Here is a 57,671-nt window from a genome sequence, read left to right as displayed (position 1 = left end):
TGCTTCTTTAACTGCTATCTTTTTCTCTTGCAGAAAGTCTATTAAAGCCAGGTCGATCACGCTTTGGTTGCGTTGGTCGATGGCCAGGCTGGTCAAGGCCAAGACTTCTTCATCTGAGAGTTTTGAAAAATTAGTAAAAGAGGCGACAGCCGTTTTGTTTTCAGTAATGGTCCCGGTCTTGTCCAGTAAGAGCAGGTTCAGGTTGGCCGCGTCTTGAATCCCGGTTAAGTCACTGGTCAAAACTCCTTCTTTAGACAGGCGGGTGGCCTCAAAGGAATTGGAGAGGGCAAAAGTTGACGGCATGGCTACTGGAATAGAAGCGATGAACATCATGGCCAGGAAGGGCAGCATTTCCAAGATGTTTTCACCCCGGATCACGGCCGCGATCAAGAGGATGACGGTCAAAACCCCGTCCAAAAGACAGAGGTAGTAGATGATCTTGGTCAAAAGCTGCTGCAGGTGGCCAGGTGCCGCGGACGTGTTGATCAAGTTGATGGTCTGCCCGCTTCTGGAATTGGTCCCGGTCGCGCTGACTCTGCCCAGGGCCTCGCCGTCCATGACGGTCGTGCCCGCAAAAGCTGTCGCCCCGGCTTTTTTATGGACATTTTTGGCTTCCCCGGTAATTGAGGATTCATCTAAGGTCAAGTTCCCGTCCAAAAGGTCAATGTCGGCGGCTAAAATATCCCCTCTTTGCAGGTTGACGATATCGCCGACTACCAGGTATTTGGAGTCAATTTTTTGCCAGCGGTCATCTCTTAAAACAGCGATAACCGGGGTCAGCTGCTGGGAAATTGAACTCAGGACCTTGCGGGACTTCTTCTTCTGCGTGGCCCCGTTGTAGGCGGCAAAGAGCAGCATAAGCAAAACGAAGAGGGACTGGATCCACTTGCCCAGGGCGCATTCCAGGAGGAGGGCCACCTCTAGAATCCAGGCACTGAGATTCCAAAGCTTGCCGGCAAATTCCTTCCAGAAGCTGAATTCCGGCTCCGGCACCTGGTTGAGTCCGTCTTTTTTTAAGCGCAGGTCAGCGTCAGCCTGCGTCAAGCCTTTTACTTTCATGCAAAGATCTCCTTGTAATTATTCTTCAGTCGTGACGTGTTACATTTAGAAGTTATTTTTCTCACTGTTCATTGTAGCCCCCAGGTTGATATAAATAAAATACTGTTTTATGATGTTAGATATCTAAAAAGTTGATATCTACTAAGCTCAAAGATCATTAAAAAGAGAGGAAGAAAATGAATTTCAAGCAGCTCAACTACTTTCTGGTCGTAGCCGAGGAAGGGCAGATTACATCTGCGGCCAAGCGGCTCTTTGTCGGCCAGCCAGCCCTCAGCTACCAGTTAAAGCAATTAGAGGAGGAATTGGGGGCTAAGCTCTTTATCCGTCAGCCTTATGGAATTGAACTGACCGAAGCAGGAAAAAAACTGCGCGATTATGCTGGTCAGATTTTGACCTTAGCCAAAAACGTCCAAACCGAAATTACGGAGCTGGATCGGGGCGGGCGGGGAAGGGTTAAATTAGGTTCCGTCTCTTCTTCAATCGGCGAGCTTCCTTCCGCCAAATTGACGGCTTTTGCCCGCCAGCATCCCGGCGTCTCCTTTGACATCTACGAAGACAACACTTTTGGCATCCTGGACAAGCTGCAGGGCAACCTGCTGGACCTGGCCATCGTCCGCACTCCCTACAACCGGGTCAACTTGAACTTTGTTGATATCAGCGATGAGCCGATGACCGCGGTTACCTGCCAGGACTTTTTCCCTGACAAGGAAAAAGTAAGGCTGCAGGACCTGGCCGGCCAGCCCCTGGTCATCTACCGGCGCTTTGAAGGCATGTTTAAGGAAGCCTTCGCGGAAAAAGGCCTCACCCCAAATTTTGTGGTCAAGTGCGATGATTCTAGAACCGCCATCCGCTGGAGTGACTCTGGCCTGGGGATTGCCCTGGTGCCGGAATCAATCGCCAAAACTTATGCAAAAGGCCACATCTACCCAATTGACTCGGCTAAGTGGCGGACCCGCCTGCAGCTGGTCTGGCGCAAAGACCGGGTGGTTACCCCCCTTATGCGGCAAATTATTGCCCTATATGCAAAATAAAAACTGGAAGCCAATCTAGGTTTCCAGTTTCTTTGTTTCTATTGTCTTTATGCCCGGCTTGAAGTCAGGTTCATCCGCCGTTCAAAGTAGTTGAGCAGACGGGTCAAAATAAAGGTGACCACGAAGTAGATGCACATGGTGATAAAAAGCGGCATGACCCCGCGGTAGGTCGCGGTTTGGACCAGGCCGGTCTCGTACATCAATTCCCCGACCCCGATGACGGAGACCAGGGAGCTGTCCTTGGTCAAGGTAATGAATTCATTGCCCAGGGCTGGCCAGATATTCTTCAAGGCTTGCGGGAAGACCACGTAGCGGTAGGTCTTGGCCTGGCTGAGCCCCAGGGACCGGGCAGCTTCCGTTTGCCCCTTGTCCACGGAATTAATCCCGGACCGGATGTCTTCAGCCACGTAAGCCCCAGAGTTAAGGCCAATAGCGATGATCCCGGCGGCCAGGGCCGGCATATTCTTGATCAGCATCCCGACCCCGAAGTAGACAAACATGATCTGAACCATCTGGGGAGTGCCCCGAAGGAACTCAATGTAGCAAACGGCAATGGCGTGCAAAAGCTTGTTCTTAGACAGACGCATCAAGGCGAAGATGACACCCAGGACTAAACCAATCGTGATGGAGCAAATCGTAATAATCATGGTGTAGCCCAGGCCAGTCGCGAAGTAGCTGGCGTACTTGCTCATGGAGTTGCTTGTCTTGCTTGAGGCCTGCTTCATGGCCTTGGCAGCGGCCGGGATGTACTTCTTGTTAAACAGGTCCTGCTTTTGGCAGTTGTTGATGGTCTTGTTGATGGCCTTGACCAGGTCGCCTTGCCCCTTGGCCACCCCAACGGCATTGCCCATCTGGGCCTGGCTGAGGCTGGACTTGACCAAAGACAGGGAAGTGTCGTTAGTGGCGTAAGTCTTGGCGTTCAGTTCACCTAATAAAACAGCATCAACCTTGCCGGACTTAAGCGCCATGAGCAGGTTGCTAATCTTGGCCAGACCCTTGACCTTGATCCCGCTCTTAGCAGCGTTTTTCTTCAAGGAAGTGTACTGAAGCGACCCGGTTTGGGCACCAACCGTCTTGCCTTTAAAGGAGGCAGTGCTGGTATACTTGGCCTTGTTGGTCTTGTTGATAACAAAGTAGTCGGACTTTTCCGCGTAGTAGATCTTGGAGAAGTCAATGCTCTTTTTCCGTTCGGCCGTTGGGGTCATCCCGGAAATGATCACGTCGATCTTGCCAGTTTCCAGGGCAACCAGGAGGGAGTCAAAGTCCATGTTCTTGATTTCCAGCTTGACCCCCAGGTCCTTGGCGATCTGCTTGGCCAGTTCAACATCGACGCCGACAAATTTGTTCTTGCCGTTGACGTTCTTGGTAAATTCCAATGGCGGGTAGTCAGCGGACATGCCGACAACTAATTTGCCGGACTTCTTGATCTTCTTCATGACCGTGCCACTGGCCACTTTCTTGCTGCTGGCGGCATCAACTGCTGGAATTGCCGCGGTAAAGAGCCCGGCCAAGAGGAGGAGGGCGGTCATAATTTTAATAAGTTTCTTCATCTTGCTTCATTCTTCCTTTGCTAGCTAGGCTTCCAAAATTTTTGCCAAAAAGTCCTTGGCCCGGTCACTTTGCGGGTGGTCGAAGACCTGGTCGGGGCTGCCCTGTTCCAAAAGATAACCGTCAGCCATGAACCAGACCTCATCAGCGACTTTTCGCGCGAAGCCCATTTCGTGGGTGACCACAACCATGGTCATCCCAGTTTGGGCTAAATCCTGCATGGTCTTTAAGACTTCCCCGACCATTTCCGGGTCTAAGGCACTGGTCGGTTCGTCAAAAAGCATCATGTCCGGCTGCATGGCTAAAGCCCGGGCGATAGCAACCCGCTGCTGCTGGCCGCCGGACAGGCTGGCCGGGGAGTGGTCAGCAAAGTCATCGAGGCCAACTTTTGCCAGGAGTTCATGAGCCAGTTTGCCGGCCTCCTGGTCACTCATCCCTTTGACCTTCATCGGCGCCAGCTTGACGTTTTCAATGACGGACATGTTAGGGAAGAGGTTGAAGCTTTGGAAGACCATGCCCATCTTCTGCCGGAGTTGGTCCAGCTCTTCTTCTTTAAGGTCGGTCAGTTCCGTTCCTTCAAAAATGACCTGGCCGCTGGTCGGCTTTTCCAACAGGTTCAGACAGCGCAAAAAAGTACTCTTGCCTGAACCGGATGGACCAATAACCGTGATGACTTTTCCTTTTTCGATGACGGCATTGATGTCCTTGAGAACTTCCTTGTCGCCGTAATTCTTCTTCAGATGCTTAACTTCGATGATCTTGTTCATGTTTAATCCTTCGTCTAAAAGGACACAAGCAATGAAGAGCTGACAAGCGGCAAAGTTCCGGGCAAGAGTACTTAAAATTAATCAAGTTGACAGTAATTGAAATACTGGAGCCAATGAGCGACTTATGACTGTGACAGCTTTTCATTGCCAGTCCTCGCCTTGCAATGAAACAGCTTCAGTCACCATCGTGGATGGTGCTATGTTCGGTGGTGGTAAGTCCTCGTCCTCATTTTGATTTGCTCCTTTAAAAATAAAAGTAAAGATAAATCTGAAATTAAATCTCTTATTGGTTTTTAATTTTAGCGCAAAAGGGAGGCTGATGCAATAGAAAATGACAACTTTCATGAAAAAGATTGTAAAAATAGGTAAAATAGCCAGATATCCGTATAAAGCTAAGAAGAGAAGTTTTTTGGGGGCAAATTGCTAAGATATTTAGAAATCGCCGGCTTCTTGATTGTTTTTTCCAGCCGCCCTTGCTATGATAGGGGGCACGTAAGGAGGGACTTTTTTGCAAAAAAGAACAGATAAAGGGTCCGGCAGAAGGACCGGATTTCTCCAAAAGCTGGCTGCCCTTTTGATCGCCGTGGCCTTTCTGGCTGGCGGGATCATGATCGGCCAGCATCTGCCCAAGAAAAGCCGGGACCAGGTAACAGTGGCCACGGTTTCCGCCAAATTGAAGGCGATCGGGGAGCTGGCGACTGAACAGTACACCTATACCGGCATCTACAAGCTGTCCAACGGGCAGATTCCTTTTATCACTAAAAAAGGCTTCACTATGGTCTATACGGCCAACTTTAAAGCCGGGGTCAAGGTGAAGGATATCAAGGTCCAAGTCAATCAGGAGCAGGTAACCGTGACCCTGCCGCAAAGCCAGCTGCTGGACAAGAAGATCGACCCGTCCTCAATCAAGTTCTATGACCAGAGCTATGCTCTTTTTAACTGGAACCAAAAAGAAGATATTACCAAGGCTGAGCAGGCGGCCTTAAAGAAGGCGACAGGCGTGGCCAAAAAGTCCGGCCTCTTGTCCCGGTCGCAAAAAAATGCCAAGAAACTGATCAAGCAGCTGCTCCAGGGGACCCTGGATGGCCGCAAGCTGGTCATCAAGACGGCAGAATAAAGCAAAGAAATACGCTCAAATCAAGCTGATCTGAGCGTATTATTTTTTGTCAAATATTATTCTGCAGAACTGTGGTCCACATGAGTGTGGGAGTATTGGTAACGCCACAGCCAGCAATAAGCCCATGGGGATGCCAGGAAGGCAAATGGAATTACCAGGGTGAGGAGTACAACAAGTGCCTGGAAAGGGCAGGGCAGGCCGTGACCGGTCCAAATTATCATTACTAGTATAAAGAGCAGGGGAAAAGCTGTCAATTCTCCAGGGGAATTTTGCGTACAAAAAAAGATCCGCTTATGCGGATCTTTTTTGAGCTAATCTTTTAATGATTAGTCTTGAGCTGGGAAGAAGTCGAGACGTTCGCCGTCACCGAGTTGTTCTTCAATTCTCAACAATTGGTTGTACTTTTCAACACGTTCTGAACGAGCTGGGGCACCAGTCTTCAGTTGGCCGCCGTTAGTAGCAACAGCGAAGTCAGCGATGAAGGTGTCACCAGTTTCACCTGAACGGTGAGAAATCATGGTGTTGTAACCGTGCTTACGTGAAATCCGGATGGTTTCCAAAGTTTCAGTTACAGTACCGATTTGGTTCAGCTTGATCAATGAAGCGTTACCTGCGCCTTCCTTGATGGCCTTTTCCAGCAAACGTGGGTTGGTGCAGATAAAGTCGTCAAGAACGATTTGCAGACGGTCCTTGTGGCTTTGAGTGAACTTAACCATACCTTCAGTGTCGTTTTCGTCGTATGGGTCTTCCATTGAGATCAATTCTGGGAATTCTGCGAGCAACTTGTCGTAGTATTCTGCCAATTGGTCACCGTCAAGAACCTTGCCTTCCAGGTGGTACTTGCCGTCTTCCTTGTTGTAGTAGTATGAAGCGGCACAGTCACAAGCGATGGCAATGTCTTCGCCAGGAACGTAACCAGCACGTTCGATAGCTTCGTGCAAAGCCTTCAAAGCTTCTTCTGAGTCCTTCATGTTAGGAGCGAAACCACCTTCGTCACCCAAGCCAGTTTCGTAACCCTTTTCTTCCAAAACCTTCTTCAAGGTGTGGTAAGTGTTAACGATCTTTTCGAAGCCGTCACGGAATGAAGTCTTCTTAACTGGAGTGATCATGAATTCTTGGATGTCGATGCCGTTGTCAGCGTGTTCACCACCGTTGATAACGTTGTGGAAAGTTTGAGGCATTGACAAGTCAGTACCGCCAAGGTAACGGTAAAGAGGTTGGTGGGTAGCCTTAGCAGCTGCTACAGCAGTAGCCATTGAAGTACCCAAGATAGCGTTAGCGCCCAACTTACCCTTGTTTGGAGTACCGTCAAGTTCGATCATAGCCTTGTCGATAGCTGGTTGGTTGAATGGGTCTGCACCTTGCAGTTCGTTGTTGATGGCAGTGTTAACGTTGTTAACAGCCTTCATAACACCCTTGCCGCCCAAACGTGAGCCACCGTCACGCAATTCAACAGCTTCGTTTTCACCAGTTGAAGCACCAGATGGAACTTCAGCGCGGCCAACTACACCGTTTGACAAAGTAACTTCAACTTCAACAGTTGGGTTACCACGTGAGTCAAAGATTTCTCTAGCATGAACGTTTTCAATAACAACCTTGGTCATTAAAAAATCCTCCTTAAAATACGCTGGCGGAGGAATTCTCCGACAGCAAGAGCATTCGCTCTGTAATTATTTACAAGTTCATTATAGTATAAGCTTGTGAATCCGTAAACAGCTAGTTTTTTGAAAACGATTCCAAAAACCGCTTTTTTACAAATTTTACTTTTTGCTAAGAAAGTTTGGTAAAAATCTAAGTTTGAAAGCGGTTAGTGAAAAAATCCCCCGGTTAAGGAAAAACTGTTAAAATAGATTTAGAAACAGACAAGGCAGGAAAAGCTGCCAGAGACAATGTAGAATCGGGATAATATTATGGAAAACGTGAGACTGATAGTTGATTCAAGCGCCAATACTTTGACTGACCCAAGCCGCGGCCTTGAGGTCGTGCCCCTGACTTTAACCATCGGCCAGGAAAATTGGCTGGATGACGAGCAGCTGGACATGGGCGCTTTTTTGAACAAGATGGAGGCCAGCCGGGAGGCAGGCAAGACTGCCGCGCCAAGCATTCAGCGCTGGCTGGACAGTTTGGAGGGCTGCGAGAAGGCAGTGATCGTGACGATTACCAGCGGCTTGTCGGGGACCTACTCTTCCGCCTTGCAGGCCAGAGACATCTATTTAGAGACCCACCCGCATGCCCAGATCGTGGTCGTTGACTCCCGGTCAGCCGGTCCGGAACTGGAAGTAATCCTGGAAGGGATCGAAAGCATTCTTAAAGATGACAAGCTCCGCTTTGCTGACTTGGAAGCCAGAATTGCCGAGTACCGGACCAAAACGCATTTGCTTTTCGTCCTCCAGTCCCTGCGAAACCTGTCCTTAAACGGCCGGGTGTCGCCAGCCGTGGCCAAAATTGCGGGGATGCTGAAGATCAATTTAATCGGGACGGCCAGCGTTGACGGTGACTTGCAGCCTTTGACCAAGGCCAGAGGGATGAAGAAGGCCCTGCGGGAACTGGTCAAGCAGATGAAGGAAGAGAAGTACCAGGGCGGTCGGGTCGTGATTGACCACTGCGAAAACGAAGCTGATGCTGAGAAGCTGAAGGAACTGCTGCTAGCAGAATATCCGGAGGCTGAGATTACCATCCGGCCAATGCGGGGCCTGTGCTCTTTCTACGCGGAAAGAGGGGGGCTCATGGTCGGCTTTCACAATTAATAAGCTGCAAAATAAAAAATCCAGGGTTCTGTTAAGTTAGAACTCTGGATTTTTTGCTACTAATATATCGTTATCGTCTCTGTTATGTACTATCTTTTACTTCAAAAAGAGGGCAGCATAGATTGTCTGCACTACTGTAAAGCAAAAGACCGACAAGGCCACGGCCCCCAGGACGTCTGACGGGTAGTGGGCCCGGAGGTTGAGGCGGGAGATAACCACAAAAAGCCAGTAGACCAAAAGAATTAGGGCAAAGAACTGGTCAAATTCCCGTCTGAGCAGGGCGTAAAGGATCAGGCACATGGTCGTTGCCCCTAAGACATGGCCGCTGGGGAAGCTGTAGCCTTCTTCTTCAGACAGGTGGGCATGAGGGCGGCTCCGCTTGACCAGGTGCTTGACGATAAAACCGGCGGCATCGGTCACGCCTAAGGTAGCCAGGACCCAAAGGCCGAGCCGGTAATTGTCTTCGTTTAAAAGCAGGCCGGCAATCAAGACGTCCCAGACAATGACCAGCTTGGGCTCGTTGATGAAGGCGATGATCTTCCAAAAAATATTCTTCTGCGTCCGCACCAGTTTCTTGTGCAGCTTCCGGTCCAGGCGGTTGAAGGCCGGGGAATAGAGAATGTTGAGGATCAAGACCAGCAGGACCAGCCCTGAGATTGTCAGTGAGATAAGGTCGACTTGCAAATTTTCATTTTCCTTCTAGCAAAACTTGACTTGTCCGGATAAAAACAAGCGGACTTTTACGGAAAATATTCTACACGTCCCCGGCTGGAAAATCAACCAATACCGGAAGCGCATACAAAGATGGTAAAAGTTGGCCGAAATTAATGAAACCGCTTGCTTCACAAAGACCTTTTTGTTAAATTAGACCAGGAGAAAAATAACAACATATAAACGGTAAATAGTGTTAGGAGCTTATTTAGGAGAAAATGAGAACGAGAAAGAAAATTTGCGATATGAATGTGGCGGTGGTTGACCGGCAGAATCTGCCTGCCTTACTGGCTAGCGGGAAAATAGCGGCCCAGGCAGATGAAAACTACCAGATAAATCCGAAGACGGTCGCGGCCTACGACTTCCAGATGGACCTGCTTTTGGGCAAGTACCGGACGATCGTTTATGACGCTGCTGCCGGCTGGGTCTTGCTAAAAAAGAAGACATGTCGTCGCCTGGTTCATGAACTGAGAAAGAAGGAGCCGGCCCACGAACTGACTATTAAAAAGCAGCTCTGCCGGCAGATTGGAATGTCTGATCAGTACGTCCAGTCTTTTGGCTCGCACGCCTATTTCTCTTTTTTTATCATGCGCCACAAGCCGCTTGACCTGGTAGGCCTGCACCAGATAAAGCTGTTTGAGTGCCTTGACAATCACGGTCTTTTTCTGACTTTAGACCGGCAGTACTGCTTTAGCCTGGAGATGCCCAGACAATCTGGCCGGGGCCAGCAGATCCTGCAGGACTGCATTACTCACAACGCTGCCTTCTTGCACCTGGCAAGCGCCCGGGCAGCCAGCTGGGGCTGCCAGTTAAAGCCGGTCAGCCGCAAGTCTCTCTTAAACGACCCGGCTTATATCAGACAAAGCCGGCTGGCGGAAATCAAGGCCATGGATCCCCGGCAGATTTTGGAAGAAGCAGAGGACAACTACTTAAACTATTGCTCAGAGGAATTTTTGAAGGAATTCCGGGCCTGGAACTGGGGCAAGCAGGACATGCGGCAGTTGATCAACTACTGCAATAAGTCCTTTAATGAAATCAAATGACTCAAGGCGAAAAAACAGCAATAAAAAATGCTCATCAACCGATGAGCATTTTTTGTATACTTATAATCTTAGCCCAGCTTTTGTGCCTTGAGCCAGTTCATCAAGTCCAGGACGTGTTCGTTGAGGACGTCCTTGCAAGTGAAGAGGGTCAGGTCTGAGCTGACCTTGACGTCCAGGGGAACCCGCTTTAGGCCATTGACTTCGCAATTGTCGTCATCAAGCGGGCCGGTGTACGGCTGGATAGCCAGGCCCTGCTGGGTGTAAACCATCATGGTTTGCGCTACGACATTGTTGGCAAAGAAGATCCGGCTTTGCTTGCAGTTCTTTTCAATCCGGTCCTGCATTAAGGTAATCAGCGGTGATGAACAAGAAAGGTCCAGGAAGACCAGGTCCTTGCCGTCCAGGTCCTTTTCTGAAAGCAGGTCCTTTTCAGCCAGAGGGTGGTCATTTGGCACCAGGGTGCACCACTTCAACTTGCCGATCGTGTAGGCGGTGAAGTCCGGGAATTTCGGCATGGCTTCCGGAGTTGATAAGACCAGGTCAAGCTCGTGGGAGGCCAGCTTCTCAAAGAGAACCGGGCTGCTTTCAACGAAGAATTCGATGTTGACGGTGTCGCGGCTCCTGCGGAACTGGCGGATGAGGCCAGGCAGCATCAGCTGTTCGGCCAGAATCCCGATTAAGCCGACCTTCAAGGTGATTTGCCCCTCTGACATAGCGATCCGCTTGGCCTTGGAAACAGCGGTCCGATAGTCGTTCAATTCGTTCTTGATGCTGTTATATAAGGATCGGCCGGCCGGGGTCAGCAGCATCTTGCGGCGGGAGCGGCTGAACAGCTGGTAGCCCAGTTGCTTCTCGATTGAGGATATGGCCAGGGAAACCGCTGGCTGGGACATGTTCATGTTTTGTGCAGTCTTGGTAAAGCTCTGCGTCTGCGCGGCGTTTACAAAGATCTCTAGGTGTTCGATTCTCACGGGTTTACTAAGCTCCTCATAATAAAAAGATTGAAATGTCAGATATATATGCTACGCGTATCAAACAGTTCTGATATAATAATATATCAATTCCTCAAGAAATAAAAACGCTTGTTATTAAAAAAATCGAAACTTTTAAAAAAAGCAATTTTTCCCTAACAATTTCTAATTTTCCCGCTTAAAAAAGCTGCCGGGCAAAAGAAATTGAGCTATTAACAATAAAAAAGTGTTTATTCTTAGTATTATGACTAAACTTTATTGCTAATTCTGACAAAAATCAAGTGGTAAACTCGGAAAAATGATCGATTTAGAAATAAATTTAGAAATTTGTACTTGTTGATTTTAATAAGAATAAAGTATGATAGAATTTCGAAGTATCAAATAAATTAAGGAAGTGGAACATGAAATACGTCTTTAGCTACCTCAAAGACTATAAAAAAGAAAGCATTCTGGCCCCGCTTTTCAAGCTGCTGGAAGCCCTGTTTGACCTCTTCGTTCCCCTGGTCGTGGCCAGGATTATCGATTACGGGATCAAAGAAAGAAACCAGGCCTATGTTTTCCAGCAGGTTGGCCTCTTGGCCCTTTTGGCCCTTTTAGGGATCACGGCCAGCATTACTGCCCAGTGGTTTGCCGCCAAGGCCAGCGTGGGCCTGGCCAGCCAGCTGCGACAGGCGGCTTTTGACAAGGTGGAAAAGTTCAGTTTTGCCAACCTGGACCAGCTGCCGCCCAGCACCTTGATTACCCGCTTGACCAGTGATATCAACCAGGTGCAGACCGGCTTCAACATGGCTTTACGCCTCTTATTAAGAAGTCCTTTTATCGTCTTTGGGTCAATGATCGCGGCCTTTACGGTTAATGTTAAAGCGGCCTTGATCTTTGCCGTAGCGATTCCGCTTTTGGCCCTGGTCGTCTTTGGCATCATGCTGGTCAGTATCCCCCTTTACCGGAAGGTGCAGAAGCGGTTGGATGAAATTACCCGCCTGAGCAATGAAAACCTGACCGGGGTCCGGGTCATCCGAGCCTTTAGAAAAGAAAGAGCGGCCGTGGCCAAATTTGATGAAAAAGTTTCCGCCATGACCAAGCTGAACGAGTTTGTCGGCCGCCTGTCAGCCGCCATGAACCCGGTGACTTATGTCATGATCAATATCGCGGCCATCGTCTTGATTCAAGTTGGCGCCGTCCAGGTAAATACCGGAGCAATGGCGCAAGGGCAAGTGGTGGCTCTTTACAACTACCTGGCCCAAATGATCGTGGAACTGATTAAGCTGGCCAGCCTGATTATCACCATCAACCGGGCCTGGGCCTGCGGAGACCGGGTTGGCCAGGTTCTGGCCACGGAAAACGACTTGACTTATCCTGAAGCAGGTCCAAAGGTCACAAACAGCCAGGTTGACTTTAAAAATGTTTCCTTTACCTATCCGGCAGCCTCAGCACCGGCCGTTTCAAACTTGACCTTCACGATCAAGCCGGCCGCGACCGTCGGCATTATCGGGGGGACGGGCAGCGGCAAGAGCACCCTCTTGAAGCTCTTGACCCGCTTTTATGACTGCGGGGAAGGGGAGATCAAGCTGGGCGGAGTTTCCTTAAAAGACCTAACCCAAGAGGAACTGCTGGACCAGTATGCCCTGGTGCCGCAAAAGGCCCAGCTTTTTGCCGGCAGCATCCGGGACAACCTGCTGATGGGCAGGCTGGAGGCCAGTGATGAAGACTTGTGGCGGGCTCTGGAATTGGCCCAGGCGAAAGACGTAGTCTTGGCTAAGCCCGGCCAGCTGGACTTTCAGCTCGAGCAGGAAGGCAGAAACCTTTCCGGCGGGCAAAAGCAGCGTTTGACCATCGCCCGGGCCCTGGTCAAGCAGGCTCCGCTTTTAATTTTAGATGATAGCGACAGCGCCCTGGACCTGGCAACAGGGGCGCGTCTGCGGCAGGCTCTGGCCAGCTTGAAGGACGTAACTAAGATCCTGGTTTCCCAGCGGGCCTCCAGCATCATGCAGGCTGACCAGATCTTGGTCTTAGACGATGGCAAACTGGTGGCCAGCGGCAAGCACGAAGAGCTTTTGGCCAGCTGCCAGGTCTACCAGGAAATCTATTATTCCCAGTTCCCGAAGGAAAAAGAAGCGAAAGAAGATAAGGAGGGGAGCCGATGAAAAAGCAAGACAAGAAAATGGACAGCTGGCAGGCGATGAAGCAGCTTTTGCCAATTATCGGCCGCTACCGCCTTCTTTTATTCATCAGCATAATTCTAGCGGCAGTTTCCGTTATCCTCCAGCTTTATGTGCCGATCATCTTTGGCCGGGCCATTGACCAGATTGTCGGTACCGGCAAAGTTGACTTTCCGGCTATTGGCCAGGACCTGGCCCAGATTTTAATCTTGGTGCTTGTCTCAGCCGCCGCCACCTGGCTGATGGGCCTGATCAACAATAAACTGACCTACCGGACCGTCCAGGATATCCGGGAAAAGGCCATCCGGCAGCTGCAGCTTTTGCCCTTGTCATATCTGGACCAGCACCCAAGCGGGGACATTGTTTCCAGAATCATTGCCGACACCGACCAGCTCTCTGACGGCCTGCTCTTAGGCTTTTCCCAGCTTTTCTCCGGCTTGATCACTATTGTGGCTACCCTGGCCTTCATGCTCAGCCAGTCAGTGGAAATTACCCTCTTGGTTTTGGTCTTGACTCCTTTGAGTTTCGTCGTGGCCCGCTTTATTGCCAGCCGGTCCTACCAGATGTTCAGAAAGCAGAGCCAGACTAGGGGCGAGCAGACCAGCTTGATTGAGGAGATGGTGAGCGGGGTCAAGGTGGTCAAGGCTTTTGGCTATGAAAAAACCGCCTCAAGCCGCTTCGCTGAAATCAACCACCGCCTGCAAGAATACAGCCAGCAGGCGACCTTTTATTCCAGCCTGACCAACCCGGCTACCCGCTTTATCAATTCCTTGATTTATGCCCTGGTCGCCTTGGCGGGGGCTTTTGCCATCATGGGCGGGCGCCTTACGGTTGGGGGGCTCAGCGTTTTGCTGAATTACTCTAACCAGTACATGAAGCCGTTTAACGACATCAGCTCGGTGATTACTGAGCTGCAAAACGCGGCTGCCTGCGCCGGCCGGGTCTTTGAACTGATCAATGAAGAGTCGGAAGCTGATCCGGTGGACTTAAGCAAGGCTGATGGCGATTTGCTTGAAGTCAAGACCGGTTCAGTCGTCTTTGACCATGTCAACTTCTCCTACCAGGCGGACAAGCCTCTGATCAGGGACTTCAACTTGACTGCCAAGCCGGGGATGCGGGTTGCCCTGGTCGGGCCGACCGGCTGCGGGAAGACGACCACCATCAACCTGCTCATGCGCTTCTATGACGTGGATTCCGGCGGAATCTACTTAGACGGGACTAATATCAAGGACATGTCCCGGCACGCCTTAAGAAAAAATTTCGGCATGGTCTTGCAGGACACCTGGCTGGAAGAGGGGACAGTCCGGGACAACCTGGCTTACGGCAAGGAAGACGCGACGGATGAAGAAATCATTGAAGCCGCAAAAGCTGCCCACAGCTGGGGCTTTATCCGCCGCCTGCCCCAGGGCCTGGACACGCCCCTTTCCGCTGACAGCTTAAGCGCCGGGCAAAAGCAGCTGCTCTGCATCACCAGGGTCATGCTGCTGGACCCGCCAATGCTGATTTTGGATGAAGCAACCAGCTCTATCGACACCCGGACAGAAATGCTGATTCAAGCTGCTTTTGACAAGTTGATGCAGGGCCGGACCAGCTTTGTCGTGGCCCACCGTTTGTCCACGGTCGTTAATGCTGACTTGATCCTGGTGATGAAGGACGGGCAGATTATTGAACGCGGCAAGCACGCTGACCTTCTGGCCCGGGGCGGCTTTTATTGCCAGCTTTACCGCAGCCAGTTCGCGAAATTACCGTCATAACTAAATACTTTTTAAGTTTTTAACCGTTCTCTAAGTGAGAGCGGTTTTAATTCACTAAACAATTGCAAAAATATTATTATTTTTTGAGAAAAAGATAGAAAGATTTAGTATAATTGCTTTGTAAAAGTCGCTAATGACAAAAAATAGCTAGATGGAAGCTGGTAATATGAGTCAATGGTAACCCCTTACTGAAGTAAGGGGCTTGAAGCGCAAGCTTTAGGTCACTTATCTTTAGCAGGGAAGCTGGAGAAATCCGGCTTTCATTGTCTAGACTAAGCTATCCATTCAGCTTCGGCTGACTGGATAGAGGAACTACGTTATCCATGTCATCACACCCAAGGATGATGCCCAAGTCTTTGGCTCTGCGGCAGCTCTGTAAACAGTCATGAGGTTAACGTGACAGTCAACTGCGTTTGTCATGGCTCTTAGGAATCATGGCAAGCATGGATAACATTGTCGATGGGCAACAACGCAAATCCAAATTGGGTCTCCTGGTTTGGACGAGCGGCAGGAATCACTGTTTCCTGCATTACGGAAAAGGAGAACAACATGAAGCATGAAAATGCCAATCGGGTGTTTTTGCTCAACAGGGACGGCAAGCCGCTAATGCCATGCCGTCCAAGAAAGGCTAGGCTGCTTCTGAAAAGCGGCAAGGCATTCGTGGTCAAGAAATATCCGTTCACCATCCAGCTGAAATATGGCTCGTATGGCTATAAGCAGAAGGTAAGCCTTGGCGTAGACAATGGGCAGAGACATATCGGCTTTGCTGTGGTCAGTCAAAACAAGGTGCTGCACCAAAGCGAGGTAGAGCTTCGCCAAGACGTACACAAAAATCTGTACACCCGCAAGATCTACCGCAGAAGCAAAAGAAACCGCAAGACCCGCTATCGCCAAGCCCGCTTTTTAAACAGAGTGCATGGCAAGCGAGACGGCTTATGGCTTCCGCCGTCAATAAAAGGCAAGGTAAGCCATAACATTGCTTGGATCAAGCGCTATCTGGCTGTGTTACCAAATCCCGATCTTCACATCGAAGTAGGCAAGTTTGACATGGCCAAAATGGTTAACCCAGAAATTTCGGGCAAGCAGTATCAAGAAGGCTCATTGAAGGACTGGAAGAACTATGAGTATTACGTGCTGGCACGTGACGAGTACACCTGTCAGCTCTGTCATAAACATGGCGAAGGCGTAAAGCTCGTTGTCCACCATATTGTCTACCGCTCACAAGGCGGGACAAACCGGGTGGACAATCTAATAACGCTTTGCACGGACTGCCATACCACGAAGAACCACCAGCCAGGCGGCAAGCTCTACAAGTGGATGAAGGCAAAGAAGAAAATGACAAAGCAGCTGAAGGGTGCAACATTCATGAACATTCTGCGCAAGCGGATCATGACTGCCTTCCCAGAAGCAAGCTTTCAGTATGGTTCGCAAACCTACGTAGATCGTAAGAATCTTCTTTTGCCAAAAGGTCACTTCATGGATGCAATCGCAATCAGCGGGATTAGGGAAATCAATCAGATGCCAGATACGGTGACGATGATCAGCCAGTTCCGCAAGAAGAAGCGGTCACTTCACGAAGCAACTGCAAGAAAAGGCAGAAAGCAACCAAATACGTCATCCAAGCGTAATGAGAAGAATACGAAGTATGCACGTGGCATGTGGCTAAATGACTACGTTCGTGTGATAGGAAATCATGCCAAGGGCTATGTAAAAGGCTTTAAGTCGAACGGATATTACGTTTATCTAACAGACGGCTTAGGCAATTACGTACTAAGCAATGGCAAAAATTACATCAAAGGAAAGCAGTGCCGGCTGATCATGCATAACGGCAACTGGCAAAAAGCAGAGCAAAAGCTTTTGCTTTACGAATTTAAGTAAGAAAGAAGGGAGGCATGCAAGCCCTATTCCTCCACCCATTGAAATAGGTGGAATCCCGGGCTTGCCTGCCGTTGAAAATCATTGAAAACGATGATCTGACAAAGTTCTTGCGAAAGTCTTTTACTTATATCCGGGAGCCTTTTATGGTTCTGGAAACAAAGGAAAATAAAACGGCCATCGTCTACGCCAATAAGAAACTGCTGGACTTATTTGCCTGCAAAAATCTGCCTGAACTGACTAAATTTGCCTGGAAAAAGTTCTTCCCGCTTAACACTGGTTTGGAAGCTGATGATCATGCCGTGTTTGAACACATGACGGTTGAAGATGCCAAGGGGCAAGAACACCTGCTTAACGCTGAGGTCCGCAAGGCTGAAGTTGCCGGCCAGGAATTGCATCTGTGCTATTTTACGCCGATCAATATCAACCGGGACCTTTTGACCGGCCTGCTGGACCTGCGCTCTTTCCAAGAAGTCGGACAGAGTCGGACAGAGGACTGGATTAAAGAAGACGAGCATGTTTCGATCATTTCCTTTGACCTAGTAGGGATGAAAGATTATAACAACCAATACGGCTTTAAGCAGGGGGATGACCTGCTGCGTTTTGTGGCCGCTTGTCTTAAGGACAGTTTTGGTGACCAGGCCTGCACCCGGTCGGGAGAAGACCGCTTTTATGCCTACTGCCAGGAATATGGCCTGGAAGACCGGCTGCAGCGGCTGGTTGAACGGATCAGAAGCCGGCGGGAAGTCCGGATCGGGGTGGCCAACCTGGACCTGGCCAAAGTCGACTTTGACACTGCCTGCAACCAGGCTCGGGTAGCCTGTGAATCTTTGGAGGACCCTTATAAGTCCGGGATCGTCTACTATGATGAAAAACTGGACCAAAGACACCGCCTGCAAGAATATATCTTGAACCATATCGATGAAGCCTTGGAAAAAGGCTGGATTCAAGTCTACTTCCAGCCAGTCATCCGGACTTTGACTGATAAGGTCTGCAATCTGGAAGCTCTGAGCCGGTGGATTGACCCGCAGTTAGGGATGATTTCACCAGGCGTCTTTGTGCCAGTTCTTGAAGGAGCAAACCTGTCTTACAAGCTGGATCTCTTCGTCTTGAACTATGTGTCCAAAATGCTGGCCGACCGCTTTGAACAGGGCAAGCCAGTGGTTCCGGTCTCGATCAATATTTCCCGGTCAGACTTTACAGTGATTGACCCAGTCAAGGAAATAACCCAGACCGCCGACCGCTACCAGCTTAACCACCAGCTGCTCTGCATTGAAATTACGGAAACTGCCGTGATGAAGAGCCAGCAGGACATCGTGGAAGGGGTCGACCGCCTGCACAAGCTGGGCTTTGAAGTCTGGATGGACGACTTTGGCAGTGGCTACTCCTCCTTGAATGCCTTAAAGGATTTTGATTTCAATGAAATCAAAATTGACATGGCCTTCATGCGCAATTTCAACGACCGGTCGAAAAAAATCGTGACCAAGACCGTGGCCATGGCCAAGTCCTTGAAGATTCATACCTTGACCGAAGGGGTGGAAACCGCCGACCAGGTAGCCTTCTTAAAGAGCATCGGCTGCGAGCGGATCCAGGGCTTTTACTATGGCAAGCCCCAGCCGCTGCAGGACCTGGAAGTTAGTTTGGCCTTCAAGAAGCTGCCATTTGAAAGTGTTGAAGAAGCCCGGATGTACAGCCAGGTAGGCTTGATTGACGTGATGGCCTCTAAGCCTCTGGCCTTGTGCCGGTATGACGGCAAAGAATGCAGCTGCTTTTTTGAGAACAAGCTTTACAAGCAGATCTTAAGTGGGGTTAAGGATGCCAGGGCTTTTGTCAATAAAGACTGGCTCTTGGATTTGGCTGAAAACGCGATCGTCCACCACCAAAAGGAGACCCGGACGACGGTTTACGGCAACCGCTACTTCCAGATTTCCCTTTTACCGGTGGTTGAAGGCCGGAATGAATGTCTCTTGGAAATGACGATTGATGGGGCAATCGGGGAAATTGAAGACCGGGAATACGCTTTAAATTCTTCTTTAAAAAACATTCTGCCGATTTACAACCGCATCTATCTCCTAGACTTTGCTAAGGACAAATGGAACGTAATTACCAGTGACTCGCCGGGAGAAAAATCTGGCGTCCAGTTATCCGGAATCCAGAGCTTCCGCTATGACTATGGCTTAAGATGCGTGATGCACGACGACTTGTCCAGGTGGCGGGATTTGCTGGATTACCAGACTATCCAGGACCGGCTGGAGACCTTGGACAACAAGTGGTTTACGGTCAGCCTCAGAACCCAGGCCAAGTCCGGCAGCTATGCCTGGGCGGACTATACCCTGATCCACTACGAGGACCAGAAGTATCTGCTTTTAGTCAAAATTGACACCCAGATTGAAGAAAGCCAGCGCGAAGAGCTTTTGAAAAATATCATGAAGAGCCAGCAGCGCAGCTTAAACAATGCCTTTGATGACGTGGACAGCCAGGTTTGGCAGACAGTCATTACTCAAAGCAATCTGAAGCTCTTCTGGAAGGACGCGCAAAGACGTTTTGTCGGCGTCAGCCAGGCCTTTTTGGATTTCTACGGCTTTAAGAGTCAGAGTGAGTTGATCGGTAAAACTGATGACCAGATTGGCTGGCATGTCAATAATAAGCCTTTCAGAGACGATGAATTAGAAGTCCTGCAAACTGGCCGGCCAAGTCTTAATGCCAGCACGACCGCGATTATCGGCGGGACCTTGCACCAAATCCAGGCCTCCAAGTTCCCGATTTTTGAAAACGGTAAGGTAATCGGCCTGGTCGGCTGCTTTGACGACTTGAGCTTGAAGAAGAGCAAAAGCCATAAACCAATTAAGGCTAGGAACCTGGACTATCTGGCCAACTTCCTGGATGTCTCCAGCTTGGTGCCTGAACTGGCCCAGTTTGACTCAGCCTGGAAGCATGACAAGCAGAATTACACGGTTTGCTGGCTGGAAATCAGCAATTACAAACAGCTGCTGATGAAAAATGGCCAGCACTTCGGCCAGTTACTGGTTGAAGAATGCGCTAAGTTGCTCAGCCAGCAGATCAGCAAGAGCGCCATCATAGCCCGGATCGATGATGCAACTTTTGTCATTATCAGCAGTCTGTTGGCTAAAGAAGAGTGCCAGGCTGAAATTGACAAATTGCTTCAGCAATTATCAGCCATTAAGGAAATTGATGGCTTTAGCTGCCAGCTAAAGCCGATTGCTGGTCTCGCCCAAGGCAGCGAAGTAGCCAGTGGCCAGGAGGCGATCAACCTGGCCACCCGCCGCAGCAAGAGCCGGGCAGGTAAAACAGGTACTTTTAAGGCCTTTGATGAATATCTGGACTTGCCATTGCCGATGGTGGTCAATAAGCCCCTGCTCAATGCTCATGGCGATAAGGTGATCGATACGATAAATGTCTTTGCCAATGAACGATACTGCGAGTTAGCCGGTGTCAACAAGGGGCAGCTTTTTGGCGAACGATATAAGGATTATTTCATTAGCGATGAGGGCTGGATGACGACCAGCCTGCAAGCCTTGAAGGGGCATGCGGTCACTGGTCAGTGCTACCACCGGGCCCTGCGCAGCTGGGTCAATTACTATACCAAGGCCTCGACCATGCCAAACTGCGTGGTGACGGTCTTTGCCCTGGATGAAGGCGGTGAGTCGGAAATCAAGCGGATCGCAGCAACTGACGCGGAATTTTTCGAGGTCAACCAGCAGCTCCTAAATGACCGGAGATACTTCAGCTCGATGCAGAAAGCCCTGCGGGAGATCGGTGATGTTACCCTGGCTTCACACGCACTATTGCTAGAGCTAGGGGCAGACAGCTTCACGATTAATTACGAATGGGCCGCGCCTTATGTTGCGCCGCTCAATACGCAGCTGAAAAATATCAGCAAGCGTTTCTTGGAGCCGCTTGAACGCCTGCTGGCCCGGCAGAATTATTTAGACATTGCTGATGTTGCTAAATTTGCCGAGGAAGAGGCTGACTTTGCTGAACAAGGGGATTTCTGCGCCGAGAATGATATTGACCGCATCCTGCTAGTTCCGGTTAAGAATGACTTTGGTGAGATCCAAGCCTATTTGCTTCTGACTAATGTCTATGACAAGGGCGAAATTGATCCGGTCAGCCTCCTGCAGCACCTGGCGCCTGTCTTTAGCAAGAAGCTGCGGGCCGCGGCCCTTAGGATTAAGCAAGATTAAGGCACGAAAAAAGGAGTCACGCTGGTCAATGTCATTAAGTTAAGGCATTGACTTTGAACGGGGAACCGCTTTGAGACACTCATCTAAGTTAGGTGGGTGTCTTTTCTGCTTTTTGGGCATGACAAATAAGCAGTCGATTGACTATTTTTTTACGAAATTCGATAGTTTAAACTAACAGAACCTTGAAACCGTAAAGGTCTCGGATATTTTCGGCCTTTTCGGACTGGATGATGATACGCTTCTATTTCTTCGACCATCTGCTTTGAATTGCCTATCATGGGCGTTGTATAATAGCGGTGAACTATGTTGGCCGCCTCTTTAAAGTCTATCTCATGAGGCCATTTCCTGTGAGCATCAGCTACCCGGCAAAGGGATATGATTCTGTTGACCACGTTAAACATAATCAGTTGAGAGTACAACTCGATTTCTTGAAACGCTGGTTTTTTCGAATGAAAACATATTGCACCGAGATCATACTTTAGCTTGCGAAATGAGCTTTCAATATCCCAGCGCAGATGATACAGATTTCTCATTTCACTAAGCGGGAAGTCGCTCGGGCTTAGATTAGTAGCTAGTACTTCCCACTTGGTGCTTCCCGATTGTGGGTCGTTGATCTTAAGTTTAACGATTCTGCAGTGGACCGGACAAAAGCTTTCAAAATCCCAGTGCGCTGTACGGTACTTGGGTGAATATTTGTCCTTATAGCGACGATTCGGGGCGTTGATCTTGTGATACTCTGGATGAAGCTTCTTTTGCTTGGCGCTATTGGTGATGTTAAACGTCATCTCAAGATCACATTCTTGGTCGGGAAGAGCGCTGATTTCCCGAATAGCACTTTTACTTTGAGTTCTTAGACGGATAACATAGTTGCAGTTAGACAGTCGATTGCCTTGCTCGAAAAGATTGAAGGATTCATAGCCGCGGTCCATCAGTACGATATAGCGGTGTTGAAGTCTTAAGGTCTGAAGCATGTGTACAGCTGCACTGCGTTCATCCATACCCTTTCGTGATTGCAATAAACAGTCTAGGTAACAACAATTTGCGATATCGTAAAGGATATTGGCATGAATCAAGCAAGCACCTTTGGTCGTTAATTTATTATCGGCCGAAGGTTTTTTTCTTGTTTGAATATTGCATAGAAATGGTGAATGCTTATCATATGGCAAAGCAAAGTCACTACCATCGATTGCCAGCAGTCGATAGCCATGATACAAAGCAGGCTGTTTCAGAGTTGAATTGAACTCATACAGAATTACCTTGAACAATCTAGGGTTAACCTTAGATTTCTGCTGTTCGTAAGCCGATGCGGTCATTCGCTTAGAGGGCTTAGGAAATGCGTCAGCTAGCTCCTTGTTCAAGCAGTTTCCTTGCATGCCAAGAGTGGTCTTAATGAATGTCTTAGCATCCAGTTTTCTTTTACGCGTGAAGTCTTTGCTTGGATGATAAACAAAGTAATTGATGCATTCGGCAGCCTTATCCGTTACAGAATCAAGCTGTCTAAAGACTTGATGTTTCTTAGTCATGAGAATACGCCACCTTTGATAAAATTTCTAACCAAAGATAGCGTAAAGCGGTTTCAAAAATTAAGCAAAAAAACACTCATCAAATTCAGATGAGTGTTCTAAGACGTTCCCCGTTCAAAGTCAATGCCTTAACTTAATGACATTGTCACGCTGGTGACTCCTTTTACTTTCTGATAAATAAGCTTGGCGACTTGGTCTTGTAGCTGAAGCCTTCGCCCATAGCTTCATTGACGTCAAAGAAGATGATAAAGGCCTTAGGGTCTTCTTGCTTGACGATTTTCTTTAATTCCGGGATTTCCCTTGGTGACAGAACCAGGTAGATCATGTGGCGGGGGTCGCTGGAATAGCCGCCTTCAGCGTTAATGTAGGTGAAGCCTCGCTCTAAGCGCAGGTCAATCAGCTTGGCGATATTCTTGTAGTTCTGGGAAATGATGAAGACCCCTTTAGCCCGGGTCCCGCCTTCAGTAACCAGGGCCATGACCTTGGATAAAATGAAGCAGGAGACCATGGTGTAGCCGACATGGAAGAAGTCCAGGTAGGACAAAGAGCAGGCCAGGGCTAAGAAGTCCAGGGCCAGAAGGCCCTTGCTGGGCGTGATCCCGTATTTTTCCTGCAAGACCCGGGCGACAATATCGCTGCCCCCGGTGGTTCCGTTAAAGCGGAAGACCAGTCCCAGTCCCAGCCCCGACAAGCAGCCGGCCGTGACCGTGGCTAGGAAGGGGTCGTGATGGAGGGGAACTTGGTCTATAATAGACTGCAGGGTCCACATGCTTAAGAAGAAGGATAGGCAAAGGGTTCCCCAGACGGTATAAATCATGGCCCGCTTGCCCATATATTTAAAGCCTAGAAAGATCAAGGGAATGTTGATGATGAAGGTGCTGAGACCGGGGTTGACCCCCCAGAAGTGGCGGATGATCAGGGTGAAACCCGACAATCCCCCGTCGGCCAGCTTGTTGGGAATCGACACCATGTCCACGCTAAAGGCGTAGATGGCCGAGCCCAGGGCAATCATCAGGATATCGATCGTGTCACTAGTGGTCCATTTGAATTTTGGCTTGTTCATTTCGATACTCCTTTCTTAAATTATTCCCCATGCGTAATCAATTTTAGCAAAAAACAGTCGAGGTGGAGAAGAAGATGACTAATATTCGTATAACGGAAGTTTTTACCCAGGCCATGCCGGTCCTGGAAAAGTTGGAAGAAGCAGGCTTTGAAGCTTATTTTGTCGGCGGCTGCGTCCGCGATCTGCTCTTAGAGCGGCCGATTCATGACGTGGACATCGCGACCAGTGCCTACCCGGAAGAAGTCAAGGAGACTTTTGCCAAAAGTATCGACACTGGCATCCAGCACGGGACAGTGACCGTCCTTTATGGGGGATCCAGCTACGAAATCACGACTTTCAGAACGGAATCCGGCTACCAGGACTTCCGCCGGCCAGACAAGGTCACCTTCGTCCAGAACCTGGACGAGGACTTAAAGCGGCGGGACTTCACCATCAACGCTTTAGCCATGAACCGGCAAGGGGAGATCATTGACCTTTTTGACGGCTTAGGCGACTTGAAGCGGCGGGTAATCAAGGCTGTTGGCGTGGCTGAAGACCGCTTCCACGAGGACGCCTTGCGGATGATGCGGGCAGTCCGCTTCATGAGCCAGCTCTCTTTCAGCCTGGAAGAAAAGACCCGGCAGGCGATTATCGATAACCACGAGCTTTTAAGCAAGATTTCCGTGGAAAGAATCAGGGAGGAATTTGTCAAGCTGGCCTTGGGCAAGGACAGCCGGCAGGCTTTTAAGGACTTTTTGGAAACGGGCTTAAGCGAGGAATGCCCGGGTCTGGCCGGGAAAAAGGACCAGCTCTCTGTCTTTGCTGACCTTAAGGCCGGTCCGGATGACGAAGCAGTCTTTTGGAGCTTGATCGCTGTTTTAATCAACCTGCCGGCTGACAAGATTTCGCCATTCATGCGGGCCTGGAAGAACTCCAACGCCATGAACCAGCAAGTCAGACAGATCGTGGCCGCCTTTGACCTCTTGAGCCGGGGGGAAGAGAGCGATTTTGACCTCTTTGAAATCGGCCAGGAGAACCTGGAGGCGGCTTTAAAGCTAGCGGAGCTTTTGGGCCAGCCACTGCCTAGCCAGGTCCTGTTAGACCGCTATAACCGTCTGCCAATCAAGGAGGCAGGGGAACTGGCCATTGACGGCCAGTGGCTGATCAAGGGGGGGATTAAGCCTTCACCGGAACTGGGCCAGCTTTTGCGCAAAGCCCTTGAGGGCGTGGTCAGCGGCCAGGTAGAGAACAGCCAGGCGGCAATCGCGGAATTTTTGGCAATCTAAAAGGCGCTGGTCACCAGCGCCTTTTTTTAGACGTAAAATAAAACTGAAAAGAAAATCAAAATTGAGCCCAGCAAAACGAAGAAGTGCCAGATAACGTGGCTATATGGCAGGCCCCGCATGGAGAAGAAGAGGCAGCCAAAGGTGTAGGCAATCCCGCCTGAAACCAGGAGCCAAAAGCCGGTCGGCCCCAGGCTGAAATAAAGCTGGCTGCCGGCCAGGATCACCATCCAGCCCATGGCGATATAAAGGATGGTGTCGCCGATCACGTGCTTGCCCTGGTTGAAGATATAATAGAGGATCCCAAAGACCGTCAGGGCCCAGATGATGCCGAACATGACCCAGCCTTTAGCCCCGCCGATCGTGACCAGGGTATAAGGGGTATAAGAGCCGGCAATCGCGATAAAGATTGAAGAGTGGTCGAAGATCTGGAAGACCTTGTTTGCCTTGGTAAAGACCAGGCTGTGGTAGAGGGTCGAGAAGAGGTAAAGCAGGATCATGCAAGCCCCGTAGATGGCAAAAGTTGTCACTCTGAGGGCGCTGTGGCTGTGGGCGGCCCGGACCACCAAAATAACCAGGCCGGCGATTGAGAGGCCGAAGCCGATCCCGTGCACGACGGCTGAGAGAACATTATCAATGATATAGTAAGATTTAGGCCGGTCTTCGACCGGCTGCCAAGGATTGAAAGCCATATAAACTCCCTTTCAGTTTTGATCAATTAATTATAATTTTTAGCCGAAAATTTGCTATACTAAAGTCTGTATTAAGTCTAATTCTATCACAACTGAGAAGCTGATAGGATAATTTGGAAATTGAGGTCAGTTAAATTGTCTAAGATCAAGATCATGACGGATTCCTCAGTACAGCTGAGTCCGGAAGAAATTGAAAAATACGGTATTACGGTGGTGCCCCTGTCGGTGACAATCGACGGACATACCTACACGGATGGCGTTGACATTACCCGGGCCAACTTTATCCAAAAGATGGATGAGGCAGAGAAGCTGCCCAAGACCAGCCAGCCCCCGGTCGGCCTGTTCGTGGAGAGAATGGAAGAACTGACGGCTGACGGCAGTGAAGTCCTGGGGATTTTCATGGCCAAGACCCTGTCAGGGACGGTTGATTCCGCCCGCCAGGCCGCTGAAATGGTCGCCGGCAAGATCACGGTCATCGACTGCGGCTATACTGACCGCTCTCAAGGCTACTACTGCCTTGAGGCGGCCAAGGACGCGGAAGCGGGCAAGGAAATGGATGAAATCCTGGCGCACCTGGACCAGATCGGCAAGAATATGTACCTGGAAATGATGGTGCCCAACCTGCAGAACATTTTAGCCGGCGGCCGTTTGGGCAAGTGGGCCGGCCGGGTGGTTTCAGCCTTGAACTTCCACGTCGGCCTGACCATGAAAGAGGGCAGCTTAAACGTCCCTTACCGGGGCCGGGGAAAGAAATTCATCAAGAAGTTTGACGACATGCTGGTCGACCAGTTGAAAGAACTGGGTGACAAGGTCAAGTATGTCGGCATCTCCTATGTCGACACCAGAGACAAGATGGAAGAGCTCGCCCAGCGCTTCAAGGAAGTCAACCCGGACCTGGAGATCCTGGTCCAGGAAACCAGCCCGATCATCATCACCCACGCCGGCCATGAGGCCTACGCGGTCATGTTTTATACGGAGTAATATATGGCCTACCGACAAAGTTTTTACCAGTTTTTGATGACTTTGCGCGATCCGGATTCAAACGGCGACCTGGCCCAGTTTGCCAACAACGCCCAGTTTGACTCGACCTTTCCCAGACAGGAACAGGACCGGACCAGGCTGTCAGAATATCTGGAGGAAAATGCCGCTTACCTGCCCAGCATGACGATTTTTGACGATGCTTACCAGGCTTATGAAGAGAAAATGCAGTACTAGGATAATTTTTAGGATTCAGCGACAAACGAAAGGGAGCCCCGGCTTCCTTTTCTGCTGTTTTTGGGAGGAAAAATGACTAAAATTCAATGGTATCCAGGCCACATGAACAAGGCCAGGAATCAGCTGGAAGAAAAATTAAACTTGATTGACGTTGTTGTTGAAGTTTTGGACGCCCGGATTCCCAGCGCTTCCAGAAACCCGATGATCAGTGAACTGGTTGGCGACAAGCCCCACCTGATCGTTTTAAACAAGGCCGACCTGGCTGACCCGGTGATGACCAAGCTCTGGCAAAAGAAATTGCAGGGCCCCCGCACCTTGGTCATGGCCATGGATGCCCAGCACAACACCAATATGCAGGCCTTGATTACCTTAATCAAGAAGGCAGCCAGCGAAAAAGTCAAGAAGCTGGAAGAGAGAGGGGCCTCCAACCCGATCATCCGCATCTGCTTAGTCGGCGTGCCTAACTGCGGCAAGTCCACCATCATCAACCGCCTGGTTGGCCGCAATGTCGCCATTACCGGGGACCGGCCAGGGGTAACCAAGGGCCAGGCCTGGCTGAAGACCCAATATGGCATCCAGATCCTGGACACGCCGGGGATTCTCTGGCCAAAGTTTGAAGACCAGGACGTGGGCTACAAGCTGGCTGCTTTTGGGGCCATCAAGGACACGATTTTCCACGCTGACGACGTGGCCCTTTTTGTCATCTGCCAGCTGCGGCAATACTACCCGGCTTATCTGGCCAAGTTTGCCAACTGCACTAAGGACAAGCTGGAAAATATCGGTGACACTGACCTGCTTTTGGCCATGACCCAAAACAACGGGATGCGGGACGACTATGACCGCTTCTCCCTCTTCATGCTGCAGCGGTTAAGAAAGGGCAAGCTGGGCCGGATCAGCCTGGACCGGCCAAGTGCGAATAATGAAAATTAATGAAATTAAAGACCTGCTCAAAGCAGATTCAGTTTCTTCAACCATCCTGGCGGAATTAGCCAAAGACGACCGCAAGGGGGTCCAGAAGCTGCTGGAAAGCTACCAGCGCCGGCAGGAAAAGCTGGCTAAGCAGAAGGAAGAATTCTTGGGCCGTTTCAGTTACGAGAAGGATTTTTGGGCTAAAGGGCAGCTGGTAGCCGGGGTCGATGAAGTCGGCAGAGGTCCACTGGCTGGACCGGTTGTGGCAGCGGCCGTTGTCTTGCCGGAAGATTTTTCCTTATTGGAAGTCAATGACTCAAAGAAGCTGAGCCCGCAAAAGCGCCTGGCCCTTTATCCCAAGATCCTGCAAGAGGCTGTTGCCGTCGGCGTCGGGGTCATGGACAACCAGGTGATTGACCAGATCAATATTTATGAGGCTGACCGCCAGGCCATGAAGCAGGCCGTGGAAGCTTTGAGCACAAGGCCAGATGCTTTGCTGGTCGATGCCATGAACGTGCCGGTGGACTTGCCCCAGCTAGAATTGATCAAGGGGGATGCCAAGTCCAACTCAATTGCCGCGGCCTCAATCGTGGCCAAGGTCTTCAGAGACTCTTTGATGGACGATTACGCCCGTCTTTATCCAGATTATGCCTTTGACCATAATGCCGGCTATGGAACCAAGGACCACCTGGAAGCATTAAGAAAATACGGACCAACGCCGATTCACCGCCTGACCTTCAGTCCGGTGAGCGAAATGGTTGGACTGAAAAAGGCTGACTAGTTCAGTCTTTTTTCTTCTTCTCTTCTTTTTCTTTTTTCTTTTGGGCAAAAAAACAAAAAGATTGCAGAGATAAAGGAAAAAGTGGTCCTTTTGGCGTAATAGTAAGTGGAGGGAAAAAGATGAATAAAACCGAATTCTTACTGCGCCTAAAGCTGCAGAAGGGCCTCAGCTATCTCAAGATATTGCAGGTCATGCAGCAGATGCCCCCGGATGAGGACGTGGACCATGAATGGCTGAACTGCCTGGAACTGCCCGATGAGATCCTCTACCGGGTGGAGCGGGCCTTTTTAAGTGACCGCTACGAAAGTGCCATTGAAAACTTGCAAAGGAATTTCAAAATAATCAGTTTCTTTGACGATGCTTATCCCGTACGATTAAGAGAAATTTATCGGCCGCCGATTTTGCTTTTTGCCAAGGGGGACTTGTCCCTTTTGGAAAAAGAGGTGACGGTGATCGTGGGGTCAAGAACTCCCAGCTCATATTCCGGCAAGGTGATTGAGAACCTCATGCCGGTTTTGCTGAAGAAAAAGCAGGTGATTGCCAGCGGCCTGGCTAAGGGCGTTGATGCCCTGGCCCACCAGAATGCCTTGAATTTCGGCGGCAAGACCATCGCGGTTGTGGCTAATGGCCTAAATTATTTTTACCCCCGGGAAAATACGCTCTTGCAGCAGCAAATTGCCGCCCGGGGTCTCCTGCTTAGCGAATACCTGCCTGATACGCCGCCAAGGCCCTTCCGCTTTCCAGAACGCAACCGGATTTTGGCCGGGATTTGCAAGAACGTGATCGTGACTGAAGCCAAAGCCCATTCCGGTTCGTTGATTACGGCCAATTTGGCCCTGCAGGAAAACCGGAACGTATTTGCCGTCCCGGGTGCAATCACCAGCCCCTTGTCGGCCGGTACCAACCAGCTGATTTCAGCCGGAGCGACCCCGGTTATCGACAAGGAAATTGACCTGTGAAAGATTAAATTCTTGTAAAAATTGCCTGTCTGCTCCCTTAAGTTAATTTTCTTTTGGTTGACAATTCCGGAAATTATTTCTATATTGAAGAAGATTTAATTTCAAATTTAGTGAAAGGGGCATTTGATGCCTGCTACAGCAAAAGAAGACAAAAGCAAGAGCAGTAAAAAGACCACGGCTGCCAAGAAGAGCAGCCCGAAGCGGAAAAAGAGCAAGGTGAAAAAAGACCTGGTTATCGTGGAATCTCCAGCCAAGGCCCACACTATCGAGAAGTACCTGGGCCGGAAGTACCACGTAATCGCCTCTAAAGGGCACATCCGGGACTTGCCCAAGTCCCAGATGGGGGTCGACATTGACCACGACTACCAGCCAAAATACATCTCCATCCGGGGGAAAGGTGACACCATCAAGGAACTGAAGGCTGAAGCCAAGAAGGCCAACAAAGTCTACCTGGCTTCCGACCCCGACCGGGAAGGGGAAGCTATTGCCTGGCACGTGGCCCACGTTTTAGGCCTGGATGAAAAAGAAGCCAACCGGGTAACCTTTAACGAAGTTACCAAGGACGCGGTCAAGGATGCCTTCAACCACGCCCGGACCATCGATATGGACACGGTCAACGCCCAGCAGGCCCGCCGGGTTCTGGACCGCTTGGTCGGCTACTCTTTGTCGCCGATTCTCTGGTCCAAGGTCAAGAAGGGCCTGTCAGCCGGCCGGGTGCAGTCAGTTGCCTTGAAGCTGGTTATTGACCGGGAAAAGGAAATCAAGGCCTTCAAGCCGGTTGAATACTGGACGATTGATGCTGAATTCGCCAAGGGCAAGGACAAGTTCCAAGCGTCCTTTTACGGCGAAGACGGCAAAAAGACGGAATTGCCAAATAACGAGGCTGTCCAGAAGCTGCTGGCCAAGTTTGACAAGAAGCAGCCGTTTACGGTCAGCAAGGTAGTTAAAAGAGAAGTCCGCCGGCAGCCAGCCGCGCCGTTTACCACTTCCACCATGCAGCAGGAAGCCAACCGGCGGCTAAACTTCCGGACTTCAAAGACCATGAACATTGCCCAGCACCTGTATGAAGGGATCAGCCTGGGCAAGGAAGGCACGGTCGGTTTGATCACCTACATGAGAACCGACTCCAAGCGGATCTCACCAGTTGCCCGCCAGGAAGCAGCCCAGTTCATTGATGAGGAATACGGCAGCAACTTCGCGGTCAAGAAGGAGCGCCACTTCAAGAACCAAGGCGACGCTCAGGATGCCCACGAAGCTGTCCGGCCGACCAGTGTCTACCGGACACCGAAGTCCCTGGAAAAGGTTTTGACCAAGGATGAGCTCCGCCTTTACACCTTGATTTGGAGCCGTTTTGTGGCTAGTGAAATGACACCGGCCGTCTTTGACACGGTCCGCTACGACCTGACCCAAAATGGGGTGACCTTCAGAGCCAGCGGGTCAGTTATGAAGTTTGCCGGCTACACCAAGGTTTATGACAACCGGAGTGAAAAGAACGTGGCCCTGCCAGCCCTGGAAGAGGGCGACGAGGTCAAGCTGACCAAGTCAGACAACAAGCAGCACTTTACCCAGCCGCCGGCCCGCTATACTGAAGCCAGCCTGGTCCGGGCCCTGGAAGAAAACGGGGTTGGCCGGCCGTCAACTTACGCGCCGACCATCCAGAACATCCAGTCCCGGAACTATGTCAAGCTGGAAGGGCGGGCAATCGTGCCAACTGAACTGGGGGAAATCGTCGACGGCTTGGTTGAGCAGTTCTTCCCGGACATCACCAGCGTTGACTACACGGCCAAGCTGGAAGATGAACTCGATGAAGTCGAAGAAGGCAAGAAAGACTGGGTCAGTGTGGTTGACCAGTACTACAAGCCATTCTCCAAAGAACTGGAAAAGGCCGACAGCGAGATCCAGAAGATCCAGATCAAGGACCAGCCAGCTGGCTTTGACTGTGAAATCTGCGGGGCCCCGATGCTGGTCAAGATGGGCCGCTACGGCAAGTTCTACGGCTGCTCCCGTTTCCCGGACTGCCGCCACACCCAGACCATCGTCAAGAAGGTCGGCGTGACTTGTCCGAAGTGCGGGGAAGGCGAAGTTCTGGAAAAGAAGTCCAAGCGGGGCCGGAAGTTCTATGGCTGTTCCCGCTATCCAGACTGTGACTTTGTTTCCTGGGACAAGCCGATCAGCCGGGTCTGCCCGAACGACGGCCACTTCTTGGTCGAAAAGAAGCGCAAGGACGGCATGGTCGTCCTCTGCCCGAACGGCGACTACAAGGAAGAGCCAAGAGAAGAACAAGGCGAAGCAGCCGAATAAGTTGAAAGTTAAAGCAAAGATGTCACCAAGACCCTTGGTGGCATTTTTTGCTCAGAGCGTGCGATTAGGCAGGGAGAAGCTTTTTCGGTAAAATGATAAGTAGATAATTTTTAAGCGAAGGATTGAAGCAAATGACAGAAAAAGTTACGGTAATTGGCGCCGGTTTGGCCGGCAGCGAAGCAGCATGGCAGCTGGCTAAAAGAGGAATCAAGGTTGACTTGTACGAAATGCGGCCAAAGAAAATGACCCCGGCCCATGAAAGCGGCAATTTCGCCGAATTAGTCTGCACCAACTCCATGCGGTCCAACCAGCTTTCAAACGCTGTTGGCCTCTTGAAAGAAGAAATGCGGCAGATGGACTCCTTGATCATGCAAGCCGCTGATGCCTGCCAGGTGCCAGCCGGCGGGGCCTTAGCCGTTGACCGGGAGCTTTTCTCCAAGTATGTGACCGACAAATTGACCAGCCTGCCGGAAGTGACCATTCACGATGAAGAAATCACTGACCTGCCAAGTGAAGGCATCACCGTTATCGCGACCGGTCCTTTGACCAGCGATAGCCTGGCAGAAAAGATCCAGGACTTTGAAGGTACCGAAAGCCTCCACTTCTTCGACGCGGCCGCCCCAATCATCGCGGCTGACTCCATTGACATGGATATCGTTTACAAGAAGAGCCGGTATGACCGGGGCGAAGCCGCCTACCTCAACTGCCCGATGACCAAGGAAGAATACGACCGCTTTGCCAATGCCCTGGTTCACGCGGAAACTGCTGAAATGCACGGCTTTGAAAACAGCGAGGTCTTTGAAGGCTGCATGCCGATCGAAGTCATGGCGGCCCGGGGGGCCAAGACCATGCTCTTTGGTCCTTTAAAGCCAGTCGGCCTGGAGAACCCGAAGGACGGCAAGACTCCTTACGCTGTCGTCCAGCTCCGCCAGGACAACGCTGCTGCCTCCATGTACAATATCGTGGGCTTCCAGACCCACCTCAAGTACGGGGAACAAAAGCGGGTCTTCCAAATGATCCCTGGCCTGGAAAACGCCCGCTTCGTCCGCTACGGCAAGATGCACCGGAACACCTACATGGCCAGCCCGGAAGTTTTAAAGGCCAGCTATGAAGCTAAAAAGCGGCCGGGCCTCTTCTTTGCCGGCCAGATGACCGGGGTGGAAGGCTACGTGGAAAGTGCCGGCAGCGGCCTGGTCGCCGGGATTAACGCGGCTAGAGAAGCCCTGGGGCAAGAGACGGTTGAATTCCCGGTAACCACTGCCCTTGGCTCTATGGCTCACTACATCACGACCACTGATGCCAAGCACTTCCAGCCAATGAACGCCAGCTTTGCCTTGATTCCGGGCCTGGAGGGCAAGAAGATCAGAAACAAGCGCGAGCGTCACGAAAAGATCAGTGAACGGGGCCTGGCCGACCTGGCCGCCTTTAAGGCAGAGAAGCTGGCTGACTAATGACCCTTGAAGAGCAGTTTCTTTCCTACCTGAAAAACGAGCGCTCTTACAGCCCCAAAACCGTCCTGGCCTACCAAAAGGACCTGGCAGCAGCTAAGAAATTCTGGCAGGAAAACGGGGGCTTTCCGGGCTGGAAGCAAATTTCCCGCCGGGACCTGGAAATCTACCTGCAGGCAAGCGGGCAAAAGCTGGCCTCCAGCACTTTGTCCCGAAAATTATCCAGCCTTAAGTCTTTTTACCGCTTTTTGACCAGGCGGGGCTTGGTTAAAGCTGACCCGACTGTAGCTATTCAGCTTAGGCGGGGGGAGAAAAAGCTGCCGGAATTTTTTTACCAAGATGAAGTCGGCCAGGTTATCCGCTCGCTAAACGATGGTAAACCGTTAACAGTCCGCAACCGGGCAATTGTAGCGCTTTTTTACGCGACTGGGATGCGGCTGAGCGAACTGACTGACTTGAAAGAATCCCAGCTTGACCTGGAAAACGGCATGATTTTGGTGCACGGCAAGGGCAATAAGGACCGCTATGTCTTTTTTGACCAAGAGAGCAAAAAGTACTTGGAGGAATATCTGCAAGCGGCCCGGCCAAGTTTATTGAAAAATGAGCCAGATACCGGGGCAGTTTTTTTAAACAAGCTTGGCAGGCCAATTTCCAGCCGGGGGATTGCCAAAGCCGTCCAGCAAATTTTTCAAAAAGCAGGCTTGACGGCTGGCGCCCACCCCCATGAACTCCGCCACAGCTTCGCCACCGCCATGCTCAACAACGGGGCGGACCTCAGGAGCGTGCAGGAGCTCTTGGGCCATGAGGACTTGTCTACAACCCAGATCTATACTCATGTCAGCATGCAGCATCTCACGGCGGAATATCGCCAGCATTTTCCCCGAAAATGAGGAAAAGTGTTATTATGAAAATGGTTGGAAAGCGGCAATCATTTCCGCTTTTTAGCAAGATTTTTAAATAACGCGAGCAATAGAAAAGCAAACAAACGGAGGAAGAAAATGACAACGATTTGTTCAGTAAAATACAATGGCCAGACGGCGATTGCCGGCGACGGCCAGGTGACCCTGGGCAAGAGCATCATCGCCAAGACCACGGCCAAGAAGATCCGCCGCATTTACCACGACCAAGTGGTGATCGGCTTTGCCGGCGGGGTGGCGGATGCCGTCAGCCTGCAGGAAATGCTAGAAGGAAAGCTGGAAAGCTACAGCGGCGACTTGCGCCGGGCAGCCGTGGAAATGGCCCAGTCCTGGCGGAAAGACCCGGCCTTGCAGAAATTGGAAGCCATGGTCATTGCTTTTAACGACCAGGACTTGCTCTTGATTTCCGGCAACGGGGAAGTGCTTGAACCAGACGAAAGCGTGGTGGCCATCGGCTCAGGCGGCTACTATGCCCAGGCAGCAGCCGTGGGGATGCTCCGGCATGCCAGCGGGATGACGGCCAGTGAAATCGCCAAGGAAGCAGTCAACATCGCTGCGGACATCGATGTCTTTACCGACCACGAGATTGTTACGGATGAAATCGAGGAAAAATAGGGATGAGAGAGAAAACGCCAAAGCAGATCGTTGAACTGCTGGACAAGTACATCGTCGGGCAGAATGAGGCCAAGAAGTCCGTGGCTATCGCCCTGTACAACCGCTACCGCCGGGCCCAGCTGCCAGAAGACGTGCAAAAGGACATTACGCCGAAGAACATTTTGATGGCCGGGCCAACCGGGGTCGGGAAGACGGAAATCGCCCGCCGCCTGGCGGACATCGTCGACGCGCCTTTTGTCAAGGTTGAAGCTACCAAGTTTACTGAAGTCGGCTACGTGGGCCGGGATGTTGAATCCATGGTCCGGGACCTGGCCAATGAAGCTGTCCGGATTGTGGAAAAAGAAGAATTTGCCAAGGTTGAAGGCCAGGCCATCCGCCAGGCCAATAAGACCCTGGTCCGCCTGCTGGTGCCGGGCGTAAAGAGAAACAACCGGCAAAACCAGATGCAGCAGATGCAGGAAATGATGCAGAGCTTGCTGGCTGGCGGCGGGATGCCGGAGGAAACAGAAGAAGTTACTGACGAGATCAGAAACCAAAGACTCAGCGTGGCTGAAAAGCTGGACCGGGGGCTTTTGGAAAACGAAGAAGTCACCATCGAAGTTGAACAAGCGCCAAAGGCCAACCCAATGGGCGACATGATGGGGCAGATGGGGATGGACATGTCCAGCATGCTGGGCGACATGCTTCCTAAGAAGAAAGTCAAGCGGACCCTGCCAGTCGGCCAGGCCAGAAAGCTTTTGGTCCAAGAAGAAGAAAAGAAGCTGGTCAACTATGACGACATCTACCAGAAGGCCATGGACCGGGCCGGGCAGAGCGGGATCATCTTCATCGACGAAATCGACAAGATTACCGCGGCTGACAAGCGCAACTCCGCTGGCGTCTCAAGAGAAGGGGTGCAAAGAGACATCCTGCCGATCGTTGAAGGCTCAACTGTCAGCACCAAGTACGGTCCTCTTTCAACTGACCACATCCTCTTTATCGCGGCCGGGGCTTTTGCCGAAAGCAAGCCAAGCGACCTGATTCCGGAACTGCAGGGCCGGTTCCCGATCAGAGTTGAGCTGGACGCCTTGACCAAGGATGACTTTGTCAGAATCTTGAAAGACCCGCAAAACTCCCTCTTGAAGCAGTACATTGCCTTGCTGAAGGCTGACGGGGTTGACCTGGTCTTCACGGCTGAAGCGGTCGACAAGATCGCTGAAATCGCCTTTGAAGTCAACCAGGGGACGGACAATATCGGTGCCCGCCGCTTGGCTACGATCTTGGAGAAGCTGCTGGAAGAAGTTCTCTATGAAGGGCCGGACATGGAAATGGGGCAGATCACCATTACCCAGGCCTATGTCGAACAGAAATTGAGTGATATCGTCAAGAACAAGGACCTGACCAAGTTCATCCTGTAAAGGGGAAGATTTTTGGCAAATTGTTCCTGAATTAGTGTAAAAATGCGATTGAGTTTAGCAAAAATAAGAGGATTAAGGGGCAAATAATGGATTATACTATCGAAAACGAGATTCTGAAGGTTACGGTATCAAGCCGCGGGGCAGAGCTGCAGAGCGTCATTGGCAAGCACATCGGCAATGAATACATTTGGCAGGCTGACCCAGAAGTCTGGGGCCGGCATGCTCCGGTCTTGTTCCCGATCGTGGGCAAGCTGAAGAATGATGAATACAGCTACCAGGGCAAGACCTACCACATGGGCCAGCACGGCTTTGCCCGCGACATGGAATTTGCCCTGGAAGAGCAGACTAAGGAAAAGCTGACCTTCCTTTTGACGGACACGGAAGAAACCAGAGCGGTCTACCCCTTCAAGTTTGAATTTCGGGTCAGCTATGAGCTTTTGAACAACATGATCAAGGAAAGCTTCCACGTCACTAACAAGGGCGAGGGGGACATGATCTTCGGCGTCGGCGGCCATCCCGGCTTTGCCCTGCCTGTTGAAGACGGGGTCAAGAAGGATGACTTCTACCTGCAGGTCAACCCGGCTAAGCCCCGGGTGCAGGTGCCGCTGGAAGACGGCCTGCTCAACTGGGAAAAGCGGTCCCTGGCCCCAACTGAATCCTTGATCACGATCACTGATGATCTCTTTAAGGATGATGCCATGGTGCTGGTGATGCGGCACCCGGACAACAAGTTCTCCATTAAGACGGAAACCAGCCGCTTCCACATCAATGTCAGAACTGATTCAGCTCCTTACGTGGGCATCTGGTCCCAGTACCCAAAGACCGCTGATTACGTCTGCATCGAACCATGGTGGGGGATTGCTGACCTTACTGACACTGACGGGGACCTGGAAGATAAGCAGGGGATGAACCGGCTGGCAAGCGGGGAAGACTTTGAAGCCAGCTTCCGCATGTCCTTCCACAGCAAGGTTCAGAGCGAATAAGAGTTAGGAAGTAAAGATCATTTTTTGCATGAGCTGCCAGATTCTGGCAGCTTTTTTTATGGAAAAAAGCTGGTCAAATATTTTGAAAGCGGGCACAAAAATAAAACGATTTGGACTATAATTAACTTATAAAGTATGTGCTTGCAAAAAAAGTGTTTGAATTGTGTTTTGGAGGAATAAAAAATGAAGAAGCTATATAGCGTCCTAACGGCCGCTGCCCTTATGCCCCTTTGTCTTTTAACGGGCCAGGTCAGCCAGGCCAGCCAGGCAGATGAATATAATCCAGTGGTTAGAAACTTTCAGGTACGGGAAGGCGAATACCGGATTGCCCGGGAACTGGTCAAAAATGCCAAGCATCTGCCAGCAAACACGGTGTATGAATTCGTGCCCGAGCCCAATTTTGCCAAGGCGGGGACCTATAAGACCCGGATCCGCCTGCTTTATCCGGACAATTCAATGGAGACCAGCCGGGAAGTAACCGTCAGCGTTTATGACCATGCCTGGCAGGCCAAGAAAACGGTGAAAAAGCACAAAAAGGCTAAGAAGAGCCGCAAGAAGGCCAAGAAGCGCGTCTCAGACGCCAAGCGCTATCAGGCCAAGGTGAAAGGGAAGAGCACGGCTTTTGGCCAGGCCTTCAAGTCCAAGCGCCTGGTCAGCAACCGGGCAAAACTGCCGAAGAAGACCAGTTTCCGCTTTGCCCGAGTGCCAAACTTCAAGCGGGCCGGGAGCTACTACACGGCCGTTTTGGTCACCTACCCAGACAAGAGCCAGGAATACACCCGGCAGGTTAAAGTGACGGTCAAGCGGCAGAAAGACAAGAGCAAGTACCAGGCTAAGGTCAAGGGCAAGACCGTCGCTTATGGGGCGAAATTAACAGCCAAGTCCTTAATTAAAAACGCTAAGGCCCTGCCAAAGAAGAGCAAGTACCAGCTCTCGCAAAAGATCAACACCAAGCAGGCCGGGACTTACCTGCTTGCTGTCAAAGTAACTTACCCGGATAAGAGCTGGGAAGTGACGCCATTTGTAAAAGTCAAAGTCAAGCGGCAGACTGACAAGGCCCGCTACCAGGTCAAGGTTCGCCCAGGCCAGGTGACCTTAGGGCAGAAGCTGTCCCCAAGCCAGCTGGTCACTAACCTCTCCAGCCTGCCGAAGAAGAGCAAGTTTGCCTTTACTGCCCAGCCAAATTGGCAAAAGGCCGGCAGCTACCGGACCAAGATCCAGGTGACCTACCCCGACAAGAGCAAGGAGACCAGCGCCTTTTTGACGGTAACTGTCAAAGATCCCGCTGACTCATCCCGCTACACCCCAGTCCTGTTAGCCGCTAAGACCGAAGCAGGCAAGACAATCGCGGCTTCCAGCCTGATTGCCAACTTCGCCTCCCTGCCGGCAGGCAGCCAGGCTAGCTACCTGACGGCGCCAGACTTTGCCAAGGCCGGCAGCTACAAGACCCAGATTAAGGTCATTTACCCGGATAAGTCGACCTGGACCAGTTCAGAATTCATGATTGAGGTTGCCCCGGGAGCAGAAAGCACGCAGAGCAACTGAGTTTATTAACATCATTCTTTAAATCAAGACCAAATTAGGTCTTGATTTTTTGTTTTTTAATCTGTATTTTTCACAAACTTTTGCTATAATAGCTGTTGGTAAGCGGTTACAAGTCCGATAAATTAAGTCAACATGGGGAAATAGCCAATGAGAAAAATCAAGTGTGAGCTTTGCGGGCAAAGAGATTTATTAAAAGAAGGCAACCGTTTTGTCTGCCAGACCTGTGGGGCAGCCTATTCAGCTGACCAGTTGCGCCGGCAATTTGACCTTGCCGGCCGGGCGGAGATTTATGCTGAAGCCAAGCAGGCCTACCGGGCTAAGCGCTTCAAGCAGGCCAGGCAGCTGTATCTGGCCTTAGCAGAAGAAGGGGACCAGCAGGCGGCCTTTTATGCCAGCCTATCTGGCAGCCAGCTCGACCCGGCGGCAGACTTTGCCCCCCTTTTGAGTCAGCTGCGGGCAGCTTTAGCGGCCAGCCGGAAAAAAGGCGGGGAAGGCTACTTTGCTTTTGCCAGCCGGGCCCTGGGTGAAGTGATCATTTTTGCCCTGGCAGTGGAAGAAGAATGTGAAGAAGACTTTCAAAAGCAGGCTCAGCGCCTGGAACTCAGCTCCCGGCAGACCCTGGAGAAGGCCCACCAGAAGATGCAGAAAGAAGCCGGCCGGGCCTGGCTCTTGATGAGCCAGGCAGCCCACCTCTGCGTAGGGGAGAGCGATGACTTAGCCGCTGCCAGTCCCTATTTCTGGGAGCTGGTCGATGCGATTATCGATGACTTGAGCATCAACCAGAAGCGGGGAACGATTGCCTTGGGCAGCGTGCAAGAAGAACGGGCTTATTTTGAAGGCTTGAAGGCTGAGAAAAAGGCCAAAAAGCTGGTTAATGGTTAACTTTTTAAAGTGAATCTTGGCTAAAGCAAATTTTTTGTAAAAAAAGGCTTGCCAAGAGTTAAAAAGTTAAGTATGATATTACTTGGTCGGGGGATGCGAGGAGCCGTCCCTTGGTTGAATTGAAGATTGCGTTATAGCCAAGTGGTAAGGCAACGGTTTTTGGTACCGTCATGCGCTGGTTCGAATCCAGCTAACGCAATTGAGAAGAAGACGCCCAGCGGGGCGTCTTTTTTGTTTTTTATTGCTTCTTTTCTCCAATTGCTTCTCTTTCATCTAATCTTAGCCTGACCATGCACTTGCCTTGACCAGGCAGGTGGAGAAGGCTAAACTAATTAGTTAAGTTGATTAAATTTTTTAGAAAAAAAGCTGAGGTAAAAGCGTGAACAGATTAATTAAAAGAAGCGATGTCAATCAAGCCGGCCACCTGCAGATTGCCGGGGTAGATGCCCTGGAATTGGCGGCCAAGTACCAGACCCCCCTGCAGGTTTTTGACGTGGGGAAAATCCGCCAGGCAATCCGGGCCTTTAAGCGGGTCTTTGAAGAAGAAGGGGTAGACTATGAAGTCAGCTATGCTTCAAAGGCCTTTTCCTGCCTGGCCATCTACCAGGTCATCAATGAAGAAGGCGGCCACACCGACGTCGTCTCCGGCGGGGAACTCTGGACGGCCATGAAGGCGGGCTTTCCTATGGACAAGGTGAGCTTCCACGGCAACAACAAGAGCCGGGCAGAACTGGAAATGGCTGTTGACCAGGGAGTCGGGGTCATTATTTTAGACAACTTCCATGAAATTGACCTGCTCAGCCAGATTTTGGAAGAAAAAGACGCAAGCAGCAAGGTCATGCTCCGGGTTACCCCCGGCATCAGCGCCCACACCAACGAATATATCCAGACCGGCCAGGTAGACTCCAAGTTTGGCTTTGACATGGAAAGCGGCCAGGCTGACCGGGCTCTGGAACTGGTCCTGGCCAATCCGCGGATGAAGATGGCGGGCATTCACGCCCACATCGGTTCGCAGATTTTTGACGTCCGGGGCTTCGTGGGCTGCGCAGACAAGCTCTGCCAGCTGGCTAGTGCCTGGAAAGAGAAATACGGCTATGAAACGGACATCTTGAATGTGGGGGGAGGCTTCGGCATCCACTATACTGACCAGGATCAGCCGCTTCCGGCTGAAGAATTCGTCCGGGCCATTGTTAAAGAAGTCAAAAGCAAGTGCCAGGAAAACAATTTGAAACTGCCGGCCATCTGGATTGAACCAGGCCGGTCGATCGTCGGCCCTGCGGGCTTTAGCCTCTACACGGTCGGATCAAGAAAGGACCTGCCGGGTTATCCAAGCTATGTCGCCGTTGACGGGGGGATGGGGGACAATATCCGCCCAGCTCTTTACCAGGCAAAATATTCAGCCGTTGTTGCTGACCGCCCTCAGGCAGAAGATGAAGAAAAGGTCAACCTGGTCGGTAAGTACTGCGAAAGCGGGGACATCTTGATCAAATCTTGTCCTTTGCCAAAAACCGAACCAGGTGACGTAGTTGCTCTCTTAAGTACCGGCGCCTATGGCTATTCCATGGCCTCAAACTACAACCGCAATCCGCGTCCGGCCGTGGTTTTCGCTGAAGACGGGATTGACCAGCTGGTGATCAAGCGGGAAAGCTATGACGATTTGATTGCCAACGACTTAAAATATCAAAAATAATCCTGGGCCATTTTTAACAAAATAAACTTTTGTCTGGTATAGAATTAAGAAAATTATTTTTCATTTGAGAAAAAATGGACAAAGTTAGCTATATTTACCGCTTTCCTTAACAAACTATGCTAAAATAGGCTTAAATGTTAAGTTGCTGTTCTTTTTGATTTGAATGAAGAGGTTTTTTCCAATGCCAAAATTAGCGCAAGATTTACTGCCGATTATCAACCACAAGCTCGACGCCGTGGTTCCTTCAGATATCCGCCGTTTTGACAAGTATGTTTCCCAGTTCGATGATGTTGTCAAGCTGACCCTGGGTGAACCGGACTTAAATACCCCGGAACACATCAAGCAGGCAGCCATCAGGGACATTGAAAACAATGACAGCCACTATGGCCCGCAGTCAGGCAAGCCGGAACTACTTAAGGCCATCAGCAAGTACGTTAAGGGCTTGACCGGGGTTGACTATGACCCGGCAAGTGAAATCACCGTTACGGTTGGGGCAACCGAAGCCTTGAACTGCAGCTTGTCCGCCCTGTTAAACGCCGGCGACAAGGTGATCGTGCCCACTCCAGTCTGGTCCATGTACATGCAGCTGGTCTGCTTGACTGGGGCTACTCCAGTTGAAGTCGACACTTCCGACACCGGCTTTATTTTGACCCCGGAAAAGCTGGAAGAAGTCATTGAACGGGAAGGCAAGGGGGTTAAGGCTGTTATGCTGAACGACCCGACCAACCCGACCGGGGTGACCTACCCTAAGGAAGTTATCGAAGGCCTGGCTGAAGTCATCAAGAAGCACCACATGTATGCCATCAGCGATGAAATCTACTCAGAACTGATCTACGGGGATGCCAAGCACTACTCTTTGGCGACTTACATTCCAGACAGAACCATCTTTATTTCCGGTCTGTCCAAGTCCCACGCCATGACTGGCTGGCGGCTGGGCTATATCTGCGGGCCAGCTGAAATCATGGCCAGCGTCCGCAAGATGAACGACTTCATGATCACGGTCGTGACCAACAACGTGCAAGCTGCGGCCATTGAAGCCTTGACCAACGGCCTGGATGACCCGAAGGAATTCAAGGACATCTACCAGCGCCGGGTCAACTTCATGGAAAAGGGCTTGAAGAAGCTGGGCTTTGACATGGCTTTGCCGCGCGGGGCCTTCTACATCTTTGCCAAGATCCCGGAAAAGTACCAGGGTGATGATGTCGGCTTTGCCAAGGCCCTGGCCAAGGAGGCCAGAGTCGGCGTGATCCCGGGCAGCTACTTCGGGGCTGGCGGGGCCGGCTATGTCCGCATGTCCTACGCTTCCAGCGATGAAGTCTTAAAAGAGGCTCTCAAGCGGATTACCAAGTTTGTGGAAGCAGAATAATAAATTTTATTAAATGTAAATTATGAAAGTACGACGGCCTTGATGGTAGCCGTGCTTTTTGTTTTTCCTGGCAAAAAGAGACGGAAATTACCATAAGTGCGGGTGCTATGTTATTATTTAAATAGTAAGCGATGCCGTTTTTTTGCAGGAAAATGAAAAAAATAAAGCTTATTTTTGTATAGGCTAATGCAAATATAATTCCGGAGACAAGTCGCTAAATTTAGTGAAATGCAGTGATAACTATGGGTAAGAAGGCCTCTTTAAAAGATTTGGGAATAAGCACGATTCTGGTTAAGGCATGGTGGTCCATGCTTTATTTGGGGATCTTTGTTTTTGGCAAGCATATTCCCCTGCCTTTTGCCAAGCTGCAGACCGGCCAGGTCAATCCGCTCCTGGTCGCGACCGGCGGTGACAGCAGCCAGGCCAGCCTCTTTTCCTTAGGGATCAGTCCCTGGATGTCAGCCATGATCATCATTGGGATGCTGGCCCAGCTCCGCCTGCCGATGATGTCCAAAATGACAGAGCGGAAGATGGATCTTGGCCAAAAGGCCCTGACCTTTTTCTTGACTGTGATTCAAGCGGCCGTCATGCTGCGGGAGTTCCAGCTGATTGATAATGGCTTTGGCAGCCGCCTGGCCGCCGGACTTTTCCTCATGGCGGGCAGCTTTCTTTTGATCTGGCTGAGCGTGGAAAATGATAAAAACGGCCTGGGTGGAATCAGCTTGATTTTGATGGCCAACATGTTCTTTACATTAATGAAGTCTTTTGCCAATGGCCTCATCCCGGGTCTCAGCGCCCAAAGCGCCAATATTGTCCGGGCCCTGGCTCTTTTTGTCATCCTTCTTTTAGGGGCGGTGACGGTCATCTTGACCAATGCCGAGCGCCGGGTGCCGGTAACCAAGCTCTTGATCAGCGCTGAATTTGGCTCAGAATCCTACCTGCCGATCAGAATCCTGCCAGCCGGCTCCATGCCGGCCATGTTTGCCACGACCATGTTTGTCCTGCCAAAATACATCTTGCAGTTTTTCTACAATCTGTCGAACTGGAAATTTTTTAAAGTGCTGGCTAATGCCTTTGACTTAAGCCAGGTCAGCGGCCTTATTCTTTACTGCCTGATCCTGGTGGGGCTGACCTATGGCTTTTCATATATCTCGATTGACCCGGTCCAGCAGGCTGACGACATGCAGAAGTCAGGGGACTATATCCCGGGCTGCCGGCCGGGCAAGGAGACGGAAAGATACCTCCGCCACTTGATCAATGTTTTTTCCTTCGTCAGTTCGATCTATTTCGTGCTCTTTACCGGTCTGCCGCTGGGCTTGACCTTGCTTGACGCCAAGCTGTCCAGCCTGGTCATGCTGCCCAACTACGTCATCATCTTAGCCGGCTTTGGGGCCGCGATCGCCGAGCAGATTGAAGTCCTGCAGATCCGGGCCCAATACCGGGGCCTGCTTTAGCAGAAAGGGGACAAAAGGATGTATTATTTCGTGCCAGCTTGGTACAGACGGGACCGGACCTGGCTCAGCTACGGGCAGATCTGGTTTTTAAACAGCGGTCTCATTCACTTTGACTTTGACGACAGCATCAACCAGATCCGGATGTTCAAAGATGAAGGGCAGCCAGTCAAAATCCTGACTTTGGGCTACCTGCCCAGCATTGGCAACTTCCTTTTCCGGCACAATATCCTAGACGCGGAAAGCGATAATATTTTTGACCTGATGCAGGGGATCCCGGCCGACCAGGTGGTCAGAAATGTCAACTACCTGGACTTCAACTGGCCCAAGGACTGCAGCTTTGTTTACAATTCCTTCAACATCCTGGTCTACCGGGAAGATGAACTCTATGCCCGGATCCGGATGGGGATCACTGGCAACTTGATCCAGATTGAATTCGTCCGGGAAGGCTACAAGTACCGGACTATGTTCTTTGACTGGCGGGGCTTTCTGTCCAGCATCCTCAACTACGACAATGAAGGCCGTTTTGAAAGCCGGGTCTTTTTGAACCCGGAAGGCGAGGAAGTCTTCCGCAACAACAAGGACGACTCCGTGACCATTTTTGCCGCGGCCCAGGACCGCTTTAAGAAGAGCCACTATGACACGATTACGGATATGATCAGCGAGTACCTGGACAAGTATTTCGCCCAGAATCTAAAGCCTGACGACTCCTTTATCATTGCCGCCAGCCGCCGGCATGACCAGTTCCTTTTGGAAAAATTGAAAAACTACAAGACGGCGATTTCATATTATGGTCACCGGACCCGCTTTGATGACCCCCACGTTTTTGAAACAGCCAAAATGGCCAGCATGGTCATCGCTGATTCCGACTATACGGTCAACTTGATGAAGGAAAACGGAGTTGAGCACGTGGTCCAGCTGCCTCCCCTTGATACGGACCTGACCATGGGGGAAAGCGACCGGGAAAAGCTCTTAAAGGTCATGTTCATGACGGGCGGCTTGTCTGAAGAAGTGATCAAGCTGGCCCTTAAAGAGCTTTTTGACCTGATGGAGGAGAACAAGCTGGTTGAAATCAACTTTGCCGACTATGCCGGCTTTGACCAGTTCGGTATCCTGGACCGTCTGATCAAGGATGAAATGGCCAAAAGAGACTGTAAGTACCGCTACTGCTTTTTAAGAGCCAACCAGTCCCTGCCTAAGGAATTAGAGACAGAGGACGAAGATGAGGAAAACCGGGTCCGGCGGATCAATTATGTCACCATCCACTCTGATACGGACTTGATCAAGATTCTCAAGCCCATGCGCTTGATCGTTGACCTGTCGGCCAGACCGGAAATTTTTCTCCAGGTGGTTGGCATCAGCACCGGCATCCCCCAGATCAACCTGGTGGAGTCCGACTATGTCGATGATGGCAAAAACGGCCTCCGGATCGGGTCGGTTTCCGACCTCGGCGGGGCCCTGCACTACTACTTGGACGGGCTCAGCAACTGGAACCGGGCCAAGATGTATTCAGTAGGCAAGATCAGCAGCTATACGGCAGCCAGGATCGTGAAAGAACTCTCAGACGCGGTAGGAAGGAAGGGCTAATGGACTATTTTTTGCTTTATGGGGTAAAAGAATACCTGCCGCCTGTCCCAGACCGGGAAAACGCCAAATGGTTCCGGGCAGGTTACGGGGAAATGGATGACTTGATCAAGGAACTTAAAGCAGACAAGAAGCTGGGCTTTCGCGGCTTTCAAGGGGCCTGGCTGATTGACTTGCCAGAAGACGGGGACATCCCGGCCCTGGCCAAAAATTTAGATGCTTACACGATCATGGTTGACGATGATTTGGAAGAGGAAGAACTGACTGAAAAAGCCGCCTTCTTTTTCAAATCCAAGCAGGTCCGCTTTGTCCATTTTGAAAGCAACAACCAGACCTTTGACTGGATGGAAAGCCGGCTTTTTGGCGGCCAGGTCGGCAGCAAGCTGGACGTCTCCAGCATGGAAGTCAACCCCTTATTCAAGGGCAGAGTAGAGTTTAACGGCTTTGAAAACGTCCGCCTCAGCGGGAATTTCGGCGATGAATTCTGGCCGGTGATTAACTGGCGGTGGGGGATGTACTGCGACAAGGACCGGACCCTGGAATTGTGGCCCCAGTTCTTCAAGGATGCCAGCGTGGACATCCGCCTGGCCGTTTATGAAAACAATCCCGGTATCGCTGACAATGTCCGCCGCCGGGTCCTCTTTACAGAAGCCGATATGAAGAAGTGGCTCCTGTTTGAAGGAACCAACCCCGGCTCAATTTTAAATGTCAGTTTAGAAGCCAGGGGGGAAGGGAACCTGACCATGGGCAACATTCACTACCGCTGGTCCAGGCGCGGCCTGGGGGCCTTTATCGCGGGCGGAGAAGACCTGGTCGACAGCAAGCGTGATCCCTTGATTACCTACTTTAATCCTGGTGACCTCAAGCCGCCTTTGAACATTTACTTTTCCGGCTACCGGACAGCGGAAGGCTTTGAAGGCTTTTACATGATGCGGTCCATGAAGGCGCCCTTTATGCTGATCGGCGATCCCCGCCTGGAAGGCGGAGCCTTTTACCTGGGAAGCCAGGAATTGCAGGAGAAGCTTGTGGCCAGAATCCAGGAAAAACTGGACTGGCTGGGCTTTGACCGCCAGCAGGTAACTATGTCTGGCCTGTCGATGGGGACCTTTGGGGCTCTTTACTATGGGGCAAAGCTGCAGCCAGGGGCGATCGTGGTCGGCAAGCCTTTGGCCAGCCTGGGCAAGATGGCCCAGATGGAAAGGGACTACCGCTATGGGATTTTCCCGACGGCTTTAGACGTGTTAAACGCTGCTTCCCCAGATGACAACTGGCGGGGAGACTTTGATGAAAGGGCCCAGGCCTTGGATGACATGTTCTGGTCCACCTTTGACAAGGCAGATTTTTCTAAGACCACCCTGGCCATTGCTTATATGGAAGATGATGACTATGACCCTCATGCCTACCGGGATATCCTGCGCAGCTTCAGCTGCAGGAAGCAGGAAAGCAAGATCATTGCCAAGGGCTTTCCCGGCCACCACAATGACGCGACCGGCCCCTTGGTCAAATGGTTCAGAACCCAGTACGGGGCGATTTTGAAGGATGAATTCGGGCGATAGAGATGCAGAGCATTTATTGGAATGAAAATTGCAGTCCCTTCTGGCGGGGAATTTCCGGCCGGGACCAGCAGAAATACCGGAGCGGCTTTGCTTATACCGGCAGCACCGTTAAAGCGACTGGCCACGCTTATATGTATGGCTCTAAGATCATCCGCCGGGCCAGAGACGACGTCTTCTTTTATAACGGGGCCCTGCCGGCGGGCTCGGTCATCTACAAGTGGGACATGGTTTACAGTTACAGCACTGCCCACGCCATTCCGTCATTGCCGCTTTTGATCAATGGCCGCAAGTACCTCTTTCGCCTTTTAGCCGAAGCTGACCAGGAAGACGGCTTTTACCTGCGCCTGGTGGCTTTTGACCGGGAGGACCACATGGTCAAGCTGCAGATCATTCATGGCCAGGAGGGGATTTTCGAATTTCCAAAAGAGGCCAACTATTACACCATCGAACTGGTCGGGGCAGGCTGCCACCAGCTGGTCTTCCACCGGATCGACGTGGAAGAAGTCACTGACGAGACGGATATCAGCCAGATCGACTGGGAAAAATTGCATGAAGAAAATGAGCACCGGCGGCTTTTGGCAGCCCAGGTAGTCGACCGGTACTTGCGCAGAAGGGAGTAAGGCCATGGCCGCGATTGGAAGTCCGTTTTCAGCGGATTACTGGGACCTGAGGAAAATCCGCCAGCTCTTAAAGAAGGTCAACCGGCTCAAAGAGCCGATGCGGCAATTGACTGATGACCAGCTCAAGGGCAAGACTGCGGAATTTAAAAAGCGCCTTAAAGCCGGGGCCAGCTTGGACAGCTTGATGGTTGAAGCCTACGCTGTCGTCCGGGAAGCTGACCGGCGGGTATTGGGAATGTTTCCCCATGACAGCCAGGTGATGGGGGCAATTGGCCTCAACTATGGCAATATCGTGGAAATGAAGACCGGGGAAGGCAAGACCCTGGTCGCCACCATGCCTTTATACCTCAATGCCCTAAGCGGGGAAGGGGCAATTCTGGTGACGACCAACGAGTACCTGGCCAACCGGGACGGGGAAGAAATGTCCCAGGTCTACCGCTGGCTGGGCCTCACTTATGCCACCGGCTTCAGCCTGGAAGGCGAGAAGCTGAAGGTCAAGCAGAAAAAGAAGATTTATAATTCAGACATCGTCTATTCAACTAGCGGGGCTCTGGGCTTTGACTACCTTTTGGACAATATGGCCCAGGAAAAAGACGAAAAGTACATGCGGCCTTTCAACTACTGCATCGTTGACGAAGCTGACTCGGTTTTACTGGACATGGCCATTACTCCTTTAGTGATTGCCGGCCTGCCTAAGGTTAAGTCCAACTATATCGGGGTGGCTGACGAGTTTATCTACTTTTTGGCAGAAGAAGACTACGAATTCAACGAAGAGCACAACAATGTCTGGCTGACTGAAGCCGGGGTCAAGAAGGCGGAAGACTTTTTCAGCCTGCCCAATCTCTATGACGGCCAGCACACGGAATTGGTCCGCTGCATCAACCTGGCCTTAAAGGCCCACTGCCTCTTTGAAAAAGAAGAATCCTACGTGGTCGGCGCAGACGGCGGGGTTGACCTTTTGGACAAGGAGAACGGCCGCATCCTGGAAGGGATGAAACTGCAGGCTGGCCAGCACCAGGCGATTGAAATGAAGGAACAGCTGGATTTATCAGATGACCAGCAGGCTATGGCCTCGATTACCTATCAGAGCTTGTTCAGAATGTTCAAGAAACTGTCTGGCATGACCGGGACTGGTTATTCTGCCCGGGATGAATTTTTTAAGATCTACGGGACCAAGGTGGTCCGGATCCCGACCAACCGGCCGGTTATCCGCAAGGACCTACCTGACCGGATCTACCCGGACCTGCCGAGCAAGCTCTTAGCCTCTTTGGAAGAAGTCAAGCGCCTGCATGCCCTGGGCCGGCCGGTCTTGATCATCACTGAATCCATTGCCGTTTCAGAAATTTATTCAGAACTTTTATTAAGAGAGCAGATCCCCCACAATGTTTTGAATGCCAAAAATGCCGCCAAGGAAGCCACCATCGTTAAAGAAGGCGGCCAGGTCGGGGCTGTTACGGTGGCCACCACCATGGCTGGCCGGGGGACTGACATCAAGCTGGGGCCTGGGGTGGCCGAACTGGGCGGCTTGGCCGTTTTGGGGGTAGCCAAGATGAGCTCAAGGAGAATTGACGACCAGCTGCGCGGCCGGGCCGGCCGGCAGGGAGATCCGGGGAGCAGCGAATTTTTCGTTTCCCTGGAAGATGACGTAGTCATCAAGTACGGCCCCCTCTGGCTGGATCGCTACCGGCAAAAGTACCATTCAGAAGACTTGAACTTGACCCAGGTTCACGAGCTGAAAAACTGGCGGATCAGGGATGCCCTCAATTCCGCCCAGATCAGAAGCGACGAAAGCGACTATGATGTCAGAAAGCAGCAACTGTCCATGGGGGCCAGCGACGAAATCCAGCGTGAGCAAGTCTATAGCACCAGGGACCAGATTATTTTTTCCTCCGGGCTCAACTACGACCTGGAGGGCTGGATGAAGCAGCTTTTTAGCGATTTTGTCCGCCGGCACCCGCATCTGGAGAAAAGAGACCTCCGCCGCTTTATCTTGGATAATCTCTCTTATGGCTTTGACGATGACTTCGGTCAGCTGGATTTGAATAATTCAAAGGCAGTTGTAGCTTATTTGCTGGCTGTGGCTGAAAAAGAGCTGAAGCGCAAAGAAGAGTATTTCAGTGATGAAGCCGAGAAAAAGCGCTTCTACAATCTGGCAGCTTTAAAGGCCATCGATGTCTGCTGGATCAAGCAGGTTGACAATCTGCAGCAATTGCGGCAGATGGTGGCCATGCGGACTTCGGCGCAAAGGGACCCGATGAATGAGTACCACCACGCCGCCTTAAGCTCGTACAAGAAGATGTGCCAGGAAATCAAGCGGCTGACCATCCGCAATGTATTGATGAGCAGCATCACAATTGACAAGTTCGGAAAAAAGGATGTTTACTATGTCTGAGATTGATAAGCAGGAAAGGCAAAGAAGTGCTGAGCAAAAGGACCTCTTGACGGCTCACATGAACAACCAGCTCAAAGGGGCCCGGAACCAGTACGTCAAGCCCACCAAGCCGAAAAAGACCATCTACCGCGCTTTCGGCCTGGTGATTACGGCAGCGATTATCATCAGTATTTTGCTGGCGATTTTTAAAATGATCTAGGTAATTAGCATGACAGTTTACAGCATCAACAAGGGAATCGGCTGGGCCTCCAGCGGGGTTGAATATGCCCAGGCCTACCGGGGCCAGGTCTTCCGCAAATTGGGAGTGAAGGCCAAGTTTATCTTTACCGACTGGATCGGCTATGAAAATATTGCCCACTTGACCCGGAATCTGGGCTTCAAGGACCGGGAAATCATCTGGCTGTACACCTTTTTCACTGACTTTGAAGTCCGGGCAGGTAGCTTTACATTAGACGACCTGGAAAAGGTCCTGCCGCCAATTCTGGAGCGCAAGCCCTTGAACAAGGCGGTCCGCTATATTTTTGCCAATGACTTTTGGGCAACGGCCTATTTGAAGGATTTGAGCTCGGGCATCGTTGACCGGGTTGAATACGTGTCCGGGGCTAATCTGGTCAGAAAGGACTATTACAGCTACGGCCGCTACTGCAGCGAGTTTTATGCTCCGGAAAGCAACCGGGCCAAGCTTTACCAGCGCCGTTTTTACAATGAAGACGGGACGGCCGTTTATGATGAAATCATTGATGGTGACCAGGAAATCTTCAAGTTCAAAGATGATATCTTGTACTCCAAACATGAGCTTTTGATCAAGATGCTGCGGGAACTGAATTTTTCCAAAAAAGACATCATTTTGATCGACCGGGCTGAAGACCAGGGCCAGGAAATTCTGGAAAACCGGGGCAAGGCCCGGGTGGGGACGATCGTCCACGCTGACCACTTCAGTGAAGCCGAGACCAATGACGCCACCATCCTTTGGAACAATTACTATGAGTATGAGTTCGAGCATGCTGACCAGATCGACTTTTACGTAACGGCGACTGACCTGCAAAAAGAGCTGATGGAAGAGCAGTTCTTAAAGTATAAGGGCAAAAAGCCTAAGATCTACGCGATTCCAGTGGGCAGCTTGAAAGAGCTGAAGAAGCCGGACTTTGCCTCCCGCCAGCCTTTCAGTCTGGTGACGGCATCTCGACTGGCCAGCGAAAAGCATCTGGACTGGGCCATCCGGGCCGTGGCCAAAGCCAAGAAGGCCTTGCCGGAACTCAGCTTGGATATTTACGGGTCAGGTTCAGAGCGGACCATGCTGGAAGAAGTGATCAAGGAAGTGGGAGCTGAGGACTATGTCCATTTAAAGGGCCACCAGCAAATGGATGATATTTACCAGCACTACCAAGCTTATTTGACCTGCTCAACCAGCGAAGGATTTGGTCTCACCTTGATGGAAGCAGTGGGGTCAGGCCTGGCTATGGTTGGTTTTGACGTCCGCTACGGCAACCCGACCTTTATTGCTGACGGGGAAAACGGCCTGCTTTTGTCATATGACCGGCTGGCAACCGTGCCAGAGCATGTCAACGAAATGTCCCGGGCGATTGTCAAGCTTTTCTCTTCAGATTTGCGAGCCATGTTTGAGAAGTCCTATGAGATTGCCAGCAAGTACAGGGACAAGCAGGTTGCCAAATTATGGAAAAAGGCCATAGAAAGTGAGCTGCACCGTGATTAATCTTTTCTTTGACTACAATCAAAAAAGCCAGGACCTGGAAAGGTCGCTTAAACTGGCTGGCTATCAGCAGCCGAGCGTGGTGATTCAAGACAATGGCTTTTTGCCAGAGGGCGTCGAATCACCCCTTAAGTATTTTTTGGGCTTGGCTGGATCTGAATTTACAGGCCGTCCCCGCTACTTTAACGAAATTGACCTGCCGGAACTTTGGGAAATCAAGGCGGACTCACAAGCTGGGGAAGTCCTGGATCATGGGCAAAAGCGGGCCGATATCCGCTACTGGAAAAACAACCGCCGCCGGCAGGTCAGCCAGGTTGAATGGCTGGATAATTCCGGCCAGATCCGGGTGATTGACCACTACAACCAGTGGGGCTGGAAGTACGCGGTAACCATCTGCGATAAAAGCGGCCGGCAGGCCATGACCAGCTATTTTGCCTCTAACGGCCAGGAAGTTTTGATTCAGAACCATTTGACCGGGGATTACACCTACAATCTGCCGGATGGGGGGATTTACAACTTCAAGAACATCAACCAGCTAACGGCCTATTATCTGGAAGAAGCAGATTTTGACTTGGATGAAGTTATCTTTAATTCTCTGGGCAACTGCCTCTTCACCTTGATCCAGTTAAAGAAGAAGCCGTCCCGCAACCTCCTTTTCTGGCAGGAAATCAGCCAAGGGACTGTGCCGGAGAACATGCTTTACCTTCTGGAAGACAACTTGCCGGGCGGCCGGGTGATTGTCCAAGACAGGTCCGAGTATGAAAAAATTACCGGCCAGCTGGACCGGCAGCTGGCTGAGAAGGTCAACTACCTGGGGACGGTTTACCCGTTCAAGCGGGAAAACCAGGCCGGAAAACGGGCCTTGATCTTGACCAATTCCGACCAGATCGAGTGTCTCAAGCAGCTGGTTGAGGGCCAGCCGGACTGGCATTTTGACATTGCCGCCGTGACGGAAATGTCCGGCCGGCTGATGAATTTTGGTCGTTACGAGAACGTGGCCCTCTATCCGGTGGCCAGAAACAAGGATGTTGCGCGCCTGCTGGAAGAAGACGACCTCTATTTGGACATCAACTATGCTAACGAAATTTTGCAGGCCGGCAGGCAGGCTTTTGAAAACCGGCTTTTGCTTTTGGCCTTCAGAGATACCCTGCATTCACCGGAATACGTGGCAGCGGAGAATATTTTCGCGGCCAGGGATGCGGCAGGGATGATTGCCGCGATTAAAGATTTAGCAGATCCTAAAGAATATGCCCGCCTGCTTAGCTTGCAAGAAGACCATGCCGGGTCAGAAACGGCTGAGCATTTCCGGGAAATTTTGGCAAAGAGCCTGCAAGAATAATGTTTTAAGTCCGCTGAAAAAGCGGGCTTTTTTGATAGCGCTAAAGCACTTGAAATAATAGCGTTTTTGTAAACATCTTTTACTTGTTGCCCTAGTGGACGTGTTATAATTAAAGAATAAAAGGCCATTTTTAACTTTTTGGCCGAATTGACGGCTTTACAGCAATCTGGCTGGATGCCGGAAGAATTTTTCCAGCGTTTTTCAAACGATCGGGCGGGAAAAATAACACTTTAAACATAACTAAGCGTACATAATTCGCTTATGATTTACCTACAAAGTTATAAGCAACTATTTAAACGCGAGCGTTGGGAGTTGATGAAAGATGTCGAAGTCCAAGAAAGATAAACAAGAAAAGAGAATGGTTCACTTCTCGGCAAAGGCCAAGGAAGCCATCAAGAAAGAGGAGAAGGACAGCAAGCGCAAGCTGAATAAGGAAAACGCGGTCAATGCCAATACTCGCGCGGCGTTAAAGGGGATCACTGCTTTAGGAGCCTTTGCCGGCGGGACAGCTGCTGCCAATGCCTTGATTGACAACAAGGCCTTTGGGATCACATCGCAAGTTGAGGCGGCTGTTGACGCGACCAAGGATACGGCTAACTTGAACTCTGTTGAAGTGAGCTCTAATGAGAACGTTAACGAGTCCTCTCAGTCAGATACTTGGAGCCAAAGCCAGAGCCAGTCCAAGCAACTGTCATACGCTGAATCTAGCACTGCCAGCCAAGCCCAGACTGAATCACAGACTGATTCTCAGACTGAATCTCAGACGACTTCCCAGACTGAGTCACAAACTGAGTCCCAGACGACTTCCCAGACTGAGTCACAAACTGAATCTCAGACAAGTTCTCAATCTGAATCAGCCAGTGAATCAGAAAGCCTGTCTGTAAAAGACAGCCAGGAGCAAAGCGGCAGCGTCAGTGAAAGCCAGTCAAACAGCGAAAGTAAGTCAGAAACCGCATCGGAATCTAAGACAGAGTCTGAGTCAGAGTCAGAAGCAGAATCAGAAAAGACCTCAGAATCAAAATTAGAAGCTAAGTCATCATCTGAAACGCAAGCTGAGTCAAAGAGCGAAGGCAGCCAAAGCGAAAGCCAGATAGCCAAGGCTAAGATCAACCTTTTTGCTGCTCCAGCAAGCCAATCAAACACAACTAGCATTAGTCTGTCAGAAAGCCAGGATAGCCAGCAGACCAGTACGGAGGCTTCAGCTTCCCAGTCTGTTTCTGAAAGCTTAGAGCAGCAAGCTTCTATTGACCAGTCTCAGTCAGTCAGCGCCTCAGAAGAAGCGAGTCTGTCAGCTTCAGCCAGTGAGTCAGCCGCGGTTGTTGAATATAACAGCAACTTGCAGGTCGCCCAGGCAGAAGCAAGCAAGACCCAGTTGCAGACACTATCGACAACCAAGTACTTTGGCAATAGCGTTGACAGCGGCAAGTACCAGGATCAAAACAACAACACAAACGCTAATATCATTTACGGGAATTACGGCTACTCTTACTACACAGGTGGCTACAGCGGCACGGGCACCAACATGAGTCAGACTACGGTCGGCTTTGATGCCCAGACCGGGAAGACCACTTACTTGATTGAGGTTAACCCGGCAGGTACTGCTGAGGGCACGCAAACTGTAACGATTTCCGGCTTAAATGACGGTGCTTCTGTCAAGGTTTACAAAACGACAGCCAGCTACTTGAGCACGCAAGACGTTGACACGGTCATCGACCAACTGGATGACCAGGATAACTTCAGCCAAGTAAGCGTGGATGCTAATGCTTCAAATGGTCAGACCAGCTTTAGCGTTGACACTGACAGAACGTATTACCGTTGGGTTTTTCCTTACACTGATCCGGGTTATTACTCATACGTCGCAGTCGTTGAGAACGCGACGGAGCTTACAACGGCCGGTGAAGTAACGACGACTGTGCAGCAAGGTTACCAGACTGCCGGGATAAAGACGACTTTTGATGCTAGCCAGTATCAAGCTGACAGTGAGTCTATGTCAACGGAGGCATCGGGCTCAATTAAAGAGAGCTTGTCGACTTCCGTGTCAGAGCATGAGTCTCAGTCTAAGTCAGTCAGCGCGGTTGCTTCTGAGAGCGAATCTTTGAGCAAGAGCCTGTCTGAAAGCGAAAGTCAAGCAATTAGCCAGTCAGAATCAAGCAGCATCTCAAAAAGCGAAGCAGACAGCTTGTCTGTTTCAGCCAGCTTGAGTACTTCTGCTTCAGAAAGTGAACTGGCGGAAAAAGATCCTGAAGCCAGCTTAAGCCTGCAGGACAGGGATGCATCACTTTTGGCAAGCAAGGAAGACGCGGAAGATGCTTCAGAAAGCGCCAGCGCGTCAACTAGCACCAGCTTGTCAGAATCAGCAGATGCGTCACAGTCAGCTAGCGCGGCAGTATCTTTGTCTAAAGAAGAAGCCAGCGAATCAGAAAGAGTTTCAGCAAGCACTTCCGCGGTTGCGTCCGCATCAGCTTCTGTTTCAGAATCACTCTCACAATCAGCCAGAGAATCTGAAAGCACCAGCAGATCGAGAGCAGAAAACTACTCATTGAGCGTTGCTGACTCCATGAGCACTTTAGCCAGCCAGACGGCAGCCAATAAGGGATTCTTGCTGTACGAAATTAAGAATACGACTCTCGACAGCGGCTTCTACAGCGCGAAAACTCTGTCAGACCTTAAAGGGTACATGAACTTGTCAACTGGGGTTATTACCTGGGAAGTAACTTACCAGCCAAAAGTTCAGTCGGGAGAAGACGCATACTTTGGTTTCTTCGTAAACAGCATGTCCGGCTTGGAAAAAGCTGACAACATTACTGTTTACTCAGTTGCTACTGGCGCGGTAGTTGCAGCATACAGCTCAAGCAGCGGTAACAACACTCTTTACAACGTTAACAATACGTTTAAGAAGAATGACCAGGGCGGCAAAAAAGCGCTGGGCTTTAACGTTAACAGTTCGCAAGTCGACGAAAGCAAATTCTATGGTCGTTACTACGGGGATGCTTATACGACTAGCAATAAGATTGATACGTCAAGTGGCGTGGTAGTTACTTTCACTACTAAGATCCCAACTGACAATTTGAGCGACTTTGCGTCAATTGTTAACAACGTTCTCGTTGAAGTTCAAGCAGACGAAAGTACAACTTCATCTGTTGTTCACGCTACTGGTGCTGAACAAAACTCTGGGCAACATAACCTGGGTGCCATCATGGCGGGTTACAAGAACTCATACGTTAAGGAGGGGTTTGACAATTCCAACAGTGAAGCCCAGTCTCAATCAGTCAGCCGGTCAACATCAGAATCACAAAGCCAGTCAGAAGAAGCTGAACGTAGTAAGTCAGTTTCAACTAAGCAAAGTGAAGAAGACAGCCGCAGTAACAGCCGGTCCAAATCATTGGACGAAAGCTCATCAGAATCTGCTTCTAGAAGTGACTCAGCATCAAAGTCTGCTGAAGAATCTGCTTCAATCAGCGAATCTAAGAGCACGAGCAGATCACTTTCCAGAAGCGAATCCCGTTCCAAGCGTGACTCAGTTTCCAACTCTATTTCAGAGAGCAAGTCCTTGTCGACTTCATTGAGTGATTCTATCTCCAACTCAGAATCTGTCAGCGCGAGTGAATCAGCAAGCAAGAGCGAATCTGTCAGCGCTAGTGAATCAGCAAGCTTGAGCAAGAGTGCATACGAATCGACTAGCAGCTCACAATCAGAAAGCCAGTCAAGAAGTCTTGCTTCAGAATCTGACAGTCCAAAGGCAGAGAGCGACTCAATTTCAGCATCACAAAGCTTAAGTCAGCATATTTTGGAAAGCGAAAGTGCGTCTAAGAGTGCTTCTGAGGCTAGTGAATCAGCATTCAAGTCACTTAGTGAATCTAAGTCGACTAGCTTGAGCGAAGCGGTTTCTACCTCTCAAAAATTAAGTGAATCTGTATCTGCTTCAAAGAGTGCGAGTGAATCAGAATCGGCTTCTCTCAGCCAAAGCCGGGCTACCTCAGTTAGCCAAAGCAAGTCAGCTAGTCAGAGCGTTTCAGCTTCTAAGTCAGCTAGCTTGAGTGAATCTGCAAGCCAGTCGAGAAGCAAGTCTGAATCAATCAGCACCAGCAGATCCGTCAGTGCTTCTGTCAGCCAGTCTAAGAGCAAGTCTGAATCTGAATCAGCAAGTACGTCACTGAGTGAAGAAGTTTCTAAGGTTAAGTCTGAATACGAGTCTGACTCGACTAAGATTTCTGAACGTTTAAGTACGATTGAATCAGCCAGCTTGTCAACTGCAATTTCTAAGAGCACGATCAGCAGCAAAGAAGCTTCTGAAAAGCTCTCAGAAATGGAAAGCCAATCAACTTCATTCTCTGAAAAGGTAAGTAAGTCGATTAGTGACTCTAAGAGTCAGAGTGAATCTGCAAGCAAGTCTGCTTCAGAATCGAAGTCATTGAGCGAATCTGCCTCAAAGAGCTTAAGTGAGTCTGAATCGACTAGCAAGGCAGCATCAGAGAGTGTGAGT

At 50.7% G+C, this 57,671-nt stretch carries 41 protein-coding genes, 1 tRNA gene and 1 pseudogene (1 of these 43 running past the window's edge); 34 read left to right on the top strand and 9 right to left on the bottom strand.

The window, feature by feature from the left end; all coding sequences use genetic code 11:
• Nucleotides 1–1,059: the start of an HAD-IC family P-type ATPase gene (locus ACLUXO_RS01660; protein ID WP_412136063.1), read on the bottom strand. The gene continues 1,200 nt to the left of window position 1, outside the view; the window shows 1,059 of its 2,259 coding nt (coding positions 1–1,059); the start codon lies at nucleotides 1,057–1,059; the stop codon falls past the left edge of the window.
• 176 nt (nucleotides 1,060–1,235) lie between these two features.
• Between ACLUXO_RS01660 and ACLUXO_RS01655 the strand changes: the two genes are divergently transcribed.
• Nucleotides 1,236–2,090: a LysR family transcriptional regulator gene (locus ACLUXO_RS01655; RefSeq protein ID WP_412136062.1), complete on the top strand. Its 855-nt coding sequence runs from the start codon at nucleotides 1,236–1,238 to the stop codon at nucleotides 2,088–2,090.
• 47 nt (nucleotides 2,091–2,137) lie between these two features.
• On the opposite strand, the gene ACLUXO_RS01650 is transcribed toward ACLUXO_RS01655, so the two are convergent.
• The gene (locus tag ACLUXO_RS01650) at nucleotides 2,138–3,640 is read right to left on the bottom strand and encodes an ABC transporter substrate-binding protein/permease (RefSeq protein WP_412136061.1); all 1,503 of its coding nucleotides are present in this window, start codon (nucleotides 3,638–3,640) and stop codon (nucleotides 2,138–2,140) included.
• A gap of 24 nt (nucleotides 3,641–3,664) precedes the next feature.
• Entirely contained in the window at nucleotides 3,665–4,405 is a 741-nt protein-coding gene (locus ACLUXO_RS01645; protein ID WP_412136060.1) for an amino acid ABC transporter ATP-binding protein, read from the bottom strand.
• A 508-nt stretch (nucleotides 4,406–4,913) separates the two neighbouring features.
• Here ACLUXO_RS01645 and ACLUXO_RS01640 point away from each other — a divergent pair.
• Nucleotides 4,914–5,522, top strand: a complete 609-nt coding sequence (locus ACLUXO_RS01640) for a DUF4230 domain-containing protein (protein WP_412136059.1) — start codon at nucleotides 4,914–4,916, stop codon at nucleotides 5,520–5,522.
• Between the two features lie 326 nt (nucleotides 5,523–5,848).
• Here ACLUXO_RS01640 and eno read toward each other — a convergent pair whose 3' ends face one another.
• Nucleotides 5,849–7,126 (bottom strand): phosphopyruvate hydratase, encoded by a 1,278-nt coding sequence (eno, locus tag ACLUXO_RS01635; RefSeq protein ID WP_002879863.1) that lies wholly within the window; start codon nucleotides 7,124–7,126, stop codon nucleotides 5,849–5,851.
• 306 nt (nucleotides 7,127–7,432) lie between these two features.
• Between eno and ACLUXO_RS01630 the strand changes: the two genes are divergently transcribed.
• Complete coding sequence (locus tag ACLUXO_RS01630) at nucleotides 7,433–8,269, top strand: DegV family protein (protein ID WP_412136058.1); 837 nt, start codon at nucleotides 7,433–7,435, stop codon at nucleotides 8,267–8,269.
• Nucleotides 8,270–8,365: 96 nt separating this feature from the next.
• On the opposite strand, the gene ACLUXO_RS01625 is transcribed toward ACLUXO_RS01630, so the two are convergent.
• The gene (locus ACLUXO_RS01625) at nucleotides 8,366–8,953 is read right to left on the bottom strand and encodes a phosphatase PAP2 family protein (RefSeq protein WP_279189613.1); all 588 of its coding nucleotides are present in this window, start codon (nucleotides 8,951–8,953) and stop codon (nucleotides 8,366–8,368) included.
• A gap of 272 nt (nucleotides 8,954–9,225) precedes the next feature.
• Here ACLUXO_RS01625 and ACLUXO_RS01620 point away from each other — a divergent pair, with 272 nt between their 5' ends.
• Nucleotides 9,226–10,023: a hypothetical protein gene (locus ACLUXO_RS01620; protein ID WP_279189610.1), complete on the top strand. Its 798-nt coding sequence runs from the start codon at nucleotides 9,226–9,228 to the stop codon at nucleotides 10,021–10,023.
• A gap of 68 nt (nucleotides 10,024–10,091) precedes the next feature.
• On the opposite strand, the gene ACLUXO_RS01615 is transcribed toward ACLUXO_RS01620, so the two are convergent.
• Nucleotides 10,092–10,994 (bottom strand): LysR family transcriptional regulator, encoded by a 903-nt coding sequence (locus tag ACLUXO_RS01615; RefSeq protein WP_279189608.1) that lies wholly within the window; start codon nucleotides 10,992–10,994, stop codon nucleotides 10,092–10,094.
• 401 nt (nucleotides 10,995–11,395) lie between these two features.
• On the opposite strand from ACLUXO_RS01615, the gene ACLUXO_RS01610 reads away from it, so the two are divergent.
• The 4 genes from ACLUXO_RS01610 (at nucleotide 11,396) to ACLUXO_RS01595 (ending at nucleotide 20,987) form a co-directional block, all read left to right on the top strand.
• Nucleotides 11,396–13,138, top strand: coding sequence for an ABC transporter ATP-binding protein (locus tag ACLUXO_RS01610; protein WP_412136057.1), 1,743 nt, complete (start codon nucleotides 11,396–11,398; stop codon nucleotides 13,136–13,138).
• On the top strand, nucleotides 13,135–14,907 hold the full coding sequence (locus ACLUXO_RS01605) for an ABC transporter ATP-binding protein (protein ID WP_412136056.1): 1,773 nt from the start codon (nucleotides 13,135–13,137) through the stop codon (nucleotides 14,905–14,907). The genes ACLUXO_RS01610 and ACLUXO_RS01605 overlap by 4 nt, the downstream gene beginning before the upstream one ends.
• Before the next feature lie 549 nt (nucleotides 14,908–15,456).
• Nucleotides 15,457–16,785 carry an RNA-guided endonuclease IscB gene (gene iscB, locus ACLUXO_RS01600; RefSeq protein WP_412136055.1) on the top strand — a complete coding sequence of 443 codons (1,329 nt, stop codon included), beginning with the start codon at nucleotides 15,457–15,459 and terminating at the stop codon, nucleotides 16,783–16,785.
• A gap of 143 nt (nucleotides 16,786–16,928) precedes the next feature.
• The gene (locus ACLUXO_RS01595; protein ID WP_412136054.1) at nucleotides 16,929–20,987 is read left to right on the top strand and encodes an EAL domain-containing protein; all 4,059 of its coding nucleotides are present in this window, start codon (nucleotides 16,929–16,931) and stop codon (nucleotides 20,985–20,987) included.
• 149 nt (nucleotides 20,988–21,136) lie between these two features.
• Here the strand turns inward: ACLUXO_RS01595 and ACLUXO_RS01590 are convergent, their stop codons facing one another.
• Complete coding sequence (locus ACLUXO_RS01590; protein WP_412136053.1) at nucleotides 21,137–22,510, bottom strand: IS4 family transposase; 1,374 nt, start codon at nucleotides 22,508–22,510, stop codon at nucleotides 21,137–21,139.
• 163 nt (nucleotides 22,511–22,673) lie between these two features.
• The gene (locus ACLUXO_RS01585; RefSeq protein WP_412136052.1) at nucleotides 22,674–23,573 is read right to left on the bottom strand and encodes a YitT family protein; all 900 of its coding nucleotides are present in this window, start codon (nucleotides 23,571–23,573) and stop codon (nucleotides 22,674–22,676) included.
• A gap of 74 nt (nucleotides 23,574–23,647) precedes the next feature.
• Here ACLUXO_RS01585 and ACLUXO_RS01580 point away from each other — a divergent pair, with 74 nt between their 5' ends.
• Nucleotides 23,648–24,838: a CCA tRNA nucleotidyltransferase gene (locus tag ACLUXO_RS01580; RefSeq protein WP_412136051.1), complete on the top strand. Its 1,191-nt coding sequence runs from the start codon at nucleotides 23,648–23,650 to the stop codon at nucleotides 24,836–24,838.
• Nucleotides 24,839–24,864: 26 nt separating this feature from the next.
• On the opposite strand, the gene trhA is transcribed toward ACLUXO_RS01580, so the two are convergent.
• Nucleotides 24,865–25,527, bottom strand: coding sequence for a PAQR family membrane homeostasis protein TrhA (gene trhA / locus ACLUXO_RS01575; RefSeq protein ID WP_231548761.1), 663 nt, complete (start codon nucleotides 25,525–25,527; stop codon nucleotides 24,865–24,867).
• Between the two features lie 135 nt (nucleotides 25,528–25,662).
• On the opposite strand from trhA, the gene ACLUXO_RS01570 reads away from it, so the two are divergent.
• The 25 genes and pseudogenes from ACLUXO_RS01570 to ACLUXO_RS01450 form a co-directional block, all read left to right on the top strand.
• Nucleotides 25,663–26,508 (top strand): DegV family protein, encoded by an 846-nt coding sequence (locus tag ACLUXO_RS01570; protein ID WP_412136050.1) that lies wholly within the window; start codon nucleotides 25,663–25,665, stop codon nucleotides 26,506–26,508.
• A gap of 3 nt (nucleotides 26,509–26,511) precedes the next feature.
• Entirely contained in the window at nucleotides 26,512–26,742 is a 231-nt protein-coding gene (locus ACLUXO_RS01565; protein ID WP_002880201.1) for a YozE family protein, read from the top strand.
• Between the two features lie 72 nt (nucleotides 26,743–26,814).
• Complete coding sequence (gene ylqF / locus ACLUXO_RS01560; protein ID WP_412136049.1) at nucleotides 26,815–27,672, top strand: ribosome biogenesis GTPase YlqF; 858 nt, start codon at nucleotides 26,815–26,817, stop codon at nucleotides 27,670–27,672.
• Nucleotides 27,662–28,432 carry a ribonuclease HII gene (locus ACLUXO_RS01555; protein WP_412136048.1) on the top strand — a complete coding sequence of 257 codons (771 nt, stop codon included), beginning with the start codon at nucleotides 27,662–27,664 and terminating at the stop codon, nucleotides 28,430–28,432. Before ylqF ends, ACLUXO_RS01555 begins: the two co-directional genes overlap by 11 nt.
• 119 nt (nucleotides 28,433–28,551) lie before the next feature.
• The gene (dprA, locus tag ACLUXO_RS01550) at nucleotides 28,552–29,391 is read left to right on the top strand and encodes a DNA-processing protein DprA (protein WP_412136047.1); all 840 of its coding nucleotides are present in this window, start codon (nucleotides 28,552–28,554) and stop codon (nucleotides 29,389–29,391) included.
• Nucleotides 29,392–29,517: 126 nt separating this feature from the next.
• Entirely contained in the window at nucleotides 29,518–31,692 is a 2,175-nt protein-coding gene (gene topA, locus ACLUXO_RS01545; RefSeq protein ID WP_412136046.1) for a type I DNA topoisomerase, read from the top strand.
• A gap of 131 nt (nucleotides 31,693–31,823) precedes the next feature.
• On the top strand, nucleotides 31,824–33,143 hold the full coding sequence (gene trmFO / locus ACLUXO_RS01540; protein WP_003615349.1) for a methylenetetrahydrofolate--tRNA-(uracil(54)-C(5))-methyltransferase (FADH(2)-oxidizing) TrmFO: 1,320 nt from the start codon (nucleotides 31,824–31,826) through the stop codon (nucleotides 33,141–33,143).
• Nucleotides 33,143–34,030, top strand: a complete 888-nt coding sequence (xerC, locus tag ACLUXO_RS01535; RefSeq protein ID WP_412136045.1) for a tyrosine recombinase XerC — start codon at nucleotides 33,143–33,145, stop codon at nucleotides 34,028–34,030. The genes trmFO and xerC overlap by 1 nt, the downstream gene beginning before the upstream one ends.
• A 108-nt stretch (nucleotides 34,031–34,138) precedes the next feature.
• Complete coding sequence (hslV, locus tag ACLUXO_RS01530; protein WP_003618695.1) at nucleotides 34,139–34,672, top strand: ATP-dependent protease subunit HslV; 534 nt, start codon at nucleotides 34,139–34,141, stop codon at nucleotides 34,670–34,672.
• A gap of 2 nt (nucleotides 34,673–34,674) precedes the next feature.
• On the top strand, nucleotides 34,675–36,069 hold the full coding sequence (gene hslU, locus ACLUXO_RS01525; RefSeq protein WP_412136044.1) for an ATP-dependent protease ATPase subunit HslU: 1,395 nt from the start codon (nucleotides 34,675–34,677) through the stop codon (nucleotides 36,067–36,069).
• 86 nt (nucleotides 36,070–36,155) lie between these two features.
• Nucleotides 36,156–37,052 (top strand): aldose 1-epimerase family protein, encoded by an 897-nt coding sequence (locus ACLUXO_RS01520; RefSeq protein ID WP_412136043.1) that lies wholly within the window; start codon nucleotides 36,156–36,158, stop codon nucleotides 37,050–37,052.
• Between the two features lie 183 nt (nucleotides 37,053–37,235).
• Nucleotides 37,236–38,597 carry a Rib/alpha-like domain-containing protein gene (locus tag ACLUXO_RS01515; protein ID WP_412136042.1) on the top strand — a complete coding sequence of 454 codons (1,362 nt, stop codon included), beginning with the start codon at nucleotides 37,236–37,238 and terminating at the stop codon, nucleotides 38,595–38,597.
• A 147-nt stretch (nucleotides 38,598–38,744) separates the two neighbouring features.
• Nucleotides 38,745–39,479, top strand: coding sequence for a hypothetical protein (locus ACLUXO_RS01510; RefSeq protein WP_412136041.1), 735 nt, complete (start codon nucleotides 38,745–38,747; stop codon nucleotides 39,477–39,479).
• A 127-nt stretch (nucleotides 39,480–39,606) separates the two neighbouring features.
• A tRNA-Gln gene (locus ACLUXO_RS01505) sits at nucleotides 39,607–39,678 on the top strand.
• Between the two features lie 180 nt (nucleotides 39,679–39,858).
• Entirely contained in the window at nucleotides 39,859–41,169 is a 1,311-nt protein-coding gene (gene lysA, locus ACLUXO_RS01500; protein WP_412136040.1) for a diaminopimelate decarboxylase, read from the top strand.
• A 181-nt stretch (nucleotides 41,170–41,350) separates the two neighbouring features.
• Nucleotides 41,351–42,535 carry an aminotransferase class I/II-fold pyridoxal phosphate-dependent enzyme gene (locus tag ACLUXO_RS01495; protein WP_412136039.1) on the top strand — a complete coding sequence of 395 codons (1,185 nt, stop codon included), beginning with the start codon at nucleotides 41,351–41,353 and terminating at the stop codon, nucleotides 42,533–42,535.
• Between the two features lie 242 nt (nucleotides 42,536–42,777).
• Nucleotides 42,778–43,989, top strand: coding sequence for an accessory Sec system protein translocase subunit SecY2 (gene secY2, locus ACLUXO_RS01490; RefSeq protein ID WP_412136038.1), 1,212 nt, complete (start codon nucleotides 42,778–42,780; stop codon nucleotides 43,987–43,989).
• Between the two features lie 18 nt (nucleotides 43,990–44,007).
• The gene (asp1, locus tag ACLUXO_RS01485; protein WP_412136037.1) at nucleotides 44,008–45,573 is read left to right on the top strand and encodes an accessory Sec system protein Asp1; all 1,566 of its coding nucleotides are present in this window, start codon (nucleotides 44,008–44,010) and stop codon (nucleotides 45,571–45,573) included.
• The gene (gene asp2 / locus ACLUXO_RS01480) at nucleotides 45,573–47,126 is read left to right on the top strand and encodes an accessory Sec system protein Asp2 (protein WP_412136036.1); all 1,554 of its coding nucleotides are present in this window, start codon (nucleotides 45,573–45,575) and stop codon (nucleotides 47,124–47,126) included. Before asp1 ends, asp2 begins: the two co-directional genes overlap by 1 nt.
• A gap of 2 nt (nucleotides 47,127–47,128) precedes the next feature.
• Nucleotides 47,129–47,746 carry an accessory Sec system protein Asp3 gene (gene asp3, locus ACLUXO_RS01475; RefSeq protein ID WP_412136035.1) on the top strand — a complete coding sequence of 206 codons (618 nt, stop codon included), beginning with the start codon at nucleotides 47,129–47,131 and terminating at the stop codon, nucleotides 47,744–47,746.
• Nucleotides 47,747–47,750: 4 nt separating this feature from the next.
• Nucleotides 47,751–50,138 carry an accessory Sec system translocase SecA2 gene (secA2, locus tag ACLUXO_RS01470; protein ID WP_412136034.1) on the top strand — a complete coding sequence of 796 codons (2,388 nt, stop codon included), beginning with the start codon at nucleotides 47,751–47,753 and terminating at the stop codon, nucleotides 50,136–50,138.
• Complete coding sequence (locus tag ACLUXO_RS01465; protein WP_412136033.1) at nucleotides 50,131–50,337, top strand: hypothetical protein; 207 nt, start codon at nucleotides 50,131–50,133, stop codon at nucleotides 50,335–50,337. Before secA2 ends, ACLUXO_RS01465 begins: the two co-directional genes overlap by 8 nt.
• 9 nt (nucleotides 50,338–50,346) lie before the next feature.
• A complete protein-coding gene (gtfA, locus tag ACLUXO_RS01460) occupies nucleotides 50,347–51,852 on the top strand; it encodes an accessory Sec system glycosyltransferase GtfA (RefSeq protein WP_412136032.1) in 1,506 nt (501 codons plus the stop codon).
• On the top strand, nucleotides 51,845–53,188 hold the full coding sequence (gene gtfB / locus ACLUXO_RS01455; RefSeq protein WP_412136031.1) for an accessory Sec system glycosylation chaperone GtfB: 1,344 nt from the start codon (nucleotides 51,845–51,847) through the stop codon (nucleotides 53,186–53,188). The genes gtfA and gtfB overlap by 8 nt, the downstream gene beginning before the upstream one ends.
• A 322-nt stretch (nucleotides 53,189–53,510) precedes the next feature.
• A pseudogene (locus tag ACLUXO_RS01450) lies at nucleotides 53,511–57,671 on the top strand (hypothetical protein); the annotation flags it as partial.

It is taken from the genome of Lactobacillus delbrueckii subsp. bulgaricus (assembly GCF_046938665.1).
GTDB classification, from domain to species: domain Bacteria; phylum Bacillota; class Bacilli; order Lactobacillales; family Lactobacillaceae; genus Lactobacillus; species Lactobacillus delbrueckii_C.
Note: the sequence above shows the minus strand (reverse complement) of the source record. Positions and strands in the feature narration are given on the sequence as shown.

Bases quoted from the DNA above. Each gene is read 5' to 3' on its own strand.
- ACLUXO_RS01655 (WP_412136062.1), top strand. From the start codon at position 1,236: ATGAATTTCAAGCAGCTCAACTACTTTCTGGTCGTAGCCGAGGAAGGG.
- ACLUXO_RS01650 (WP_412136061.1), bottom strand. From the start codon at position 3,640: ATGAAGAAACTTATTAAAATTATGACCGCCCTCCTCCTCTTGGCCGGG.
- ACLUXO_RS01645 (WP_412136060.1), bottom strand. From the start codon at position 4,405: ATGAACAAGATCATCGAAGTTAAGCATCTGAAGAAGAATTACGGCGAC.
- eno (WP_002879863.1), bottom strand. From the start codon at position 7,126: ATGACCAAGGTTGTTATTGAAAACGTTCATGCTAGAGAAATCTTTGAC.
- ACLUXO_RS01630 (WP_412136058.1), top strand. From the start codon at position 7,433: ATGGAAAACGTGAGACTGATAGTTGATTCAAGCGCCAATACTTTGACT.
- ACLUXO_RS01620 (WP_279189610.1), top strand. From the start codon at position 9,226: ATGAATGTGGCGGTGGTTGACCGGCAGAATCTGCCTGCCTTACTGGCT.
- ACLUXO_RS01610 (WP_412136057.1), top strand. From the start codon at position 11,396: ATGAAATACGTCTTTAGCTACCTCAAAGACTATAAAAAAGAAAGCATT.
- ACLUXO_RS01605 (WP_412136056.1), top strand. From the start codon at position 13,135: ATGAAAAAGCAAGACAAGAAAATGGACAGCTGGCAGGCGATGAAGCAG.
- iscB (WP_412136055.1), top strand. From the start codon at position 15,457: ATGAAGCATGAAAATGCCAATCGGGTGTTTTTGCTCAACAGGGACGGC.
- ACLUXO_RS01595 (WP_412136054.1), top strand. From the start codon at position 16,929: ATGGTTCTGGAAACAAAGGAAAATAAAACGGCCATCGTCTACGCCAAT.
- ACLUXO_RS01590 (WP_412136053.1), bottom strand. From the start codon at position 22,510: ATGACTAAGAAACATCAAGTCTTTAGACAGCTTGATTCTGTAACGGAT.
- ACLUXO_RS01585 (WP_412136052.1), bottom strand. From the start codon at position 23,573: ATGAACAAGCCAAAATTCAAATGGACCACTAGTGACACGATCGATATC.
- ACLUXO_RS01580 (WP_412136051.1), top strand. From the start codon at position 23,648: ATGACTAATATTCGTATAACGGAAGTTTTTACCCAGGCCATGCCGGTC.
- trhA (WP_231548761.1), bottom strand. From the start codon at position 25,527: ATGGCTTTCAATCCTTGGCAGCCGGTCGAAGACCGGCCTAAATCTTAC.
- ACLUXO_RS01565 (WP_002880201.1), top strand. From the start codon at position 26,512: ATGGCCTACCGACAAAGTTTTTACCAGTTTTTGATGACTTTGCGCGAT.
- ylqF (WP_412136049.1), top strand. From the start codon at position 26,815: ATGACTAAAATTCAATGGTATCCAGGCCACATGAACAAGGCCAGGAAT.
- ACLUXO_RS01555 (WP_412136048.1), top strand. From the start codon at position 27,662: ATGAAAATTAATGAAATTAAAGACCTGCTCAAAGCAGATTCAGTTTCT.
- dprA (WP_412136047.1), top strand. From the start codon at position 28,552: ATGAATAAAACCGAATTCTTACTGCGCCTAAAGCTGCAGAAGGGCCTC.
- topA (WP_412136046.1), top strand. From the start codon at position 29,518: ATGCCTGCTACAGCAAAAGAAGACAAAAGCAAGAGCAGTAAAAAGACC.
- trmFO (WP_003615349.1), top strand. From the start codon at position 31,824: ATGACAGAAAAAGTTACGGTAATTGGCGCCGGTTTGGCCGGCAGCGAA.
- xerC (WP_412136045.1), top strand. From the start codon at position 33,143: ATGACCCTTGAAGAGCAGTTTCTTTCCTACCTGAAAAACGAGCGCTCT.
- hslV (WP_003618695.1), top strand. From the start codon at position 34,139: ATGACAACGATTTGTTCAGTAAAATACAATGGCCAGACGGCGATTGCC.
- hslU (WP_412136044.1), top strand. From the start codon at position 34,675: ATGAGAGAGAAAACGCCAAAGCAGATCGTTGAACTGCTGGACAAGTAC.
- ACLUXO_RS01520 (WP_412136043.1), top strand. From the start codon at position 36,156: ATGGATTATACTATCGAAAACGAGATTCTGAAGGTTACGGTATCAAGC.
- ACLUXO_RS01515 (WP_412136042.1), top strand. From the start codon at position 37,236: ATGAAGAAGCTATATAGCGTCCTAACGGCCGCTGCCCTTATGCCCCTT.
- ACLUXO_RS01510 (WP_412136041.1), top strand. From the start codon at position 38,745: ATGAGAAAAATCAAGTGTGAGCTTTGCGGGCAAAGAGATTTATTAAAA.
- ACLUXO_RS01495 (WP_412136039.1), top strand. From the start codon at position 41,351: ATGCCAAAATTAGCGCAAGATTTACTGCCGATTATCAACCACAAGCTC.
- secY2 (WP_412136038.1), top strand. From the start codon at position 42,778: ATGGGTAAGAAGGCCTCTTTAAAAGATTTGGGAATAAGCACGATTCTG.
- asp1 (WP_412136037.1), top strand. From the start codon at position 44,008: ATGTATTATTTCGTGCCAGCTTGGTACAGACGGGACCGGACCTGGCTC.
- asp2 (WP_412136036.1), top strand. From the start codon at position 45,573: ATGGACTATTTTTTGCTTTATGGGGTAAAAGAATACCTGCCGCCTGTC.
- asp3 (WP_412136035.1), top strand. From the start codon at position 47,129: ATGCAGAGCATTTATTGGAATGAAAATTGCAGTCCCTTCTGGCGGGGA.
- secA2 (WP_412136034.1), top strand. From the start codon at position 47,751: ATGGCCGCGATTGGAAGTCCGTTTTCAGCGGATTACTGGGACCTGAGG.
- ACLUXO_RS01465 (WP_412136033.1), top strand. From the start codon at position 50,131: ATGTCTGAGATTGATAAGCAGGAAAGGCAAAGAAGTGCTGAGCAAAAG.
- gtfA (WP_412136032.1), top strand. From the start codon at position 50,347: ATGACAGTTTACAGCATCAACAAGGGAATCGGCTGGGCCTCCAGCGGG.